Raw genomic sequence first — 57,671 nt, 5'->3', positions numbered from 1 at the left:
GGCAAGGCCATCATTCAGTCGCAGGACCAATTAAAACTTATGGTATCTGCCGGTCAGTCCCTTAAAGACCTTCGCGAGGTTGCCGGCCTGACAGTTAGTGAGCTTAGCGAAGCTGTAAACCTGAAAGATAAGTCCGTTATCGAAGCTGTAGAGAATGGCACAGCCACTCTCTCTTTCGAACTAATACTCCGCCTGGCCGCCCTTCTTGCCAGAAACGACCCTATTCCTTTCATTCTCAAATACAGTAGAACCTACGCACCAGACACATGGAAAATCTTGAATGACTGGGGTGCCGGACGCCTTCCTCTTCATTATGAAAGAGAGCGACAGTTCATCAATATTTACCGTTCTCAAGACCAAGCGAGACAGCTATCGGATGAAGGCTACGAACGCGTTCTTGAGTTTACTAAACAAGCATTCAATATGTCTCTTCACTTTATCGCTGAGCAGGAAGATGCTTTACAAGAAATGATTGAGACTCAAGAGGAACAGATGGAAGTGCTCAGATCCAAAATGAGCCAGGTACATAAGCACAAAACGCAAGCACCAAGCGATGATAGTGATGCAAAACAAAACTCCGATGAAACGCCAGCTGAGGGCAAACCCAATGAACAGCAAAAAGACGCGCCCTGATCTCCCCTCCCTTTAAGCACTCTTTTCATCGAAGTTCGTGATATAGTCCCCTAAAGATTCTATTCATCCTCTAGCCTACGACACTGAAGTATAACTATTCGTTAATATTTTGAGAAAACGCAACCTTACCGAAGGCAATATCAGCCAGCAGCTCTACAAAATGACGGTTCCTATGATTGGCGGCATCTTGGCCATCATGTCGATGAACATTGTAGACACCTATTATGTCGGACAACTCGGCACTCGCGAACTCACCGCAATGAGTTTTACCATTCCAATTATCTCTATCCTATTAAGTCTGGCATTTGGCATTGGCATTGGAACTTCTTCCGTTATCGCTCGTGCAATTGGGGCTCAACAACATACCTTAGTGCAAGCATACTGCACACAAGCGATATTAATCGCCCTGATCGTAGCCATCTGCTTTGCCGTACTTGGCTACCATTTTATGGATCCGATCTTCACCCTACTTGGCGCACCGCAGGACTTGTTTGAGCTCATACATGAGTTTATGGATATTTGGTTTCTAGCCAGCTTTGTAGTGGTTATACCGATGGTCGGTAATTCGGCTATTCGCGCTGCCGGCAATACAAAACTACCCAGCATGGTTATGATAAGCGTTGCAATAGTGAATATGATATTAGACCCCATTCTAATTTTCGGCTTGCTTGGTTTCCCTAAACTTGGGCTAGCTGGCGCTGCCATATCAACCGTTTGTGCGTATTCGATTGCCCTGGTAATTGGTTTGTATGTATTGATAAAGAAGTTCGACTTCTTGAGCCTTAAGAGCTGCTATGGCCGGGTATTACAAAGCTGGCAGGCAATCCTCAAAATAGCTGTTCCCGCTGTAGGAACAAATCTAATTGCACCACTTTCAATCGCGATAACAACCTGGCTTGTAGCCCGATTCAGCCCCGAGTCTGTTGCCGGTTTTGGTGTTGCGTCACGTATTGAAGCAATCTTTCTTGTCGTAATTATGGGGCTAACCTCCATTATGGGCCCTTTTGTTGGCCAAAATTGGGGCGCAGAAAAACATGACCGGGTTTTCGAAGCACTTAAGATGAGCTTCAAGTTCGTTGCACTTTGGGGACTGGGGGCAAGCGTTTGTTTATGGCTATTTGCCAAGCCTCTAACCGGGTTGTTTTCGGCAGACGAATCAGTTATTGAGTCCTCCACCCTCTACTTATACTTAGTGCCTATCAGCTATCTATTTCTTGGCATCATTATGCTGAGCTCGTCAGCAGCTAACGGTATCGGCAGACCAATGCCCTCTTTGGTCATGTCACTTCTACGCTTAATCGTAATTTTTATTCCCTTGGCATTAGCGCTTGGTAATTTTTTTGATCTCGCGGGTATATATCTGGCCACAAGCCTTGCTAATATAATAGTTGGCACGGGTGCACTGTATTGGGTGCGCCACCTCAATAAAAGTAATTTAAAACATTCTTCACATATGGAACTCAAAGAGAGCAAAAGCAATGCCTAGAAACAATCGACTTGTCTACTCCACCGAAACAGGGCGAACTTGTCCAGAGTGTGAACAAGCCATTGACGAATGCACTTGCTCTGCAGACCAAACTCCAGAGGGAGACGGCATCGTACGTGTAAGCCTCGACACGAAAGGCCGAAAAGGCAAAGGTGTGACCGTCTTAAGTGGAATACTGCTAAAAAACAACGAGCTAAAAGGTCTCGCCAAAGAGCTCAAAAAGAAATGTGGTGTCGGTGGTGCAGTGAAGGATGGAAATATCGAAATCCAAGGCGATCACCGTGAACTGCTATTGAAGATTCTTACTGAGCAAGGCTACAAAGTAAAACGTTCAGGCGGATAAACACTAAAAATAGGAAGACAGATATGGAACTAGTTATTGGTAATCAGAATTATTCATCATGGTCACTTCGGCCCTGGCTATTACTGACTCACTTTGACATCCCGTTCGACGAAATTAAAGTATTCCTTTTTGAAGAAAATACCCATCAGCGCCTCGCGGATTACTCCCCCACCTTCAAAGTTCCTGTACTGATTGATGACAAGGAAGGTAAGGACCTTACAGTCTGGGACTCATTGGCAATTTGTGAGTATGTTTCCGAGCAATATCTTAAAGGTAAAGGCTGGCCTGAAGACCCAAGTGACAGAGCCACTGCCCGAGCCTACTGCGCTGAAATGCACTCAGGTTTTCCAGCCTTAAGAAGCGCCCTGCCTATGAACTGCCGGGCTACTCGTAAAGTCAACCTCCATGAGGACTGCATTAAGGATATTCAACGCATCGACGGCATGTGGCAAGATGCGCTCAACCGCCATGATGGCGATTGGTTGTTTGGAGAGTTCTCCATTGCCGACTGCATGTTTGCTCCGGTTGCTTCCCGTTTTGCGACTTATCAAATTGAAGTATCGGATACCAGCAGAGCTTATATCGACCGCTTGCTTACCCTACCTTCAATGAAGCATTGGTACGAAGCAGCCCTAAAAGAAAAAGAAGTGATCGGAGAAGGTGAAGCCGGCACCGACGTAGACTAGCACCAGCTCGCTTCATAGCCCGGTTTCGACAAGACCTCTTTAATATTGGCTCGTAATATTCGGTAACCAACGTTTCCAAAGAGTTCTTGTCGACCATTATTCATAATCCATGAAGGACTGCCTTTAATATTCAGTTCTGCTGCTTTCTGATAGTCGCTCATCAATAGTGCTGCCGCATCACCTTCATCAATCAAGGTTTTTAATGCATCGCTATCCATACCACTTTGCTTAGCCAGCAAGAGCACATTATCAAGCAAGCCCACATCCAGATTATCGACAAAAAAACTTTTTTGCACTAACAGCATTAAATCAGCAGAGCGCTGAGGGCTATACGCTAGCTCACAAGCCTTGAGGACTAAGTGCGCATTCAAAGAGGATTTTGGCCGCACAGTCTTCCAGATTTCCGGGTTAACCGGCGCATTATCATAAGGAGCCGCAGCATCTTGCACATGACGACCGAAGCCTTCGTAGCCACCGCGCTCCCCCCATTGTTTTGCCATTCGCGTTTTCGTATCGCCGAAGAGGTTAATATAGTGTCGGCGCAGCAAAACCTGCTCCCCCCACTCTTCTTTCATTTCCTCAATTCGTCTTTGGGCAATCCACGCCCAGATACACAGAACATCACTAAAGTAATCGATTACCAAGGGCTCGTTATTGTTCACTTAACCTTCCTCTTTTAGCTCACATCATCAATTAAACCTTAACTATATTAGACAATACTAATATAGTTTTAGGAATATACCTAGTGATTGACGTAAAAGAGATGTACACTCTGCGAAAATTACTCCCTCAAATCTGTCTGAACAGGTACGTATACTTTGGCAAAAATCGGTCGCAATAATTTATTAGAAGTTATCAAATTCGAGCCTCAGGGCGCCTACCTACAAGGCGGCTGGCTTGGTGAAATACTTCTGCCAAAACGCTATGTGCCTGAAGATTGTGAAGTTGGTGATCCGCTTAATGTTTTCGTCTACCTTGACTCCAAAGATCGCTTTATCGCCACGACCCAAACACCACGGGCGCAAGTGGGCGAAGTCGCGTTTTTAGAAGTAACGGATGTAAATAATATCGGCGCTTTTTTAGACTGGGGGCTACCAAAGGATTTGCTGGTACCTTATAACCAACAACATATGACAATGGAAGTTGGAAAGTCTTACCTTGTATACATATACACTGATGAAGAAACTCACCGCATTGCCGCGTCAACAAAACTCAACAAGTATATTGGTCGCCTCCCTAACGATTATAAACAAGGCCAAAAAGTAGACTTAGCAATCTCTGCTACAACGGACTTAGGCTACAGTGCCGTTATTGACAACCAATATTGGGGCCTTTTATTTTTTAGTGATGTCGTCCGCCCCCTCAAGATTGGCCAAAAAGTTAAAGGCTTTATCAAGCAAGTTAGAAATGACGGTAAAGTAGACCTGTCGCTTCATGCTCCCGGATTTAAGAAAATAGAAAATTTAGCCGAGAGAGTGCTCGACAGGTTAGAAAAAAGTGAAGGCTACCTGCCTCTTTCTGACAAGAGTAAGCCAGAGGAAATATACGATGCATTTTCAATCAGTAAAAAAGCATTCAAGACCGCAATAGGCACACTTTATAAACAACGGCAGATCCGTATAGAGAGTGATGGTATCTACCTGATTAAAACCGGCGAATAATATAGCGAGACACACAAGGTGCATGACCAGTCCCACGACCCTCTTCATGGAATGACTTTAGAAAAGATTCTTATAAAGCTTGAATCTCATTTCGGCTGGGAAGAACTAGGCAATAGAATTCCTGTTCGTTGCTTTCAATACGACCCGAGCATTAAGTCCAGCTTAAAATTCCTAAGAAAAACCCCTTGGGCTCGTAGCAAAGTTGAAGCGCTTTATATCGACTTATGTAACAGCCCATGGCAGAAAAAATAGCTGCCTAAATAAATTAAATACGACTATTTTTTGCCCAGGCATAAAATGTTACGTTTTTTTTCAAACTTTCGAAAAAAATCCTGTATACTACCGCAAATTTTTTTCCGCCCTGAACTTATTGAGTAGAATAATGACAGATCTATCCAAATACAGAAATATAGGCATCTTCGCTCACGTTGATGCTGGTAAAACAACCACTACAGAACGTATTCTAAAGCTAACTGGTAAGATCCATAAGACTGGTGAGGTTCACGATGGTGAATCTACAACTGACTTTATGGAGCAGGAAGCTGAGCGTGGTATTACTATCCAGTCTGCAGCGATCACAACCTTCTGGGATGATCACCGCATGAACATCATAGATACTCCTGGACACGTTGACTTCACAGTAGAAGTATATCGTTCTTTGAAAGTTCTTGATGGTGGTATCGGTGTATTCTGTGGTTCTGGTGGTGTTGAACCTCAATCAGAAACAAACTGGCGTTATGCAGATGAGTCTGGCGTTGCTCGTATCATCTTCGTAAACAAGCTTGACCGTCTAGGTGCTGACTTCTTGAAAGTTGTTGACCAGGTAGAGAACGTACTAGGCGCTAAGCCGCTAGTTATGACTCTTCCAATCGGAACCGAAGATGACTTTGTTGGTGTTGTCGATATTCTTTCTAAGAAAGCTTATGTTTGGGATGACACAGGCCTACCTGAAAACTTCAAAGTAGAAGACGTTCCAGCCGATATGGTTGACGATGTAGACATGTATCACGAGCAGTTGATTGAAACAGCTGTTGAGGTTGATGACGACATCATGATGGCGTACATGGAAGGCGAAATGCCAACTACGGAACAGATCAAAGCCTGTATTCGTAAAGGTACTAATGACCTGACATTCTTCCCTACTTACTGTGGCTCTGCATTTAAGAACAAAGGTATCCAGTTAATTCTTGATGCTGTTGTTGACTACTTGCCTTCACCCACAGAAGTTATTCCTCAGCCATTGACTGATGAAGTGGGCGAGCCAACTGGCGAAGTTGCTACAGTTGCTGTTGACGAGCCATTCCGCGCACTTGCATTTAAGATCATGGATGACCGTTTCGGCGCACTTACCTTTATCCGAGTTTATTCAGGTAAGCTGAACAAAGGCGACACAGTACTTAACTCCTTCACAGGTAAGACTGAGCGTATCGGCCGTATGTGTGAGATGGAAGCTGAAGATCGTAACGAGCTAGATTCAGCTCAAGCTGGTGACATCCTTGCAATCGTCGGCATGAAAAACGTTCAAACAGGTCACACACTTTGTGATCCCAAGCACGAATGTACACTTGAAGCGATGGTCTTCCCTGAGCCAGTAATCTCGATTGCTGTTAAGCCTAAAGACAAAGGCGGTTCTGAGAAAATGGGTATCGCGATCGGTAAGATGGTTGCAGAAGATCCAACATTCCAGGTTCACACTGACGAAGACTCAGGTGAAACAATTCTACGCGGAATGGGTGAGCTTCACCTAGACATCAAAGTAGACATCCTGAACCGTACTTATGGCGTTGAGCTAGAAGTTGGTGAACCTCAGGTTGCATACCGTGAAACAATCACGGCTGAAGTTGAAGATTCATATACGCACAAGAAGCAGTCTGGTGGTTCTGGTCAGTTCGGTAAGATCGATTACCGTATCAAGCCAGGTGAGCAGAATTCTGGTTTCACATTCTCATCTACAGTTGTAGGTGGTAACGTACCTAAGGAATTCTTCCCAGCTATCGAGAAAGGCTTCCAAAGCATGATGGAGACCGGTGTTCTTGCTGGCTTCCCAGTACTAGATGTTGAGGTTGAGCTGTTCGACGGTGGTTTCCACGCGGTTGACTCCTCTGCTGTTGCATTTGAAATTGCTGCAAAAGGCGCTTTCCGTCAGTCAATTCCAAAGGCACAACCTAAGCTTCTTGAGCCAATCATGAAGGTTGACGTATTTACGCCTGAAGATCACGTTGGTGACGTAATTGGTGATTTGAACCGTCGTCGTGGCATGATCGAAGGTCAGGATGCAGGCGCTTCTGGCGTGCGCATCAAAGCAAATGTACCACTTTCAGAAATGTTTGGTTACATCGGCTCACTACGTACAATGACCTCTGGTCGTGGTCAGTTCTCTATGGAATTTGATCACTACGCACAATGCCCTAACTCTGTTGCTGAAAAAGTAATGGAAGAAGAGCGTGCAAAGAAAGCAGCTAAGTAATCTTTAGCTAGCCTTCAAAAAAGCGATCTTCGGATCGCTTTTTTTATGCCTGCAATTTAGCTACAAACCTACAACGACCAAATCAAAATGGCACCGGGATAACCACGTACATAACTCTACTCAGCTTCATTTATACGCAGCAATACTGTTATAGACCAGCGACTTAGCTTTCCCGACCTGAAAGAAATACACTATTCTGGAATAGCTAGAATTTCCCAGGCACAAAAAAAGGCGAGCTAATGCTCGCCTTTAGTCATTCTAAACCATACTACTGAATAGTCAGTGGGCTAGTCGTTAAAAGTTTACCTACAGCACTCCCTGCCGCAATACCCAGCGTTTTCGTGAAGCGCTCAAAGGGGTCTGGCTGCGGCGTAAAATCAATAATTTCCTCAGCTCCAACCACTTCTCTTGCAACATAACCTGCACTACCCAAACCATCAACCAAACCTTTTTCCAAGGCCTGCTCACCACTCCAGATCAGACCACTAAAGATCTCTTCATCAACCTTCAACCGCTCTCCACGCCCTTCTTTCACTTTAGCAATAAACTGCTGATGCGTGGTATTCAGCACCGACTCCCAAAACTCAACCTCATCACCCTTTTCATCGCTAAAAGGATCTAGAAAGCCCTTATGAGCTCCCGCTGTATATAAACGTCTTTCGACGCCAAGCTTCTTCATCGTATCAACAAAACCAAAACCTGAAGCCACTACACCGATAGAACCAACCAAACTTGCCTTATCAGCGTAAATCTTATCCGCAGCCGCAGCAATGTAATATGCACCTGAAGCACCAATATCGCTGATCACTGCATAGAGTGGCGTTTCAGGGTATAAGCCACGAAGTCGTTTAATTTCATCATAAACATACCCTGATTGAACCGGGCTGCCACCAGGACTATTAATGCGCAAGACAACAGCTTGAGTTCCCTCAGCTTCAAAAGCTGCTCTCAAACCCGTCACCAAAAAGTCTGCATTCGCCTCTTCGCCTGAAGCAATCACACCTTCCAGATTAACCAATGCGGTATATTGTTCAGTATCACTTATCTTATCCGGCGATAAACCCTCGCTCATCATAAACAATAAGACAAAAAGATAAGCAAATGTTAGCAGCTTAAAAAACACACCCCAGCGACGAGCCTTACGCTGCTCAACACCTAACTGAGAAACAGTCTTTTCAATCAACTTCCACTCTTTAGTATTATTCTCTGAATCCAAAATTTACTACCCTCTAACTTACATTCAGCTTTATCAGCTCTGAAAAATGATCAATTATTGCTTTTGGCTCATGTACGGACAAGCGACTCACTTCATGAACCCCATAACTCACACCGATTGCATCCATCCCGAAATTTGAAGCCATCTTCAAGTCATACTCCGTGTCGCCAACCATCACGCACTCTTTCGCAGGCACACCATAGTATGAACAAATCTCTTCCAGCATCATTGGGTGAGGTTTTGAGCGTGTTTCGTCCGCACAGCGCTCAATATCAAAATAGTGCCCAAGCCCGGTCGCCTTTAACGCGAGATTCAAGCCATTTCGACTCTTACCTGTAGCAACTGCCAAACTAAGACCACCCGCCTTAAGCGCCTCAAGCGTCTCAATAACGCCGTCAAACAGATTTTCCTGCGTCATCTCACGGCGAAAAAAGAACTCCGCATAAGATTGCCGCATATTTTCAACATCCTTATCCGACAGGCTTGGATACAAGCTTTGCAAAGCCTCCACCATCCCTAAACCAATAATATTCTTATAGGCATCATGCCCGAGATCGGGCAAGGAGAGCTTATTAGCGGCATACTCAAGACTCGCAACAATATGCTGCTCAGAGTCGACTAAAGTCCCGTCCCAATCAAATATATATACAGGGTACTTCATAACACTACACCAAGCCCATCTTTTTCAAATTAGCTTCATATACTTCGTCGTAGGGCGCCTCAAAACTCATCGCCCTACCGCCAGGCAAGGTAAAGTGAATCTCTTTTGCATGCAGCATCAATCGAGCTTTTTCCATTCCTCTAAACTGCACCAAATCGCGCGGGATATACTTATCATCCCCCACAATTGCATGCCCGGAAAATGCGGCATGAACACGAATCTGATGAGTTCGCCCGGTCACCGGCTTAGCTTCGACTAAGGTAAAATTCTCAGCACTAGATAAGATCTTGAACAAGGTCTGACTTGGCTTCCCGTCCTGGTGTACAACAACAATGCGTTCACCAGATTTTAATTCATTCTTCTTAAGGGGCGCGTCAACGCGCTTTTTATGCTTTGGCCACTTACCGAAAACGGCCATATGGTAAATCTTGTTAACCTCATCATTACGAAACTGCGCATGCAAGTCTCGCAAGGCAGGCCGCGACTTAGCAACCAAGATACAACCCGATGTATCCCTATCCAAGCGGTGCACCAACTCAAGAAACTGGGTTTCCGGGTAACGCTTGCGTAGCGCCTCAATTAAGCCGTAATTAACGCCACTTCCGCCATGCACAGCTAAACCGGAAGGCTTGTTGATTACTAGCAGCTGCTTATCTTCATAAATAATAGCTGAGGCAATAAACTCAAGAAGATTGTCACTCACCCTAATAGCGCCTTTAGAGCTACTTGCAACAACAATCGGTGGAATTCTAACAAGGTCATCAATCGCCAATTTGGTTTCAGGCTTGCAGCGCCCCTTATTAATCCGCACCTCACCCTTTCGAATGACTTTATATATTTTAGACTTTGGCACACCCTTAAGCTGAGAAAGCAAAAAGTTATCGACTCGCTGCCCTTCATTCTTTGCCGTTACTGTTACGATGCGGACAGCTGGCCTGTCATTTGTTTTGCGCTTTTCACCACCTTCAGCGGCTTGTTTTTCACTCATTCTATTCTCTACTTAGATCACCCTGAACTTTGGATGCGCCTTAAAAATCAGTCATATTACTTGATATATTTGCTGCGACAAGTAATTACTGCTATATTTCTGCGTTGTTGTAAGGAGCCCGCTCGCTGTGATCGATTAGCAGTAACAGACAATATAGAGTGAGTGACAAGAAATCTCAGGAATACAAACTTGGTTCATCCGTTTTTTCCACTGTCATCAGCCCACCTTCAACACACTGGTCCCGTAAAAAAGTTACATTGAAAGGCGCATTCCCCTATATAGATTCAGCTGAGTTCAGTCAACTATATAGCTAAAAGCCCACGGAGCAGTAAGACGACAGATTATATAGACAGAAAACCGACAGCTATTTGCTTGCGACACAAGCTAAATAGGCGTTGAAAGTTTTGTACGCACGCAATGAAAAAGAATACATAAAGCGAGCCTTTCCACCAACAGAGTGAAAAGTAGAAAGTACAGACAACACGACACGGTATAGAAAGCTCTGTCATGTCGTAAATTAATTAGGATTCCAGAGCAATTTAAGCTCTGGAAATAAAACTAAAGCGTGGAATCGCATTAGGAAAACAGAATTTATAGCCCGTAAGTGATGCAGACAACAAAGTCTTGCGATTGAACGCAGACCATTAATGTTAGTACGCACTATCACTTACTTCTTAGCGTTGAAAGGCAGCACCGGACTTGAGCGAGCATAAATACATATGCCCAGATCATTTGAAGGAAGCAATAAGACCAGACAATAGTTAGGAAATAGAAGTAAAACCAACAAACGCCATATGTGGCCACTTCCCCACCGCGAATTTGTCACGGGTACTGGGTGTTGCTGCTATGTATTGGAATTTGTTAGCTCGCTAACTTGATTTATAGCTGAGTAATTTTACTTTAAACCAAGCTGTCTTCCTGCGATTTCCAGCACAAAACTGGATTTCATTCATGAAAAGAATGCTTATAAACGCAACTCAAAGTGAAGAGTTACGTGTTGCCCTTGTAGACGGCCAAAAACTCTACGATCTTGATATCGAAGCGAGTTCTCGCGAACAGAAAAAAGCAAACATTTATAAAGGTAAGATCACTCGTATCGAGCCCAGCCTTGAAGCTGCATTTGTTGATTTTGGTGCTGAGCGCCACGGTTTCCTCCCTTTAAAAGAAATCTCTAAAGAATATTTTGACCCCGCTGCCGGTAAAGGCCGGGTCAATATCAAGCAAGCCTTAAGAGAAGGTCAGGAAGTTATAGTTCAGGTTGATAAAGAAGAGCGTGGCAACAAAGGCGCCGCACTGACGACCTTTATCAGCCTTGCCGGTCGTTACTTGGTTCTTATGCCTAATAACGCACGTGCTGGCGGCATTTCTCGCCGCATCGAAGGCGACGACCGCTCACAACTTAAAGAAGCCATGTCCGGCCTTGAAACGCCACGCAACATGGGTGTTATCGTTCGTACTGCTGGCGTAGGTCGTTCAACAGAAGAGCTACAATGGGACCTTGATTACCTTCTACAATTTTGGGAATCAATTACCAGCGCTTCTGAAAGCCGCCCCGCTCCTTTCCTCATATACCAGGAAAGCAATGTCATCATCCGTGCTATTCGCGATTACTTGCGCCAGGACATTGGCGAAGTACTTGTTGACGCACCGCTTGTGTTTGAAGATGTTCTAAATTTCGTTCGTTCAGTTATGCCTGCTTATGAAAGCAAGATCAAACTCTACCAAGACGAAACGCCATTATTCAGCCGTTATCAGATCGAAGCTCAAATCGAGACAGCGTTCCAACGCGAAGTAAAACTGCCTTCTGGCGGCTCAATTGTTATCGACCCAACGGAAGCACTTGTTTCAATCGATATCAACTCAGCTCGTGCAACTAAGGGCAGCGACATTGAAGAGACAGCACTTCAAACTAACCTTGAAGCTGCAGAAGAAATTGCTCGCCAGCTTCGTTTACGAGATATGGGTGGTTTGGTTGTTATCGACTTTATCGATATGGGCCCTGCAAAAAATCAACGTGACGTTGAAAACCGCATGCGTAAAGCCCTAGAACTTGACCGCGCACGCGTTCAGGTTGGCAAGATATCTCGTTTCGGGCTCCTTGAAATGTCACGACAGCGTTTACGACCTTCACTAAGTGAGACCCGCGCAGCAGTATGCCCTCGCTGTAGCGGACAAGGTACGATTCGTGACGTTGAATCTTTAGCACTGTCAATCATGCGCCTAATGTATGAAGAAGCCTCTAAAGAGAAAACAGGTTCGGTCCAAGCAGTCCTGCCGGTTCCTGTCGCTACTTTCTTATTAAACGAGAAGCGCCAACAAATTCAGGAGATTGAACGCAGGCAGTCTGTTCGCGTTATCATCATTCCTGACATGGCTATGGATACGCCTCACTATGAGTTACGTAGACTTCGTGAAGACGAAACCAGTGATGATCAAGCTAGTTACAAAATAGAAACAACACAGCCAGAGGAACAAGCAGTTCCAACAGCCGCAGCAAAAGAAGTCGTGCGCGAAGAAGCTGCGGTTAAATCTATTTCACATGCTAGCCCTGCACCTCAAGTTTCAGCGCCTGCAACTGAAGCTGCACCTCAAAAGCAAGCTGAGCAAAGCGAAGAAACTGGCCTAATGAAGCGTTTGAAATCCAAGCTATCGGCAATGTTCAGCGCAGAAGAGAAAGCCTCCTCTGTTGCTAATGAAGCACCTGCTAGAAAGCAGCAGCGCAGCACTCAAGGCAACCGCAGTAACCAGAAGAATAGAAACAAGCAACGAGACTCTCAGTCTGGCGATAACGCTTCAGGCAACAACCGCAACCGTAATAAGTCTGGCCAAAATCGAAATCAACGCGATGAAAATCGCAGAGATGATCGCGGCAACCAACGTAACCGACGCAATCAAAACAATGACTCGCGTCGTAGCAATGATAATCGCGGCAACAGATCAAATTCTGAGAACACTCGCGACCAGAAGCAAAACGATTCACGCACTCAGAACAAAGAAGGTTCGCAGCGCAGAAATCGTAGCGGTAACCGTCCTGCCAAGAAATATGAGGATAAACAACGCCCTGAAGAAGCGCCCGTGGTAAACAATACCTTAGCAAAAGCGGACGACAGTGTAGAAGCCAATACCACAAAGCCTGAAGCTAAAAGCAGCGAAAATAAATCCACTACTCGCTCTTCTAACCGTAGACGTTCAGAAAACCGTGGCGAGCGCCGTAGCAAAGCTCCTACGAAGAATGCTGAAACTGACACCAAGGGTGCAGTTAGCACAGCAAGCGAAAGCCTTAAGGAAACAACTAAGCCTGTCGCTACAACTGAGCCTAAAGCAGAAGTCTCAAAACCTAAGGTAGAAGAGAAGAGTTCATTGCCTCAAGCGAGTAGCAACGCTAGCCCTGCACCTGCTGCAACTGAAAGCAAGGAAGATAAAAGCTCTGATAAAGCTGAAGTTGCCGAAACTAAAGCTGTAGATTCGCCTAAAGCAGTAAAAGAGAGCAAAGCAGAAACAAGTGATGAAACTGCAACTGAAGTAACTACATCAGATGCCAGCTCTAGTGATAGCGAAGAGAAAACTTCGACTCGCCGACCTCGTAGCCGTAACCCTCGTAGAAATCGAGGCAATAAAGCGACAAACAGCAAGTCGGATGCCTCTCCAACGAAGACGCAAGCTGTTGCTGATAAGGAAAGCGCGACAAAAGAAATAACTGGCAATACAAGCCCTAAAGCCGAAGCGAAGCCGGCTGATGAGCATAAAGTCGAAGTTAAAAAGCCAGCTCGCCGTCGTAGACCTAACCGCTCTAACCGGGTTCACAATGACCCAAGAGCGCAATCAGCTGAAACTGAAAGCGCGGCGGCTCCTAAGTCACCAGAGCTGTCAGCTGTTAAGGTTGAGGTGAGCCCCGCTGAATCAACAGCAAAAGCTGAAGACAGTAAAGCAACTCAGACTACAGATACTGAATAGCATTTCCGCTAATTAAGTTCTGAAAGACCTCAGAGCCGGTATGAGCAATTAGTTCTTACCGGCTTTTTTATGCTTACCAGGTACTGCAGATACTAATCTGTGGAAAATCAGTTTATACTCTCGTTTTTTATACCACCCCGCTCCCAACCAGCGCCCATACACACATGAACGCATTGGTTGCACTGTCATACGGTTTTAGCAAATGTCACTAAGCGAACAACAAATTGAACAGCTCGAAGATATTCTTTTTGCCGAGCATCTAAATGAAGAGGCTTTGGATTATTTTGGCTTTCACGGCCTTGTATGCGCCAGTGTTATCGGGCCGGTAGACTTTGACACTAACACTCTTATCTCTGTGCTATTTGGCAATGATGATATCGAGCTTAGTGAATCTGAAATCGCCACTATTGAAAGCTGTATCGAAGAGATCAAGTCGACATTGCTTGAAGAGATTAATGAAGACCGCGATATACTCTTACCCTACAGCGATGAAACTGATGACGACAGCGAAACTCACTACGATGCCTGTCTTGAAAGCTGGTGCACAGGCTTTATGGAAGGTTTCTTCTACAAAGAAAAGGCATGGTTCTGCAAAGGTGAAGATGTTACCGCCGAATTGCTACTTCCTATCATGGCCCTTTCAGGCCTATTTGATAGTGATGAGTTTCAAGAAATACGTCGAAACGAAAAGCTTTTATCCCAATTCGAAGAAATTATGCCGGAGCAATTGGTGGATATCTTTCTTTTCTATCATTCGGATTAAGTGCCAAGGTCGCCTCGACACAGCGGCCTTCATCACTATATTCAACCGTTTCACACAGAGATCGGACCAGCGCAATTCCGCGCCCCCATGGTTTAGTATTCATTGCCAGGTCTTCGTTCTGTGAAGCAAAATCAAAGCCTTTCCCGGTATCTCTGAGACTTATTTTCAACTCACTACCGGAACGCTCGTAATCAAAGCTCACACTAATGCTAATGCGGCCCGCATCCAAGGCGTCCATCCGTTCCTGACGCTGCTGATAGTACTTTGTAAATCCGTCATGACTGCCTTTTATAGTAGAGTCTAAGGCTAATAAACCATGCTCCAGCGAGTTGGAGTAAAGCTCAGACAAAATAGTCCTGATCATATCGGCTCGACGGTACAAAAACAGATCTGCTGGCAACACTTTAATGACCTGCACAATGGGGTCAGGCTGAGAGTGTATTCTCTCTGCATCAAGATCGACATTAACTGACCAAGGCAAATTCGTCTTTGGTTCAAGATCTATTACACTAGAATTATCAATTGGGCCTGCGGTGATTTCAACCAAAGAGATATCGTCCTGCTGCGCAGAACCTTGGCTGAAGCTATGATAGTCATCCAGTAGGCCGTCAAACACACGCTCTTGCCCGCCCTCTTTCACTCGGCGGTCAAGTGAGTCCATCACTCGTTCTTCACCAAACATTTCATCACTGTCTGTAGGGCTTCCTTCAAGAATTCCGTCAGTGAACATAAACAACTTATCACCATAACGTAATTCGTGTAGTTCTATCTCACTATTGAAGCGCTCTGCCGGCACGATACCGAGCGGCATATGTCTCGACTTTACGACACTTACAAGCCCCTCCCCAGGTCTTGTAATATACGCATCTGGCAACCCCCCTGCCCATACTAATGCTTTATCTCCCGATTCTGGCACATGTATTAGTGTCGCGGCGCAAAACATGTACTCAGGCAAAAAGGACTTTAAGGACTTATTCATCGAAGACGCAATTTCCATAATCGGCATACTTTTTTCACACATGGAGAAAAATGCTTGCGAGACAGGAATCGTACCAATTGCTGCAGCTAAACCATGACCAGTAAAGTCACCGAGAAAAGCATATAAACCACCACTTGGATTTTCGGCCAAAAGAAAGATATCGCCATTAAAGGTCGACATTGAAGAAAGATAGCTTTTAACATTTTTACAGTTCTGCAAGCTCCTCTTGAGCGTATGATTTAATACATGACGCCCCATCTCATGTTCTTGCGTTAATGTCGCGTGTAGACGGGTTAGCTCACTGTTTTTCGCATGAACTTGCTGGGTAAGCTCCTGAGTTCTCGCATGAGCCTTAATCTTCGCTTTTAGAACAATGCCATTAATGGGCTTTGGTAAATAATCATCTCCACCACTCTCCAGGCAAGCAAGCAAAGATTTCTCATCATGTTTTGCTGTCAGAAAAATAATAGGAACATGGGTATCGCCTGCGCGCTTTTTAATTAAGGACGCGGCTTCATAGCCATCCATAACAGGCATGACAATGTCCATCAGAACAAAGTCTGGCTGGTGCTCATCAAACTGCTCGACTGCTATCTGCCCATTTTCAGCTTCGATGCAGTCGTGGCCTTCGGATTCAAGCAAATACCTTACTAGAATACGATTCGATTCATGATCGTCCACAATTAGAACATTCATTCCCATTGTCTGTACTACCCACCCACGCTATTGATTAATATTTTGCGTTAAAACAATGAGACATTGTCATCACTCGCTTCTGCCGCAACACTGCTCTTAGAGCCACTCTTTTGCTTGCCAATCTCTTGCAATAAGTCGAGTATTTCGGCTTCACTGGACACACTCCTTACCTTATTCAGCGCCTCTTGTAACAAAGAGTTTTGTTGCAGAAAAGAGTTAATATCGGCACTAACATTATCAGCAAACTGTGAACTCCTGACCGCGTCAGCCACGTCCACTTTTAACGTTTCTGTATAAGCGGAAGCTTCATCCATAGTATTTTCAATGGTGACATTTGTTTGCTCCAAATCTACAAGCATTTCATCGACATGGGCTTTCGCACTGATCGCCATATTCATATCCAAGGATGCGATCTCTCCCACAATTTTGCTTACACCATCAATCGCGCGCTTTGTGTTCTCAGATGTTTCAAATATTTTGTCATTAAGGGTGTTTGAGTTTTGCGACAAGGTACGTACCTCGTCAGCAACCACGGCAAATCCTCTGCCGGCTTCACCAGCTCTCGCTGCCTCGATTGCCGCATTTAATGCCAATAAATTTGTTTGATCAGCAATACCCCTGATCTGCCCTAGCAAGGTAAAAGTTTGTTCAAAATGATGTGACATATCCTCGATTCGGTGAACAGCAAAGATACTTTTTTCACTCACCTCAACCAATAATCTGACATAACTATCTATTATCCCCATCAACTCATCAACAAATTGCCTGACTGTTACTTGCTCTTCTCCACTTGTTGTTTCATCCTCATGGACCATAGCAACAACTTTTAACAAGAGCTCTCTTTGTCGTTCAGATTTCTGAGATATTCCGGTAAAACTGGCACTAATCTGATCAGCGCTTTCAGTCACCTTCTGATTAATGTGGACAAGATTTTCCTTCACAAGCTCTGCTTGTTCACTCATTACTGCGCATGCTTCCTGAGTGAGTTCAGTGGCCTTATCATTTAGCAGTGATCGCTCTTGTCCCGCATAACGACTACGAAGACTCTGCACATTTGCATAGTGGGCCCAAGCCCAAGCAATTGAGGTTAGAACAACCGGTATAAATATGAGTTTGGTGGGTATATAAAAACAACCCAGCGTCGTCAACAATGTGAGAATAATAGGTAAAACCGGTGCGCGATACGCTGACATTTCTGACATAGAACAAGATTGCCTAATTATTAAGAAACCAAATCCCTGCAGTCTAGTAAGCAAAGCCCTTCTTTGCCAGCAGCTATTCAAATCTAGGGGTGGGACAATTCCATGTTAACTTACCCTAGCCGCCTAACAAGCTTGGCATTTAATTTGCTATTCCTTAGATAACTAGCATTTTTTGTCAGAAAACGGTCATTGATTGCCGAACTGGAACTTAGCGAGCAAATAACCATGGCACATATATCAACAGAACAAGCCTTACAGATCCCTCAGCAACTACAACGTCAGGACTCTCAAAACGGTACTGAAAACAGCAGCCACGCAGACGACAGTGCCAGACGCAAAGAACAAGCAGAAAAGCGAGTATTGCTAGACGATGCGGTCACTTTATTAAGACTAGGCATTCAAAGTCAAAGTAAAAAGGTAAATGTTGAAACATTCAAAACGGAGTTAGGCCAAGATAAAGCCTTCCTCAAGGAAACTCTGCGTAATAAGCTTGCTGAGTACAACTTAAACCCGAGAACCCAGCTAAATGTAGAGAAGGATATTTACGGCAACATTGAGATCAAAGGCGCGATGCGCCCAAGCGATCATGAAAAAATAAGTACTGACCTTAACAACAACAAACACTTTAAAGAGGCTTTTCAGCGTTTGAGCAAACAGCAGCCTACACTTGATTACGTAGACAATGTCGTGAAGATTTCTGGTGCATATGGAGTTGGTAATAATCTCTTTAATGAGCTAATTAGCGAACAAAATGAGCATAACAAATTAAATGATATCGCCCATCGCTATGAAGCACTGAAAACCAACAAAATCACCAATAATAGTGAGCAAGCAGCTCTGTCGAAGGATAACAGCTTCCGCTTAACGATAAACGCATAAACCGTACCCGCCTAAACAAGCGGTGATACTTAGCCCTCGAAAGCCGAGATGTCACCGCAGCCTTTACGAACAATCTCCGTTTCTTCGCCTGATAAGTTCACCACAGAGGTTGCCTCAAAGCCACAGAAGCCACCATCTATAACCAAATCAAGCGTATGCTCTAACAAAGAACGAACCTCGTAAGGGTCAGTCATAGGCATATCATCACCAGGCAAAATAAGCGTTGTACTCATTATTGGCTGACCAAGCTCTTCCAGCAAGGCTAAAGCAATTTCGTTGTCCGGAATTCGGATACCGATTTGACGTCGCTTTGGGTTCATTAAACGCCGCGGAACTTCAGTCGTCGCATCGAGAATAAACGTATAAGGGCCCGGTGTGTGTGCCTTTATCTGGCGGTATTGTTGATTATCAACTTTAGCGTAGGTTGATATATCCGTTAGGTCACGACATACCAGTGTAAAGTTATGCTTTTCATTAAGCTTTCGAATCTGCCTAATTTTATCGGCGGCCTTCTTGTCGCCTAAATGGCAACCTAGTGCGTACGCAGAGTCAGTCGGATAAGCAATCACACCACCGCTTTCAATGATCTCTGCCGCATGTTTAATCAACCTCGCCTGAGGGTTCTCAGGATGAATCTGAAAAAATTGACTCATCGTACCTACTCCTAATAAAGGGCAATTCCAATTGAATATCTATCAGCTATTTAGGGTTCTGGCCTGCTACAGCTGTACTATTTAGAGCCACCCATACAGTTTGGGGACTCTGGTGATTTCTCACCCATGATACTCGACCATTCTTGCGGAACATATAAATGTAGTGCCAAAGCATGTAGGCCTTGCTCCATTAAGCCACCAAGCAAGGCATAGACACTTTGATGACGAGCAACTTTAGACTTTCCCTCAAAATCCTCAGTAACCAAAGTCACCTTAAAGTGAGTCTCAGAGTTAGGAGGCACGCTATGCATATGGCTCTCATTTAATACCTCTATAAACTCAAGTTCAAAATTGTTACTCAACAAGTCCTGAATCTCTTTTTGACGCGACATCTTAGTACAACCATTTCATCTATGTAATTAAGCATTATAACAGCGAAACTCGCTATTCAAGGGGGTCTGATACTAATCTCTAAATCATGATAAAGCGAGCAAAATGATCACTTGCTTAAAACTGCCCTCCAGTGCCACGAAAACAAAACTACAAAAGCATTACAATTTAGAACAATCTTGATAATGATTCAGCATGTATTATCTGTAGGATATTAGCTAATTTCCAAGACAATTCAGAAAAAGCATCTACACTAGAAAAAACACAAAAAAATAATACAGAACATATATTTAGGGGATAATGATGAAAATTGCTTTGTTAGAAGACGAGCTGGAACAAGCACAAAACCTTAGTGCGATGCTGGTAGAAAACCAACATAGTTGTGATTTCTTTCAGACTGGCAAATCTTTTTTATACGAAGTACTACATAACAGTTATGACTTGTTAATCCTTGATTGGCAGCTTCCAGACATGGAAGGTACCGAAGTTCTTAAATCGATTCGCTCAGAGCTTAGCTGGCGGATACCTGTAATATTTCTGACCTCCAGAGATAGCGAAGCCGATATTATAACGGCCCTTGATGCAGGCGCTGACGACTATCTTGTCAAACCAGCCAGACCTGGAGAGTTAAAAGCTCGAGTCAACGCCTTAGCAAGACGCTCCGCAAACGAGGTAGAAGAGCAAGAGGAGATGGTTATTGGCCCTTATGTGATTAATCTGACTAAAAGAACCATCGTGTCTTTTGGTGAAGACGTGCCACTGACCGATAAAGATTTTGATTTAGCCGTCTTCATGTTTCAGAACATTGGGCGCCTACTATCCAGAGACTACCTGTTGGAAAGGGTTTGGGGAATTTCTATCAACATCAATACTCGGACCGTCGATACGCATGTCAGTCGCTTAAGACGCAAATTGCATATCAAACCTGAGAACGGATTTCGCGTGAAAACAGTTTATCAACATGGGTACAGGCTGGAAAAAGTTGGCGACTAGAGATAAGGACAGCAGCTCTTAACCTGCTCTTGGCTAGAAGCTTTGATATTAATAATGTAGTGAGCATGATTTATTTATGAAATTTGGACGTATTGATATCCATAAACTAACGACGACAGTCATCAACTTCGTCATGCTCTTATGCCTTTCTTGTGCTATTTCTAGCGTCTTGCTAACTTCGGTATCGTTTGCTCAAACACCTCAGGTGGAAGAGTGGCACTACACGCTGCGCCCTGGCGACAACCTGCAAAAAGTCAGTCAAGGCCTTCTCAACAGACAGCACACCTGGACTGATTTAATACGTTATAACAAGATTGAACAGGTCTCGGCCCTGGCCCCTGGCTCAATTATTAAAATCCCTATGCACTGGCTAAAACATCAACCAAAACCGGCTGTTGCCAAGTCAGTTTCTGGTAGTGCCTTGATCAAACGCGCCAGCAAGAGTGTATTTAAGCTACTCAAAACAAATATGAATATTCGTGTCGGTGATGAAGTTGCGACAAAAAAAGGTAATGTTTTAATTGAGTTTGCAGACAGCTCAACCATTCGCTTGGAAGAAAATTCCAACCTGGTCTTCAATAAACTGTCCCACTTTGGCAAGACTGGCATGGTTGATACGCGACTAAGGCTCAAGAGAGGCTCACTGTCCACTGAGGTTACACCCTTGGTTAAAGGATCTCGCTACGAGATTACCACCCCATCGGCGGTAGCAGCCGTGCGCGGAACTGAATTTCGTTTGAGTACCCAGGGTAATGAAACACAGCTGGAAGTTATTGAAGGTGAAGTCTCTTTTGCTGGTGAACATGGGACGACTCAAGTTTTTGCAGGCAACGGTGCGCGCATCAAAAAAGGTAGCGCGATTATTGAGCAGACAAAGTTAGCTGACGCCCCCAAAGCACTATTTGCAGAGAGAGTTGTAGACGACCTTCCTTCAACTCTGTCTTGGGAAGAACAAAAAAGCGCCGAAGCTTATCGAGTTCAACTCACTGACAATAAGCAAAATGGAAAACTTGTTAAGCAAGGGAAAATACAAAAGCCTGAACTTGAGTTGGAACATATTGAGAATGGTGAGTATGACGTTTCCATGCGCGCCATTGACGCTAATGGTTTTGAGGGTGTCGACTCCGTTACACGCATAGCAGTGGACATTGGCACAGAGCAAGCAAAACTCATTGCGCCGCTTGCCAAAAGCATACTTGATAGTACCAAACCTACATTTAGCTGGAACTTTGTTAAACCGGATACGCTCGGAAAACTACAGATTTCCAAAGACAAAGGTTTCAACCTGCTAATCAGCCAAACAGACTTTGATGCAGCGCAGCAGATTGCACCAAGGAAAGCATTGATGCCCGGCTCATACTATTGGCGCGTAGTATCGCTTGCAGATGACGGCGAAACAGCGAATAGCGAAGTGCGTAACTTTTCTGTCCGCGGTATATTGAAACCCGTGAAGATTCTAAGTGTTAACTATATCGACAGCCAAGTTGGCCTGTTCTGGAATAAAGTAGACAATACCCAAGCCTACATATTGCAGGTGTCTGATAGCAAAAGCTTCGAAAACATTCTGAAAGAACAGACCATTGCCAAGGCTCGAGCCCACCTAAGATTAACACCTGGAAAGCGCTATTTCGCTCGGGTTAAGGGAATTGGCAACGAACTATTCAGTTCAGACTTTGGCCCAATCAAAGAGCTATATATTGAAAATGAATAATATGTTGCCTTGCAACAATAATGTTCGTACTGTCATCGGCGCATATCATTTTTTCACATGACAGCGAACATTTTTGCTAAGATGCGTTCGGCCCAACAACGACAGCAATAATAATAGAACCTTATGGCTAGAAACATTCCCGAATCCAGGCCTTATGCGCAGTACCTTTTGACTCTCGCCCTACTCGTGGTGAGCGCTTTTTTGGTCTATACACAAGCGGCCAAGCGCCTCGATCTCTTGGCTTACGACACCGCAATAAACCTCACCCCGGTTCCCGCTGACGAAAATACGGTTATCATCGCCATAGATGAAAAGAGTCTCAATAGTATTGGCCAATGGCCATGGCGGCGTGCAATCCATGCACAGCTAATTGAAAAACTAACGCAGTACAACACCGCACTGATTGCCTTAGATATACTTTTTTCAGAAAAAAGCGCTTCGCACCCAGAAGATGACCTTGCCCTCGCAGCAGCGATCAAGAATAACGGCAACGTTCTACTGCCATTGCACCTACAACCGCTGACTCACGGCGGAACACTTGTTGAAATTCTTCCGATACCTAAACTGGTTGAAGCTGCCAGAGGTATGGGTCATGTCCATGTTGACCTGGACCAAGACGGACTTGCGCGCGGACTATATTTGAACTCAGGTGTCGGCGATGCTCATTGGCCTAGCTTATCAATGGCGATGGCAAGCGAAGTTAACCCCATGATCCAATATATTCGCATGGTAGCATCAAGTAACTCTCCTTATATGTCAGTCAACACCCAATATCGCTTAATACCTTTTGCTGGCCCTGGCGGCACATTTCCGACCTACAGCTATCTGGAGGTTATGCTTGACCAAGTACCTGCTGAAGCATTTCGCGACAAGACCATTTTGATCGGCGCAACGGCTGCAGGTCTAGGCGATATTATTCCAACGCCTGTATCAAGAAGCGGCACCTCAATGTCTGGCGTTGAACTCCATGCCAACGCCTACTCTGCACTACTTAATAATACCGCTATTCGACCTGTTGATTCGGTTTGGGCTTACTTGCTGACATTTGCTTTCATCATGATCCCTATCCTGCTGTTTCCGCGACTCAAACCAACGCATGTCTTACCTTCTGCGATCCTGCTAGTACTGTTGGTTTTTAGTTTTAGCTACCTACTAATACTACTAGATAAGACCTGGTTTCCACCCATTAATGCAATCATTGGTATTTTACTCGCATACCCTTTGTGGAGCTGGCAACGCATGCGGCAGCTAAACCAATTTTTAAACCATGAGTTGGAAAGGCTTGAAAAAGAACCTGCGATTAGCTTCCGTCATATCGGTCAGCACCCGGTGCAAGAAATCTTCGAATCTTTAAATGCCCTGCTAAAACCTAAGCACTACGTTCTACTTAAAGATAAGCAAATTATTCTGCAAGATGAACATACGCCGCTTAGTTACCAGCGCTTAAAATCAACAAACAAGTGGATGCATGATGGGCACACCAGCTGGATAACCCTAGCTCAGGAATCTGACTCTGGCGTGACATCCTTCTACCATATGGGCTTTGTATGGGCTCATCCAACCAACCTATCTGAACATCAGGACTATCTAAACAAACTCGACTTCACAACACCACTAGCACGCAATAAGCCCCGATATTATGAGAAGGTTGCCAATCGAATATCACAGGTACGTGAAGCAATACATTCCATGCAAGACATGAGAACCTTTATATCAAAAGGCTTCGAAGAAATTCCCAATGCGGTATTTGTTACCGACCCTGTTGGCTTAATCGTATTTACCAATAGTCATGCTCAAACTTGGTTTTCTGAATCAAACGGAACGCTACTAGGACAAGCTATTTGTACATTGTTTGACCCCCAACAAAACATTCAGCTAAGTCAAAATATGAGTAAGGTATTAGTCAACGGCGCACAGACCAATGATGAAATCCAGTTAAATGATAGAGACGTTCAGGTTCATTGCGCCCCCTTTATTGTCGATGAAGACATTGACGCAGGCTTGATGATCACACTTTCAGATATCACCGAAATTCGCCAACAACAGCGTGAAAAAAATCAGCTTATTGACTTTTTATCTCACGATGTCCGTTCTCCGCTGGTATCACAGCTAGCCATGCTTAACGGGCTCAGAACTGGTCGAATCAACTGGGATAGCACGCTAATTGATGAAATTGAAAGCCACGCCAAAAGAAGCTTGAATCTGTCAGACCAATTTTTGCAAATCACTCGCGCAGAACAGAGCGCCGAGCAAAGCTTTTATGAGTTTGACCTGCTCAATGCAGTCGAAGATAGCATTGACTCCTTGTCCCAACAGGCAAAAGCGAAAGGCATTAATCTAGAGTTCTCTGATGAAGAACCTATCTGGCTACTCGGCAATGCAGAGTTGATTGAGCGAGCTATCACCAACCTGCTTTCCAATGCTGTCAAATACAGCCCTGAAGACACAACGGTTACAATTAAAACCCGTTGTACTCAAGATAAGGCGATTATCGATATTTCAGATCAAGGCTTTGGCATCAGTCCTGAAGAGCTTCCTTTTATTTTCAAGCGCTTTCACCGCCAAAGACAGACAGAATTAAGCGGCGATAAAGGTGCAGGTTTAGGTTTGAATTTTGTCCAGGTTGTAATTAAAAAACACAAAGGTAGCATTGATGTTCAGAGCGAAGCGAATCAAGGCACCTGCTTTACCTTGACCTTACCACTAGCAGAGAATAATTAAATACTTGGAGCAACATTCCATGACAACTAAAGTTTTGTTCATAGGTTTAGGGGTAATGGGATATCCTATGGCTGGTCACCTTTCCAAACATTGTGACCTTCACGTCTACAATCGTAGTACCTCAAAATCCCAACGTTGGCTCGAAGAGTATGAAGGCCAAATACTGCTAGACCTTAAGAAGATTGATCATAAGTTCGACCTCGTCATAAGCTGCATCGGCAATGATAAAGATCTCGAAGAGGTCTACCTGTCCGAACAAGGCCTGCTCGCCCAATGCGATAGCAAAACACTTTTTATCGATCACACCACCGCTTCCGCTGAACTCGCTAGACGTATTGACGCCAGCACTAAGCAAAAAGGTATGGCATTTATCGACGCTCCCGTTTCTGGCGGCGAACAGGGTGCAATTAATGGCCAGCTAACCATTATGTGCGGCGGCGAAGAAGCAGCTTTCAAACAGGCAAGCGACCTTATGCGGCACTATGCCAAAGCAATGAACCTGCTTGGCCCGTGCGGCTCAGGACAACTCTGCAAAATGGCCAATCAAATGGCCGTAGCCGGTGTGGTACAAGGGCTGGCCGAGGCCATCCATTTCTCAGAGAAAGCTGGCCTGGACTGCAAGCAAGTCGTCGATGTGATATCCAAAGGAGCTGCGCAATCATGGCAAATGGATAATCGTTCAGACACCATGATCGATGCCGAATACGAACACGGTTTTGCCGTAGATCTAATGCGCAAAGACTTAAACATCTGTTTATCTGAAGCTCGGAATATCGGCGCAAAACTTCCCCTAACGGCGCTGATTGACCAGTTTTACGCAGATGTACAGGATATGGGTGGTGCAAGGTGGGATACCTCCAGCTTACTTGAAAGGTTACGTAAATGATGGACATAAAAAAAGCCGCTTAGCGCGGCTTTTTTTATGTCTGACAACTCGCTACTTCTTTTTAGCTTTTGCCTTTTTAGCTTTAGGCAATGTCTCAACCCACTTTCCATCCTGGTAATGAGCCGACCAGCCAGTAGCTTTAACCTTCTCTTCGACTTTTTCTTCAGACATCACATACTGCTCTTTCGTCTTGCGGCTAAAACGGACAATCGACGGATTGCCCTTATTATCTTTCACCGGCGCTGAGAAAAGAAATTCATACTTAGTATCAATTTCATCTTTATGAGGCAGCAGTTCACTCACTAAGGGAGCACGAGTTTCACGATTCTTCGGGAACTTACTTGCCGCGAGGAATAATCCCGCAGCCCCATCTCGTAAGATGTAAGTATCTTCAACCTTCTCACAAGTTAATTCAGGCATCGGCACTGGGTCCATCTTCGGTGGCGCGGCTTCACCATTTCGCAATAACTTACGAGTATTTTTACACTCTTCATTGGTACAACCAAAGTACTTACCAAAGCGGCCGGTGCGAAGCTGCATTTCTGATGAACACTTATCACACTCTAATACAGGGCCATCATAGCCCTTGATCTTAAACTCACCCTCTTCAACTTCATACCCAGAACAGTCCGGGTTGTTACCACAAACGTGTAGCTTACGTTGCTCATCGATCAGATAACTGTCCATGGCGGTTGAACAAATTGAACAACGGCGCTTCTTACGCAAAAGTTTTGACTCGCCTTCCTCATCATCTGCACTGGCGATTTCATCACCCGGTACAAGATTGATCGTCGATTTACAACGCTCTTTTGGCGGCAAGGAGTAACCTGAACAGCCCAAAAACACGCCCGTACTACCCGTACGAACCTGCATATGACGACCACAACTAGGGCAAGGAATATCTGTCTCGGTTGGATCATTTTCACGCATACCACCATCAAGCGACTGTGCTTGGTCTAGTTGAGTTGTGAAATGGTCGTAGAAATCATTAAGAACCGCTTTCCAGTCCTTTTCATCTTGAGCAACATCATCCAGTTGTTCTTCCATCTGAGCGGTAAAACTGTAGTCCATCAGCTCAGAGAAAGATTCAACCAAACGATCGGTAACAATATCCCCCATCTTCTCGGCGTAGAAACGCTTGTTTTCAAGCTTCACATAGCCACGATCCTGGATCGTTGAAATAATCGCTGCGTAAGTTGAAGGGCGACCGATCCCTCTTTTTTCCAATTCCTTAACCAAAGCGGCTTCTGAATAGCGCGCAGTCGGTTTGGTAAAATGCTGCTTGGGATCCAGTTTATCTAAAGATAGTTCATCGCCAACCTGAAGATCAGGAAGGATGACATCATCGTCTTTCTTGCTATTCGACGGCAACACTTTCAAGAAACCGTCGAACTTCATAACACGACCACGCGTACGAAGTGTAAAGTCACCCGCTGTCACTTCCAAAGACGAACTCAAAAATTCGGCATTATTCATCTGACAGGCCACAAAGTTACGCCAAATCAAGTCGTACAGTCTCTCAGCGTCCTTCTCAAGGCTTTTTATGCCTGAGGTAAGCACCGTTACGTCAGATGGACGAATCGCCTCGTGAGCTTCCTGAGCTCCCTCTTTACTACTATATAGTCTCGGCGCATCAGGCACATACTTACTACCCATGTTCTCAGCGATATAATCTCTACATGCGTTGACAGCATCTTCACTCAAGTTCGTCGAATCAGTACGCATGTAGGTGATATAGCCCGCTTCATAAAGACGCTGAGCTAACATCATGGTTTTCTTTACACTAAAACCTAATCGAGTACTGGCTGCTTGCTGCAAAGTAGAAGTAATAAACGGAGCATTAGGCTTGGAGCTTGTCGGTTTGTCTTCTCGTTTGGAAACTGCAAACGCGGCTTTATTCAATGCCTCTTGGTGAGCTTTGATTTGATCAGCATTTACCGGACGGAAAGCGCTACCTTGATAGCGACTGACCTGAAAGCGTGTATCACCTTTTTTACCAGCACAGAGGTCAGCAAACATTTCCCAATATTCTTCTGGGACAAACGCTCGAATTTCTTTCTCACGCTCAACAATCAGGCGTACAGCAACAGACTGTACACGACCGGCTGAAAGTCCTCGTGCCACCTTCGCCCAAAGCAAAGGTGAAACCATAAAGCCAACCACCCGATCCAGAAAACGGCGGGCTTGTTGAGCATCAACGCGAGATTGATCCAATTCTGCCGGCACTTCAAAAGCTCCTTGAATTGCCTTCTTGGTAATCTCATTAAAGACAACGCGCTTATAGCGTTCATCATCGCCACCAATTGCTTCTTTTAAGTGCCAAGCAATGGCTTCTCCCTCTCTATCCAAATCGGTTGCGAGAAAGATTTGATCGGCATTCTTAGCGAGCTTCTTGAGTTCGGTAACAACCTTTTCTTTACCAGGCAGCACTTCATAGCGTGCTTCCCAGTCATTTTCCGGGTCGATCCCCATACGGGCAATTAGCTGTTCCTTGGCTTTACGCGCTTTATGAACCGCTTTTTCTTCCGGGCTCATCTTACGTGTAGCAGCAGCCTGTTTAGCACGCTCTTGAGGCGTACTGGTAGACCCCCCCCCCGAGGTAGGCAAATCACGAATATGCCCCACACTGGACTTTACGATGTAATCAGAACCGAGGTATTTATTAATTGTCTTAGCTTTTGCTGGTGACTCGACAATAACGAGGGACTTACCCATAAAACTCCAAACTAAAGTGGTTGCTCATACGCTGCAATCTAGCTGTATATTTTTTCAGCAAAACATACCCTAAAAAGAACAAACGTGAGAATAAGTTGAATATATAAGGCGACATATATATTGATTTGTAGCTAAAGGGTCAAGTCATTGCAATGTTTTTTTCTGATTTTTGAACAAACTAGCTAGCATTTTTAAAGCCTTTGCTACACTTAAAGGGAATAAAGCCTGAAACATAGTCCACATGAATAGTACACTTATAATATCTTTGATAGCCTCCATCATTGTTATCTCAATGGTTGCCAGTGGCATAAGTTATAGCCGCCAACAAGCAATGAAAAAGCGCAAGCTTCGCATTAACAAACTAAGGCAACAAGCTGATGAGCTATTAAGCTACACCTCACTTTTATTAAAAATTGATGAAAGCTACGTACTGATCACCCAAGTTCAATCTTTAGCAGTGAACGCCTTAAAAGCAGCGCAGCAATTAGCCCCCGACGATCAATTAATTCTTTCCCACTTACGAACTCAAGAGGGAAAGTTACTAAACTTCAAAAGCGGACAACGAGAAAATAAAGTCGCCTGTTATGTCACCAGTGATATTGAACTGACCCAGGCACAAAGCCAAATCGGTCAAATCAGTAAGTTACTCGACATCTATCGCAATAAAGGCTCATTAACGGCGGCAAAGTGCCAGGAGCTGCAAATTCATCTGCAAACAGTCAAGGTCGAGCTCAACATAAATAGTAACTTATACCAGGCCGACAGCTTCGCTGAGGAAGGCGATATGACGATGTATCAGATGCATATCAAGCAAGCTCTGGACTTGCTGAAAAAGACCAGCATAGATAATGATACGAAAAACACCCGCATACGAGAGCTAAGCGAACTCCTGACCGAAGCAAAACGAACAAACCGTGTCGTAGGCGAAGGTAACTTGATCAAACCTCAAGCCAAGAAGGCAAAAAAGAAAAAACCGATCAGCGACTCAGCAGAAACGGAAACCAATCAAAACGAATGTACCGACACTTCAACTGAGCAAAAATAGAAGTAGTGAGTCGACTCAAGTAAATCTACCCCCTCTTAAAACAAAAAAACCGCAGCCAAAACTGCGGTTTTTTCTTATCTTATTAAGACACACTCCCGAAGAATACTTCCTATTGCCTAAGCAATTTTCCTGGGAGCGTGCTTATCAAAGATGGTCTTACAGACGTTCCCAAATTGTTGAGATGCCCTGACCAAGACCTACACACATGGTAGAAACACCATATTTGCCGCCCTTATCTTCAAGAACATTCAACAAAGTCGTTGAGATACGTGCACCTGAACAACCTAGTGGGTGACCCAAAGCGATCGCACCACCATTCAGGTTAACTTTAGTCTCTGCAACATCTAGCAACTTAAGATCTTTCATTACTGGCAAAGACTGACCTGCGAAAGCTTCGTTAAGCTCCCAGAAATCGATATCTTCAATGGTAAGACCAGCACGCTTAAGTGCTTTCTTAGTTGCTGGAACTGGGCCGTAACCCATGATAGCTGGATCACAACCTGCAACAGCCATTGAAACGATACGAGCACGTGGCTTAAGGCCAAGCTCTTCTGCTTTCTCAGCTGACATCAACAACATTGCTGCTGCGCCATCTGTAAGCTGTGAAGACGTACCCGCAGTTACTGTACCGCCTTTAGGGTTGAAAGCTGGCTTCAACTTGCCTAGAGACTCTGCAGTCGTTTCTGGACGGATTGTTTCATCGTCCTCAATAAGAACTTTAAAACCGTTCTCATCATGACCTTCAACTGGAACGATTTCGTTCTTAAAACGACCTTCCAATGTAGCTTCGTGAGCTAGACGGTGTGAACGCGCGCCAAACTCATCTTGCATTTCACGTGAAATACCGTGCATTTTAGCTAACATTTCAGCCGTTAGACCCATCATGTTAGATGCTTTTGCAGAGTACTTACTTGCTGCTGGGTTGTGGTCGAAACCTTTAGTCATGGATACGTGACCCATGTGCTCAACACCACCCACAACAAACACGTCACCGTTACCGGTTTGGATTGCTTGTGCAGCTGTGTGAATTGCACTCATCGCAGAACCACACAAACGGTTAACCGTTTGAGCGCCAGCAGCGTGAGGAACTTTAGTTAACAATGAAATTTGACGAGCAACGTTAAAGCCCTGCTCCATTGTTTGGTTAACACAACCCCAGATTACGTCTTCAACGTCATTAGGGTTCAATTTTTCGTTACGATCAAAAATAGCATCAATCAGCGTAGCTGAAAGTGTCTCAGCACGTACATTGCGGAAACAGCCATTTTTAGCACGACCCATTGGGGTACGTACTGCATCGATGACGACGACATCTTTTGGATTAAGACTCATAGATATTCTCCGTTCGATTCTGTTTCAGCGATTAGCCGAAAAACTTCTTGCCAGTTTTAGCCATTTCTCTCATACCCTCTGTTGGAGTGTAAAGAGCACCTAGATCAGCATACTTGTCAGCGATCTTATTAAATTCTTCGATGCCGATAGAATCGATGTAACGAAGCGCACCACCACGGAATGGAGGGAAGCCGATACCGAAGATAAGACCCATATCAGCTTCTGCTGCAGTCTCTACGATACCATCTTCAAGACAACGTACAGTCTCGATACATAGAGGAACCATCATACGCTCGATGATTTCTTCATCTGTAAATTCATTGTTGTTAAGAACAACAGGCTTGATCATGTCGTAAACGCCTTCGTCCTTCACTTTCTTCTGCTTACCTTTACGGTCTAGCTCGTAAGTGTAGAAGCCTTTGTCGTTCTTCTGACCGTAGCGGCCATCTTCAAACATAACTTCCATCGCAGTACGGAACTCATTCTTCATGCGATCAGGGAAGCCTTCAGCCATGACTTCACCAGCGTGAATAGCTGTGTCCATACCTACAACGTCTAGCAAGTAAGCAGGACCCATAGGCCAACCGAATTTCTCCATGATCTTATCAACGCGCTGGAAGTCAGCACCGTCACGTACTAGCGCAGCAAAGCCACCGAAGTATGGGAACAAGATACGGTTAACTAGGAAACCTGGGCAGTCGTTAACAACAACAGGCGTCTTACCCATTGCTTTAGCGTAAGCAACTGTCGTAGCGATTGTTTCTTCGCTAGTTTTCTCGCCACGGATAACCTCAACAAGAGGCATCATGTGTACAGGGTTGAAGAAGTGCATACCACAGAAGTTTTCTGGGCGCTTCAAGTTCTTAGCTAGCAAATCAATAGAGATTGTTGAAGTGTTTGAAGTCAAAATTGTATCTTCAGATACTTGATCTTCTACTTCACAAAGAACGATGTCTTTAACCTTAGGATTCTCAACAACCGCTTCAACAACCAAGTCTACGTCACCGAAGTCACCATAGCTTAGTGCTGGATCGATAGAGTTTAGAACTTCAGCCATTTTCTCAGCTTTCATCTTACCTTTGCTTACGCGCTTAGTAAGAAGCTTGCTTGCTTCGCTCAAACCTAGATCGATACCTGCTTGCGCGATATCTTTCATGATGATTGGCGTACCTTTTAGAGCAGACTGGTAAGCGATACCGCCACCCATGATACCTGCACCAAGAACCGCAGCTTTCTTAACTTCAGATGCTTTTGGCTCAAGCGCTTTTGCTTGTGCTTTAAGTGCCTGGTCATTCAAGAACAAACCAATCAAAGAAGCTGATACTGAAGTCTTAGCCATCTTAGCAAAGCCTTTCGCTTCAACTTCGATTGCCTTGTCTCGCGCCATACCCGAATGCTTCTGCATCGCTTTAATCGCTTCAACAGGTGCAGGATAGTTAGGACCAGCTTGACCAGCAACGAAACCTTTAGCAGTTTCGAAAGTCATCATGCTTTCCATTGGGTTCAGCTTAAGCTTAGAAGTCTTCTCTTCACGACGAGCTTTATAGTCTAGCTTGCCAGCAACTGCTTGCTTAACAAGATCGATTGCTGCAGCTTCTAGCTTATCAGCATCAACAACCGCATCTACTGCACCAAACTTAAGTGCATCAGGTGCTTTGTATTCTTTCGTGCCTGCGATCCATTCGATTGCATTATCTGCACCGATTAGACGTGGTAGACGTACCGTACCACCAAAACCTGGGAAGATACCCAGCTTAACTTCAGGTAGACCGACTTTAGCCGTTGGCGACATAACACGATAGTCCGTAGACAGACACATCTCGAAACCGCCACCCAACGCAATACCGTTGATAGCAGTTACAGATGGAAACGGAAGATCTTCAATTGCACTAAATACAGCGTTGGCCTGCAAGTTGTTTGCGATAAGCTCTTCTTCAGAACCAGCAAACAAGTCAGTAAATTCTGTGATATCTGCGCCAACGATAAAGCAATCTTTTGAACTTGTAACAATCAAGCCCTTAATGCCGTTTGCGTTCTTTAAGCTTTCCGCTGCTGCGCCAAGCTCTTCAATAGTAAGTCGGTTAAACTTATTGACTGACTCGCCCTCTAAATCGAAATTTAGCTGTGCGATTCCGCCTTCAATCTCTTTAACCGTGATGGCTTTACCTTCGTAAATCATCAACTGTTCTCCAAGTTAATTATCCGTGCTGGTCTACCTACGTCCTCTGAAAGGTCGAGGCTCCAACAAAGTTTTTTTGGGCCCGCATATTTCGCGGGAATTTTCGAAATTCATACGCTCGTTTGAATTGCGTGTGCGAACCATGTAAAAAAATCCATCATTTGTCAATTATTATTGACATAAGTAAACAATTCTTTTCTAGATTTTCCAACAGAACAATCACCTATCCATTTGTTTTATAGGTTTTTTTAAAATTATGCCTTTTTAACGAATTTATTATTCCACCAAAGAACAAATTCAATACAAAGCTGACTAACATATATTCTTGAGTCTTCAGAGCGTCGATAGAATTACCGAAAGCAGACAAAATCATGCGCAAAACAAAATAATTACAATCACTATGAACTTCATTCGCCAAACGCTTGTATGTTAAGCATTAAATACTACACTGAACTAAATATCTCGTTAGAAATAAAAACATGGAGTCGCAATTAATGTATTTCAAGAACATCACTTTTAACCGCCTAAGCGCTGTTATTCCATTTATTTTCGTATTGTTGTTCACATCAACACAAAGCCATGCGGCCGAGAATTCGTCAAAATCAGTCCTGGAAAACATCTACCAAAGCCAGATCAACTCTTATTATTCTATTAATGGCTTTTATAACTTCAGTGCAAACCAAGGTGCTCAAAAAGACCTGGAAGATATCAATGCCTCGCTCACAACAATGGCCGAGCTTTTTAACGCAATTCAAGGTGAAACAGATTCGGGTGAGACCTCGGAACAGTTTGAAGCAGTCGCCGCTGCATGGAAAGCCTACCAAAAAGTACTCAAGCAGAACGTACGTGAAGTTGAGAAGACAGGCTACCCTGACCTTCGCTTAGCGGGCGACATGGCGACCAATAACATTGCACTCAATGCAGCATTAAGCGGCCTTTATGATGCTATTCAAGCAGGCGCGAGTATAAAGCCAAGTAAGACAACCCAGCTAAGCCGTGATACAGCAACTAACCTTGCCCTAATGATGACCAAGTATTCAGCAAGAACAACTTCTACGGTTAGTCAGGTATATGCAGGCGGCGATGTCGATAAAGAAGTAACGATCGATTCTCTTGCTGAAGAGTTCGGTAAACAGCTGCAAGAATTGATGGCTATGGCTGAAGGTAAACAGACCTCGTTCAAGCTATTAGATTCTGCGAATACCAAATGGGACTTCATTAAGAACTCTTACGTAAATTACAACGAGAATCGTGTTAACTTCATCGTTAACCTTTACTCAAAAAAGATTATTAATGACATTGAGCAAGCTCTTGAGACGATGTAATTAATACTTAATAGTCTGAGACATAAAAAAACCGGGCCATGTAGCTCGGTTTTTTTATGTCTCAATTTTCTAGGCTAACCAATATTTCGCATATTGCTTACAGCTTTCCAGGCAGCGCTTAACGCTTTCCACCTCTTCCAGGGATTCTGGAGACTTTTGCTGCTCTCGCCACAACATAGCTAAGCCACCTTGTGAAATCACCAAGGCTTCACAGGTCTCAGGCAAGCCCTCAAAGACCCCCTCCTTTTCCAACGCCTCTTTGAGCTCATCCCTAGCGTCAAGCTCATGTGCATCGTGATCAACACTCAGGCGGATCACTCGCGCTTTGTGTGAACTTGGCTTGGCCTCTCTAGGCAACAAACACTCATACAAGGTATAAGGACGATAATTATCTATCCAATAAAAAAGTGACTTCGCCAGTTTTTCGTCGAGCAACCTTACCTTCAGCCCCAATTCCAGAGCACGTGCGCGCATTGCCGTCAGCGACTTTTCTCTGGGTGAAGGCATAACCCATAAAACCGACCCAAATACAGCCAAAGTAATGAGTAGCGCTACCCACAAACCCATTACACTGGCCCTCTATCGTTACGCTCTGATTTAAGCATCTTCCAACTCCATCCAACGTTCCATAGCAAGCGACAACTCATCTTCAAGTGCCGCTAGTTCAGCCGTAACAGATTCTATTTCTTCATGGTCTTTTTGATAAAACTCAGGCGACACAATAAGAGCCTGAAGCTCTTCAATCCTCGACTCCATTTTCTCTATTTTCGCAGGCAACTGTTCCAACTCGAGCTTTAATTTATAACTCAATTTTTTTGGTTTATTCTGCGAGACAGCAGGACTTTGTTTCTCGGTGGAACTGCTTGTTGGAACAAGTTCTTTTTCAAGCGGTTTAGCGGCATTGTCCTTATCGTTTGTATACTGCCCCTCTGTTGGTAAACGACCACCGGTTTGTCTGACCCAGTCATTATACCCACCAACATACTCGCCAATTTTCCCCTCACCTTCGAATACTAAGGTGCTCGTGACGACCTGATCTATAAAGTCCCGGTCATGACTGGTAATAAGCAGTGTTCCCTGAAACTGAGCCAAACGCTCTTCCAACAATTCCAAGGTATCAACATCAAGGTCGTTGGTTGGCTCATCCATTACAATAACGTTTGCCGGTTTGGCAAATAAACGCGCTAACAATAAGCGATTCGTTTCACCACCGGACAAGGCGGTGATAGGTGAGCGAGCACGCTCTGCTGTAAATAGAAAGTCATTGAGATAACTCATTACGTGACGGGACTTGCCATCCATTTCAACAAAGTCATGGCCATCGGCAACATTATCAAAAACTGTTTTAGTAAAATCCAGTCCACCTCGAAGCTGATCGAAATAAGCAACTTCCAGTTTACTCCCCAAACGTACAGACCCACTTGTTGGCTTTAACTGGTCAAGCAATACCTTCAATAAAGTCGTCTTACCGGCACCATTTGCTCCAATTAAGCCTATCCTGTCGCCTCGCATCACTGTTAATGAAAAATCATCAATAACCTTACGTCCCGAATCAAATGCAAGCGACACATGCTCGGCTTCTGCCACCAGCTTTCCTGACTTCTCCGCTTCGGCTATTTTTATTTCAGCCTTACCTTGCTGATTGACTCTTTGCTTACGCTCATCTCGCATGGCCTTTAAGGCCCTGACACGCCCTTCGTTTCGAGTACGCCTTGCTTTAATCCCCTGGCGAATCCAAACTTCTTCTTCAGACAAGCGCTTGTCAAACAAAGCATTTTGACGTTCTTCTTCCTCAAGCAAACGCTGTTTCTCTTTCAGGTAGTCGCTATAGCCTCCGTTAAAAGCTGTGATATTTCCCCTGTCCAACTCGATAATATTGGAGGCCAAAGCCTTAATAAACGCTCTATCGTGACTGACAAACAATAACGCGCCACGATATTCTGCTAAGCGGGCTTCCAGCCATTTGATAGTTTCGATGTCCAGATGGTTAGTCGGCTCATCTAGTAAAAGCAGGTCGGGTTCATTGATTAAGGCTCGGGCAAGCATTACCCGCCGCCGCCAACCGCCGGATAAGTCTTTCATCTGCATCGATTCATGCAAACCAAAACGCTTAAGCATGCTGGCGATCCGAGTATCAAAATCCCAGCCATTTAATGACTCGATTCTGTCTTGCAGCTTCTCTAACTTTTGCAGGTCTGCAGCTTCATCCTGACTATTGATCAGATGGTGATACTCACTTAAGACCTGACCAATTTCCGGTAGGCCTTCAGCAACGACATCAAAAACGTTACGTTCATCAGCATCGGGCATGGATTGAGGCAAAGCCCCTACTTTAAGACCCTTTTGAAAATTTATGACACCGGAGTCCGGATCACTACTTTTCATTAGCAATGACATTAATGAAGACTTTCCCTCGCCATTTCTACCCAGCAGGCAAATCTTTTGTCCCTCTTCAATCGCAAACGTAACGTTATCCAGTAAGGGGCGGTGGCCATACGCTAATGACACATTTTCAAAGCGGATTATACTCATATATTTTTTTACTAAATCTTTTATGTTTTCGTAAAATTGGCTCGCCAACTGATGATTTTCAACTATCCTTCATAGAATAAGCTGGCACTGCAATGCATGCAGGCATTATGCACGACTTTTAATTTGTCACCACTGTTAAATGTAATGGAGATTCGCATTGTCTAACAATCCGGTAACATCTACCGCGAAAAAACCAGACTTGGACTGGAGTCAGGTTCGCGAAACGATCAACATGCTGACCCTAGCTGTGTCTCAGGTAGAGTGCACCATGACAGACGGCGAAAAGTCAGTAACAGAGCTGACTCAGTCGTTTACCTATATTGCCAGTCAACTGAAGGAAGTTATTGATTCACATAAAGGTGAAGAAAATGACACCTCAGGAACTGACCTGGAGTCTATTAAGCTCAGTGCTGCAGAGATCCACCAGCAGATTATGAGTGCAATTGTTGCCTTCCAATTCTACGATCGACTCACTCAACGTCTAGACCACGTCAAGCGAGATCTAGGTTGGCTGAGTAATCTGGTAAGTGATCCTCAGCAACTCTACAACCCAATGGCATGGTCTAAGCTGCAAGAAGACATCATGTCGAACTACACAATGGAAGAAGAGCGCATCATGTTCCAACACATCATGAACGGCGCAAGTGTTGACGAAGCTTTGGATATTTACAAACATCACTTTAGTGCCAAAAAAGACAGCACTGACGATACCTCGGACGAAATCGAGCTTTTCTAAGGCAAGTACCTTTCAGTTAAATGCCTATTTCTATGTTTAGAAATAGGCTGAAGCGCTTTACCTATCCCTCTTCAAGCACCTCAATTACTCTTAGCTTATCATCGAGTGAGATTTTCCCTGTATTAAGTTGAACCATATTCTGTCCGAAACAAACACCAAAATCGTTTTTTCGATACTTAGCTAGCGTCTTTAGAGGCTCTTTGCCAATCTCGCCATGCTCATCAATGCAAGTCATAATACAGCGGCTACATGGCTTAACTAATGCAAACTCTATCTCACCGATAGCAATACGCTTCCACGAGTCTTCTTGAAAAGGGATATCGCCTTCAAGCACAATATTCGGCCGAAAACGGTTCATGCCAACAGGAACTTCCAAGCGGCTATTCAGGTCATCTAATGAGGCCTGGTTAGTCAATAAAATCGGGAAACCGTCAGCAAAGCTAACTTGCTGGCTCTCTGCAAAGAACTCACGGTCGACCTGGCGAAAAGTTGAGTCAGGCATATAGGCCAAAGCCACATTCACCCCCAAATAGTCTGAAATAACTTGTGTCCGGCGGTCTTGTACGGTGAGCGCACCCACTTCATCAGACCAGACACATACATCAGCTTCTTTAGAAAACTCACTTAGCGAAAAACTGACCTCAGGAATGCCCTCGTCCGATATATTTAAAGTACTACCATCAAAGCTTGCAGAAACTTTGGCTAAGGCGCTATATTTTCGCTGAGTAATAAATCGCCCGGCATCATCCACCAACATAAAACGTCGATCAAAACGCAAACCAAAGCGATCAATTTCAACTTCACTTAAGGATACCGGACCAAGAGATTTGACCGGATGAATATTCAAAGCGGAAATTTTATATTCAGACATTTAAGAAGCCTGTTCTTTGACGTAGTCAAGAACAGCTGTTGCAAGCTCATCAGGCTGAAATTTGGATAGCAAGCGATTACACCCAACTCGCTCTGCCATAGCCTGGTTAAAACTACCACTCAAAGAAGTATGCATAATTACATAAAAGTGGCTCAATCGATCATCTTTACGAATTTCAGTCGTTAGTCGATAACCATCCATTTCCGGCATCTCGGCATCTGTTAGCACAAGTAAGCATTGCTTAAGCTTTTCCGGATCATTATCCGCCCACTCCTTAAGCATTTCATAAGCTCTTAAGCCATTTGGTGCAGTAATGGTAGGTAAACCTAGCTTTTCTATCGTACCGGTCGCCTGTGCAATTGCGACCGGTGAGTCATCGACCACCAAAACAAACTTTTCTCCTAATGAATCAATCAACTCATTCTCGAGAAGCTCTTCAGAGACATCAGTTGAATACGGAGAAATATCTGACAAGACCTTCTCTACATCAATAATCTCGACAATCTGTTCCTGATAGCGTGTTATGGCCGTTAAGTAATGCGCCCTACCCGCCGCTACCGGAGGCGGCATGATATCTTCCCAATTGAGGTTAACTATTTGCTCTATTCCGGCAACCAAAAAAGCCTGCACACTTCGATTATATTCAGAGACGACAATAATGGATTCACTGTTAACCTCAAGCGGCCTCATACCAATTGCCTGACTTAAATTGATAACGGGGACAGTCTGCCCCCTAAAGTGAGTGACACCACAAATACAAGGATGACGATGAGGCATCGCAGTTAGGTTTGGTAAATTCAGAACCTCTTGAACCTTAAATACATTGATTGCAAAGGTCTGATGACCGCTAAGCTTAAACATAAGCAACTCTAAGCGATTTTCACCTACCAGCTTGGTTCTTTGATCGACCGAAGCCAAAACACCCGACATCTTACCCTCCAGGAAAGCAGCAAATTCACCGCTAAAATCTTATCATGCAAATGCTCTACGAAAAGCCAAGCCAAGCTAGGCGCGCAGATATTCATAATGTACTAAATAGCAATAAGTTTAGACCATAAAGAAGGTCTCGACTGAAGAATGAGCCGAATTTAATGATCGATAGGTAATAAAGATAAATTGGAGCGGGAAACGAGATTCGAACTCGCGACCCCAACCTTGGCAAGGTTGTGCTCTACCAGCTGAGCTATTCCCGCTTAATCTGGTGTGATTTTTTACTTGATCATACAAGAGAGAAGTAATAACACCCCTCTTAAAACCCGATTATTTACAGAGAGTTACGCCCTCAGATCGAGTGAGGGCGTATTATAGGGAGAGCATTTTTGTCATGCAAGTCCTTTAATAATAAAAAGCGTGAAAAAGATAACACTTTTGAAATCTATCTCGAACCTTGCCCGATCACCCTACAAAATCATCAGCAGACGCTTAGATTAAGCGCCCTTATCCTTTTCTTCATCTGAGGGCAGGTCATCTGTGTCACCGATATCGAAGTCTTCCAAGTTGAACTCTTCGTCATCGTCGTCATCCAGCGGGTCGCTTAGATCCAATGCATCTTCAATTTCCTTTTCCAAGTCCTCTTCAGGCTCATCCGCAGCATCCTCAATCGCTTGAGCAATATCGGCAGCCAGGTCCTCGTCATCCCCGGAAATGTCCAGCGCATCGGCCTCTTCCGGCTCATCAAGCTCAAGCTCCTGAGCGACATCACTTAAGTCATCGGTAGATAGGTCCACGACCTCTTCAGGCTCAGGCTCAGGCTCTACTAAAGGTTCGTCATCCTCTTCAAGCTCAACAAGCGGCTCGTCATCCTCTTCCAACTCAACTAGCGGCTCATCATCCTCTTCCAACTCAACAAGCGGCTCATCCTCTGGCTCCTGAGAGGCAACTGGAACTTCTTCGGGTGGCTCTTCAACAAAGTCTAAGCCATCATCCGGTTCTGCTTCGGGTTCTTCTTCCACCTCAGCACTCGCTTCAGTTTCTACATCTTCTGCAATTTCTTCAACATCCTGATCGCTCAGGATTTCTGTTTCTTCAACTTCCTCTTCTTCCTCTTTCGCCTGACGCTTTTTAAGCAAATAGAAGGCTAAGCCACCCAAGAGCAAGCCCCCTAGAACACCGCGGCCGATAATAAACCAAATCATCATATCGTCTTCTGACTCTTCTACCAGCTCTTCTTCCGCTTCGGGCTCTTCAACAGGCTCTTCCACCTCTTCCTTAACGGGCTCTTCGGCTGGCTGAGGCAGCTCTTCTTTCGCTTCCTCTTTAGGTTCTTCAGCTTTCGGCTCTTCTACCTTTTCTTCCGCAATTGCCTCTGCAGGCAACTCTTCTGGGGCATCTTCTTGCTCGTTCACTGACACGATATTATTTGAAGCACCCGCCGGTATCGGGAACTCAGCCTCAAAAGGCTTAGGCTTGAACTTGAATTTCTTTCCTTCAATCGTCTCGGCCTTTACCTTAACAGCCACTTTATACAAGCCATCGCCTTTATCTGGCTTAATCGGTAATACCCAGCGCCCCGCCTCGGCATCTAATTCCAAGGCATTGATTAAACTACTCCCATCAGGAGCATTTACCTTCGCAAATATATTGGTATCAGTCAGAGATATCGTCTCACTCATCGGCGTGACCACTAGCGCATAATGAGCTTCATCTCCTTCCCCTTTAACCGAAAATTCAAAATCAAAAGGCGCTCTCAAATTAATAATCTGGCGTTTCTTACGCTTAAAGGTTTTCCCATCAACCAAGACCGTCACTTCATACTGACCGACCTTACTTAACTTACGAATAGCTTCTCTAAAAACGCCGTCTTCAGGAACCTCATCCGACATAGACTTCTTAGCCGTTTTATTGCTTTCTGTTTTAAGCTGCAGCTGCACATCTAATAACTGCAAAAAATCAGGATTAGTAACTGTCTTCCCTTCTTCACTAAAGCTAACGTCAACATTCAAGGGATCACCAGCGAAGAAATTGACCGGTAGTTTGCTAACATTAAGCTGCAAGTTACTAACCACTGTCACCTGGCTTCCTGGTTGAACTTCGGAGTTAATCTTCCACGTGCCTTCTAAAGGACGACTGACAGTAATCAAGTCATAACCTTTATCCTGATACCATTTGATATCCTCACCCTGGTTTTCATAGCTATATACTTTTTCATCAGGAGATAGAATTTCGGTCGGAATGCTGCCATCCCCTCTAAAGATCAAAGCAGTAAATTCTTCGATGCTAGAATCGATAACAAACTCATTTCCCTCGATAGGTACCTGCTCACTAGGAACGGCCTGTTCAAGAGCTTGGAGAAAAATTCGAGTCAGGTCTTCAGGGGTCTCGGCAACCGCCGATTGTCCACCCGTTTGAATAGCTAACTTATCCATTAAGGATTTATCAGCATTTTTTGACAAAGAGATTGAATGAATCTTGGCGCCCTTCTCTTTAAAGGTAGCCATCACTGAAGTTAGAATACGCTCACGTTCTGAGGCATTTTTCTCGGGGTCTTTATCAATATCGACCATGCCATCAGTCAGTAGAATGAAATGAGTATTCGAGAAGTCCTTACCTTCTTTATAAAAATCATCAGAAGCCTTCTCAAGCACTGCCCCAATATTTGTATATAGCGCTACAGAATTGATTTTCTTTGCTTTTTCTTTAGCGTCAAGACGCCATTGCTCATCAACAGCTTTTAACTTGACCAAATTATTAACCCATTGACCAAAAGTCCAAACACCCGCTTCATCGCCATCGGGAATCAGCTCAGTTAATAGGTTAACCGCCGGGATTCGCAAGTTGGCCGGATCATTCTTCTTCATGCTCCCGGAGATATCGATCAGCATACGTATATCGGCCCCCGCTTCATTAGCAGCGGCATCTTGTGCGAAAGCATTAGCTGAAATTAATACATTGACGAAGACCGCCAGTGTTAACATACGCTTAATAAGGCTAAGCCCTCTCAGCTTTTGCGTTATCACCTGGCGCGCAAATGATAGTTTGGAGTTCATAGATTCCCCTGCATGATCCCGGCCCAAACAAATGAGGCATTATGGACAAAATTAGTCGAACATAGATAATTTATAGCAGGTTTTACAACAACAACAATGCGATATTAAAAGTATTTTCTCTTAAATTAACGCTTACCTGTTGTTTTTATAGAAGATTAGTGTGTTTCACTAAGTTTAGAGTGATGAAGGTAAATGTTTTCCTAGCTCGACGTTATAGGCATTGATGAGCTTAAAGCGATCTTGCTCTAGACCGTTGATGGACACTGACTCTTTAAACATATCTAAAGGACGCACCCACAATCCAAACTCGCCATATAAAGCTCTATAGACAACCAACTTTTCCTCTGTCTCGCTATGCGTGACCAGGCCAAGTACCTCGTATTCAGCCCCCTTATAATGCTGATACAAGCCTGTTTCGATACCACTCATCCAGCCTTCTCCATACCCAAGAGTCTTCTCATAACCGATTCCAACATCACCACAACGATCATTAATGCATAAGCGGCGGCAATATAAACCCCTGCTTGAAGCGCTTTATCTGTGTGACCCAAAACCCAGTCATAAGCACCAACAAGGTAGGCGGGTGCCAGCCAAATACTTGCATCTGTCGCAATATTGATAGGCGTTAACAAGAGGACGGCAACCAGAACCCTTAAAGATCGCCGGGTTCGACGTAGCTTGAGATTTCTGGTCATTCGCCAAAATACGGCAATCATCACGAGCGCGGAAATCAGGTACACTGCCCACGCAGCAAGGTATGAAAAACTTTCCAACTATCTATCCTTAAGCCTATATCAACTAAACAAGATCGAGCGAGCCCATCTCATTATTAATTCGCAATTTTTAGTGTAGTTCATCTGCCTGACAGCCATAACAAACTAAATTATGTAGTCTTCCCAATCGTCTTCTGAAACCAGGCTTTCGCTGATTGCTTTTGAGCGCACCGAAATGTGATTTTCATGCATCATAATTTTGCTACCCGCGATCAAGGGGTGCCACTGGGGTAGCGGCTTCCCTTCAAATAGCAAACGATAAGAACAAGTTTCAGGGAGCCATACCGAGACCTCAGGTAAATCAGTCACACTTAGGTTAAGACAGTCAGGCACATAATTGTTTCGCTTGGAATAGACAGTACACTGACAAGCATCCGTATCCAGATATTCACAGCTGATACAGGTAAACAGCAAGTCATCGCTGTCTTCATCCTGGAGCTTATGCATACAGCACTTACCACAGCCATCACACAGAGCTTCCCACTCTTCTTTCGAAAGCTGGTCTAAGGCTTTTTCTTTCCAAAAAAACTTATCTACCGCCAATTGACTCGTCTCACCGTCATTAATTTAGCCGTGCAAACTATCTTTAGGTGGCTTATATAAATCCAACATTTCCGGGTCTTTTGCTGGCGGCATCTGCAAATAAAAGCCTTTCTCAGCAATATCGTCCAAAATTTTCTTAGCATCCGCACGGGCCAATTTCTTTTCTGGCGTGAGTATCATATCCATCACATGCTCAGCTTGCCCAAATATTTGCATCAGTGCATCAGGCAAAGAAGTCAGTTCATCCGCTCGGTCGAGGTATAAGTACATTTCCTGCTTCTTTTTACTCTTATAAACCGAGCAAAATCGTTTCGTACTCGAGGTATATTGCGTCATCATTTCTCCTAAATTCCTAGCGCCTTTGACATTTTTTCTGCTAACCAAGGCTTGCGCCATCCCAAATACTCGTTAGGCAAACTTTTATCGCCATGCCGACGAACATTTATGACAACACGTTCTAACATTTTTCTTGAGCCCAGTAACTGAACAGCAATCCCCGAATCTTTGGCGACCTGCGCGACTATCGCTTTTAGCTTCTGGTAATAATCCAGCTCCCGGCCTCTAACCGGTCGGTCAATCGGGCGTAAGTCAATTTCTGAATCACTAAACTCCGCAATTATTTCCAACAATTCCTCGCCATAGCGGCGAATAGATTTATGCTGAATATCTTTAATACGCTTCAGGTCAGACAAAACTTCTGGATGTGTTTCAGCAATTTGAATCAAACTTGTATCTGAAAACACCCAAGGTTTAGGAATATTTTTTGATTGTGCCAAGTCATCACGCCACATAACCAGCGTTTTTAGTAAAGACTGATCCACCTTTTTAAGCTCACAGCCACCACGCAGCTTCAAATAAGCATTCTCTGGTGCATCCCAAGACTGAAAAAACTGCTGAACCAATGAAGCACTTTCTTCTAATACCGCTGCCATAAAAGACTTGGCTGAAAGCTGTGCCTGCAGCTCAGAATAAAGCGTCAGCAAATACTCAACATCTTTCGCAGCATAAGCTAACTGGCTATCAGACAAAGGGCGACGCAGCCAGTCGGAGCGCGTTTCAGACTTGTCTAGCTCATGCCCAAGCACCTCTTGCACAAGCTTTTGGTAACCAAGCGACGGCCCTAAACCCAAAAATGCTGCCGCCAACTGGGTATCAAACGCGGCTTTGATGCGCGCACCCGTCGAATGAAACAAAAGCTCAATATCTTCACTCATCGAATGCAAGACCTTGACCACTGACTCACTTTCTAGCAAAGGCGCTAACAAACTGAGATCATCTACTTCCAAAGGGTCAATCAGGTAGACGTGCTCGCCTGCTGCAATCTGTATGAGACCCGGTGCTGCGAAATAGGTGTTGGTTCGCATAAATTCGGTATCGATTGCAACGACAGTTTCATTTAAACAAAGCTTTATAGCCTCAGTAAGCGCTGCTGCATCATTAATAATCTGGACACTCATTTAATCAACCTTCTTCAATAACAGGCTTGCGCCCGGAAAAGGCATGACTAAGCGTCCCACCATCAACATAACCAAGATTCCCACCTAGAGGAATACCATGCGCTAAGCGCGTAATGAGTACATCAGACTCACTAAACACTTCAGCAATGTAATGAGCCGTTGCTTCACCTTCAACGGTTGGGTTTGTAGCCAATATTATTTCCTTGGCTGACAATGAGCTGACTCGATCCATTAAAGCTGGAATGCCGATCTCTGCAGGACCTTTACCATCAAGTGGTGACAAGCTACCTTTCAATACGAAGTACACACCCTTAAACTGATGTGTCTGTTCAATCGCGATCAAATCAGAGGGAGATTCGACAACACATAAAGTGTTGTGTTCCCGCTGAGCGTCCTGACAGATATGACAATACTCACTTTCACTTAAGGTTCGACACCCCACACACTCGCCTACTGCTTCCAAAGCATGCGACAAGGAATTAGCCAAACGCTGGGCACCATTGGGTTTTTCATCCAACAGCGACAGAGCCATTCGCTGGGCAGACTTCTGCCCTACTCCAGGCAAAACTCTTAGTGACTCAATCAGCTCATCAATAACAGGACCGAAAGTCATACTCTTATTTCATCCACAATTGCATTAAAAGTCGATCGTTAGAACGGCATTTTGAAGCCAGGAGGGAAGCCCATACCTTCCGCTAAGCCTGACATTGCATTTTTGTTCTTTTCTTCGATCCTTCTTACCGCATCATTTACTGCTGCAGCAAGTAAATCTTCCAAAAACTCTTTATCTTCACTCAACACAGTGTCATCTAGCTCAACCTTAATAACATCATGACGACCATTCATCACAACCTTCACCAAGCCAGCACCGGATTCACCCATCACTTCTGCATTCGCAGCTTCTTCTTGCTGCTTTTGAAGCTCTTCTTGCATTTTTTGGGCTTGCTTCATAATATCGCCCAAGTTTCCACCAATCATATTTTTCTCCACTTACTATTGTGCAGAGCGTCTTCAGAAGGCAACTGCACGCGATCATATTTTATTAAATAATCTGCCCTAAAGCTTTAATGCTATTTTCAATCAACACACCATCAAACTCTCTAATCATCTGTTGGACATAGGGGTCATTTTCAACACTCAGTTTTGCTTGCTCCCCCATTTCCGCTTTCACGCGTTCACGCCACATCATCGGCGACTCGTGTTCGGGCTTTAAGCCCTCGAAGAAAGTAATATTTCGCCCTTGTGCCACTTCTTTACTCAATGATTCACGAATCCGCCCTTCATGACTTGGATTTAGCAAACGAAAGTGTCCAGCCTCAAAATAAAGATTCAAGCCGTCCGGGTTCTCTTCTAGCACTGAGTTAAGCATTAAATTAAGCGTCATTCCGCTAAGACCCAATTGTGTCACCTGCTTATTCCATCCGCTTGAAAGGACATCTGCGGCAAGCTCACTTTTCTCTACATGATCCTGAGACGAACTCTCTGCAATAGGAGATTTTTCCTCATTCCGCAAAGTAGATTGTTTATCAGGTTCAGGCACTGGTTCCGAGACAGGTTCTTGAACTGGACTTTCAACAACGCTGGTAACAGGCTGCTCAGTTTCTGCAAAGCTCTGCGTTTCAACAGGCTCTTGTAAGCGGCTGGCAGTCGACTCAGAGGTCTCAACAGGTGCCCGTTCAACTTGTGCTACACCCTCAACATTTAAACCTTCACTATTCAGAAGTGTTTTTTTTTTGCTTTCGTCCTCAGACAAATTATTCTCTAGCGGAGCACTTTGCACAGTTTGCTCTTCAGCAACCGGCACTTCATTGCCTACAGGCGCTGTGACAATATCAATTCCTAGCTGATCACTAGGGCTTAACTGGAAAGCAAGCATTCTGAGCAAGGCCATTTCAAGGCCAGATTTAGGGTCAGGCGTAATCGCCAAGTCCTGACGACTAACCAAGGCCACTTGATAGAAAAGCTGAACATCTTCGGCACATAACTTACGAGCATAGGAAACGACGTGCTCCTGATCACCCATAGAGTTATCACAAGCGCCAGGAACAGCCTGCTCGATAGCCACACGATGAAGCACTTCTGCAATCGTCGCTAACACTGAAGCATAATTTGGGGAAAATTCGGCGAGCGCTTTAATTTCGTCAAGCATCGCTGCCGCATTTCTTGAAATCAAACAATCCAGAATACGATAGATCTTTTTCTGGTCAACCGTCCCCAGCATTGCACTAACGCCAGTCTCGGTAAGTGCATGGTTTCCATAAGCTATAGCCTGATCAGTCAGACTAAGCGCATCACGCATACTGCCATCAGCAGCTCTGGCAAGCGCCCATAAAGCCATATCCTCAAAACTAACCTGCTCTTGACCAAGGATATTCTGCAGGTGCCCAACAATGCGTTCTGGCGACATATTCTTCAGATTGAACTGGAGGCAACGCGAGAGAATCGTTACAGGAAGCTTTTGCGGGTCGGTTGTCGCAAACAAGAACTTAACATGCTCTGGAGGTTCTTCGAGCGTTTTCAACAAAGCATTGAAACTTGATTGCGAGAGCATATGAACTTCATCAATCAGATATATCTTGAAGCGGCCTTCAGAGGGAGCATACTGAACATTTTCCAGAAGCTCACGCATATCCTCTACTTTGGTTCGAGAGGCCGCATCGATTTCAATCAGATCAACATAGCGGCCTTCAGTAATACTGGTACAAGCACCGCACTGACCGCAGGGTTCAGCAGTAATACCTTGATGACAACTTAGACATTTCGCCAGAATACGGCCAATTGTCGTTTTACCGACACCCCGGGTACCGGTGAACAAATAAGCATGATGCAGCCTTTGACTTTCAAGCGCATGAATCAAGGCCTTAAGAACGTGCTCTTGACCAACCATCTGTTTGAAATTTTGGGGGCGCCACTTACGCGCAAGTACCTGATAACTCATGAAATCATCTTAGCAAAGTAAACGATTAAAATCTTAAGACGCTATAGTACACTGACAAGAGGCTTAAAACGACTTTGTTTTCACATCCAAATAGCTTCTATTCACAAGCACTCGGACTCAAAGGAATCAAATATAGAGATTATTAAAGACTTAGATCAACAGGAAGTAGCTATTCAGAAAGAAGAACTAGGGAAGAAAAATTAAGGTGATGACTTCCACCAGCTACACCTCGGCACATAAATCCACCGCTATGGCTGCTCCCTTCCGGGCCTGACCAGGTTAACAGCTTATTATTGCGTGGGAACCAATGAAAGTCACCATAACATTCCAAGCAAAATGGGCATATTGAAATGCAGTACTGCTGGAAAGTGCGCGCATTCTAACAAAGCTTAGTAAGCATGAAAAGAGAGTATCAAACGAATATTGGTGTTTTTTACATGCAATATTTGAGGCCAGTGTAAAAACAGCTGTTTCTACACTGGCCTCAAATCACTAATAACTGGATTAAGCTGATAATTTACCACTTAGAATACTTAACTATAACGGCCTTTATTTCTTTGCATAAGGCAAAAAACTGGCTAATAATTAATCGATTCAATACTTAATTATAATCAGGTGAAATGTGCAAACCCGATTATGCTTGGCAAGTTGGACATTTAAGATCTCTCACCCGCTAGCTGTAGAGGTATTTCATGCGGTATGAACAGCTTCAAGCATTACTGACCCACCAAACTGCGCTAATAAGCAGAATTGCGCTGGAAGCAGACTTAAAACTCTGCCTCCAAGATATTGCTATTCATATCGAAGCCCTTGTCGACGAACATATCAAGACCGCTATTTTCATTATCGAGAATGAAGAGCTCCGTCAACTGGCAGCCCCCAGCCTACCCGAGCTATTCCATTCAAAAGTTGACCGCATACCGATCGCTCACGATAGCATGCCCTGTGCTATAGCAGCGCAGACGGGTGAAACCATCATTATTGAAGACCTGCAAAATACGTTTTATTGCCAAAATTTTGCTCATTTATCGCTAACACTAAACCTTAAAGCCTGCTGGGCAACTCCCATATTTTCGGCCCAAAAGGAGGTCCAGGGAGTATTCATTGTCTATTTTCCTGAAATTCAAAGACCAAATGAATCACATTTAGAAATCCTGGAACACTTCACTCACCTAACCAGCATTGCATTAGAGAAGCATAACCTCCGAACCCAGCAACAAAAAGCTCAAACCCAGATAGAACAACTTGCATTTTACGATGCTCTAACCAATCTCCCCAATCGTCGACTTTTGATGGACAGAACCCAGAAAGTTATCGATAGGATTAAACGAGAACACCTCTTTGGCGCCCTGATATTTATCGACCTCAATGGTTTCAAGCGAATCAATGACTCCATAGGCCATTATGTGGGTGACAAACTTCTGGTATCCGTGGCCCGGCGGCTTCAAAACTCTATAAGAGAAGTCGATACCATCGCTAGGATTGGTGGCGATGAGTTTGTTATTTTGCTTGAAGACCTCAGTAGCTCTCGCAAGCAAGTAGAGCAAGAAGCTCTTCAAGTTGCCCAACGAAGCCTTAAAGACCTTGAAAAACACTTTGAATTATCAGACCGACGTTACCGTATCGACGCGAGCATCGGCATAGCAGTCATCAACGAATTCGATTGCGATGCAATAGAACTGCTTAAGCACGCCGATGCCGCTATGTATGAAGCGAAAAAGACTCCCCACAAAAAAATATGCTTCCATAATGATGTGCTTCAGGAGTCCATTGATCACCGCCTACGTGTTGAAGGGGAAATCAATGATGCGCTGGAGCACTTTGCCTTCCACGCCCATTATCAACCTCAAGTAGATTTGAATGGAAAACTAATTGCCGCAGAAGCTTTAATTCGCTGGCATCACCCTGAAAGAGGCCTAATCTACCCGAATGATTTTATCCCCGTTGCCGAACGCATGGGCGCTATGGATAAAATTCAGGAAGCAATGCTAACCGAAGCTTGCGAAACACTTTGTCAGTTGAAGCGCTTAGACTTACTCAAAGATAACTTTCGCATATCGGTAAATATCTGCCCTTCCCAGCTTAAGTCCAACACACTACCAATGAACTTGATTCGCACACTGGAGCACTACGAGCTTTCCCCGGGATATTTTATGTTGGAAATAACGGAAGGGATGTTAATAGAGGACCTGGAACAAACCGTTTCTATCCTTGATGAGTTGAGGCAAAAAGGCTTCAAGATATCTATTGACGACTTTGGCACGGGCTACTCTTCACTGTCCTATCTAAACAGCCTGCCTGTGAACGAAATCAAAATTGATAAAAGCTTTATCAGCACCTTGTCTGATGAACCGTCGACACACGGAGTGATAGATACCGTTATCGCACTATCGAAACACTTCCACTTTGAAGTTATTGCCGAAGGAATTGAACAACCAACACAGCTTGAAGTACGGCGTAAGAAGGATGTAAAAGGAGTTCAAGGCTACCTTTTTGCAAAACCGATGAATCAGTCAGACTTCATCAATTGGGTTAAGGCAGCCTAGTTTATAAAAGCCTCTATAGAGATTAAATTTCAGCGGCCAAACGGGAACCTTGGTCAATGGCTCGTTTTGCATCCAGCTCAGCTGCGAGGTCTGCACCACCGATAACATGAACCTTCATCCCTTTACCCTCAGCACCCGCTTCCAACAAAGCATCTGCCAACTTACGATTTGAGTCCTGTCCTGCACACAAAATCACGTTATCTACCTCTAAAGTGCGGGACTTACCGTTCACTGTGATGTGCAAGCCTTCGTCATCAATCTGATCATACTGACAACCAGGAATCATGGTGACATGCTTTTGCTTAAGCACAGCTCGATGAACCCAACCAGAAGTCTTGCCTAGATTCTTACCTAGAGCACTCTCTTTTCTTTGTAGCAGGAACACCTCACGCTCTGGGGCAGAGACCTGAGGATCAATTAGGCCTGCACGATTGTTCAGCTGCGTATCAACCCCCCACTCTTTATACCACTGCTGCTTTTCGGCCTCTGGCGTTTCTCCGTGCTTATGAACTAGGAACTCACCAACATCAAAACCAATACCGCCTGCACCAATTATGGCTACTTTCTCACCAACAGGCTTTTTATCACGCAAAACATCCAGATAACTCATAACCTTTTGATGTTCAACACCAGGAATTGGAGGCGTTCGAGGAGAAATACCCGTGGCGACAATCACCTCATCAAACCCCTCTTTGATGAGGTCTTCGGCTTCAACCCAAGTATTCAAACGAAGGTCAACGCCATACTTTTCAATCATCTTACCGAAGTAGCGCATGGTCTCATTAAAGTCATCTTTGCCCGGCACTTGCTTGGCAATGTTAAACTGCCCGCCAATCTTGTCGCTTGCATCAAACAAACTCACCTGATGACCCCGCTCAGCCAATACCGTTGAAGCAGACATGCCTGCTGGCCCCGCACCGATAACCGCAACTCGCTTCTTGTCCTGAGTCGGCAAATATTTCAACTCAGTTTCATGACAAGCTCGAGGATTCACCAAGCACGACGCCCTTTTCATCTGAAAAGTGTGATCCAAACATGCCTGATTACATGCAATACAAGTATTGATTTCATCGCCTTTGCCCGCCTCGGCTTTCGATACGAAGAAAGGGTCAGCCAGTAAAGGGCGTGCCATAGAGACTAAATCTGCCTCACCCTTTTCGATAATATCTTCTGCAATCTCAGGCGTATTAATTCTGTTACTAGCACACACAGGAATTGAAACTGTCTTACGAAGCTTTTCTGTCGCAAAACTAAATGCAGCACGCGGCACAGAGGTAACAATTGTCGGGATACGCGCTTCGTGCCAACCAATACCAGTGTTAATAATGGTAGCACCAGCTGCTTCAATCTCTTTAGCCAAGACCTCAATTTCATCCCAACTCTGACCGCCGTCAACTAAGTCCATCAACGACATTCGGTAAACGATAATAAATTTCTCGCCAACCGCCTCACGTACACGACGTACTGTTTCGATAGCAAAGCGCATGCGGTTTTCTGCAGAGCCGCCCCATTTATCAGTTCGTGTATTGACTCGTTCAGCCAAGAATTGGTTAATCAAATAACCTTCTGATGCCATGATCTCAATACCATCATAATTAGCAAACTGTGCCATCTTGGCCGCATTAGCATAGTCATTGATGGTTGACTCAATTTGCTTCGAGCTTAGCTTACTCGGTTTAAAAGGCGTGATCGGGGATTTTTTATTTGTTGCTGAAACACTGTAAGGCGTATAGCCATAACGACCAGCGTGCAAAAGCTGCATACATATCTTGCCGCCTTCGTTATGTACTGCAGAGGTAACGCGACGATGCAATAAAGCCGTTAGTTTATTATCCATTCTAGAGCCCAAAGGCAAAAGCTCACCACGGCGGTTTGGAGAGAAACCGCCCGTAATCATCAGGCCCACCCCACCCCGAGCTCTTTCAGCAAAGAAAGCCGCCAGCTTATCGATATGATAAAAACGGTCTTCCAAGCCCGTGTGCATAGAACCCATAATGACGCGGTTCTTTAGAGTCGTAAAACCAAGATCGAGAGGGGCTAGCAAGTTAGGATAATGGGGATTCATAAGGAGCCTCGGCAGAAAAATTTTGTGCAAGTCTAAAGCGTTTTAGGCCAATTTGAAACTCCCTTCTTAAGGAGTTTCGCGGGCATGGAGTAATACTTGATACGGTAGAAAGTGATCAGATTAAGATATCTTGGTTAGGGTATTTTCATCGGTATGTTCGAAGCCACTCTCACCATAGATATCAACCACAGTTGTTTGCTGATAATGCAAGCGATCCCCCTCCACTTCCAATGTTTGACTGAAGGACTTGGTATTTGCTTTTTCCCTCATAAACGCCGCTTCAGTAATGCCCCAGGTATCGCTGCCATTTTCTGCTTCAACAAAAATAATCATCTTATTATTGATGTATTCAACTGTACCGCCAGCGAGCAGAGAGACACGACGAGGAATCGTAAAGCCATTACAAATGGTTTGGCTCTCAGCATCCCAAGTCCAGTAGCCTAGCTGATGATGAATTAGCTTGTCATCGCGCTTGCGACGAACTATTTGTTCGTACTGAACAATGCCCAAGTCTTGCTCTTCAGCATTACTCACATCACCCACGAGTTTGAATTCCAAGGTTTCATAGAAGGCGTTTTCTTCAACACCGTCGGGCTCCGGTGCAATGTCCATCCCTGTTTCACCTTGCCACTTTCCCAGCAACAGCGCTAAGGGCCCTACAAGCTTGGCATCTAAAACTTTGTTATCAATTGCTTTGAATTCTGACATAGCTACCTCGAATCTATTTTTCTATTAATAGGATAATGCTTTTTTCATTGTCGTTTTTAAAGCGCTTTAGAGAAATTTTAGTGCTGCCAAGCTAAATAAAGACTCTGAAATTGATTTAGATCTAAGCCATCTCTACTTCTCAGGGTTCTGAGCGCTTTATGCTTAAATATCAGTAAGACTAATAATTTACGTTCCATATCTTGCGTAATTTATTAGAATAGGATCTATAGTAAAAAGATAGCCTTATTTAATTTCTTAATTTAATGGATTCTTGCGTCATGAAAATCATCAAAAAATCTTCCAAACTTGATAATGTGTGTTACGACATTCGAGGGGAAGTCGCGCGAGAAGCCAAGCGTTTAGAAGAAGAAGGCCATCGAATCCTAAAGCTTAACATTGGCAACCCTGCGCCCTTTGAGTTCGACGTACCTGAAGAAATACAAACCGACGTCATTCGTAACTTGCCTAACGCTCAAGGCTATAGTGATTCAAAGGGCTTATACTCTGCACGTAAAGCCGTTATGCAGCATTATCAGTCAAAAAACATTCTCAATGTTGACATAGAAGATATCTATTTAGGCAACGGCGCAAGTGAGCTCATTGTTATGTCTATGCAGGCTCTGCTAAATGACGGCGATGAAGTGTTAATCCCCTCACCTGACTACCCTCTATGGACGGCTGCTGTAACGCTAAGTGGCGGTAAGCCTGTGCATTATCTATGTGATGAGGAGTCTAGCTGGTACCCAAGCGTCGAGGACATTCGCAGTAAAATTAACGACAATACCAAAGCAATTGTCGTCATTAACCCGAACAACCCGACCGGCTCGGTTTACCCTGAAAGCTTACTGAAAGAGTTGGTCGACCTTGCTCGAGAGTTTAAGCTGATGCTATTAGCTGACGAGATCTACGACAAAATTCTATATGACGGCGCAACTCACACACCCCTTGCGTCGCTGTCTTCAGATGTCCTTACATTGACCTACAATGGCCTATCTAAGACCCATCGTGCAGCCGGTTACCGGTCTGGCTGGATGATGATTACCGGTCCTAAGCATTATGCTGAAGATTTCATCGACGGCATCGATATGCTCGCGTCAATGCGACTTTGCTGTAATGTACCCGCTCAATACGCGATTCAAACCGCTTTGGGCGGTTATCAAAGTATCAATGACCTAATCGTTCCGGGCGGACGCTTATGGGAGCAGCGTGAGCTTGCCTGGAAAATGCTCAATGATATTAAGGGCGTTTCATGCGTCAAGCCTGATGGCGCGCTTTACCTCTTTGTTAAACTAGACCCTGAGATTTACCCGATCGTAAACGACGAAAAATTGGTCTTGGACTTGCTCAAACAGCAGCGTATTCTTATCGTTCACGGAACAGGCTTTAACCTCAGTGATACTCAGCACTTCCGATTCGTATTCCTTCCACGGGTAGACGTTCTGGAAGATGCAATTCAGCGTTTTGAATTGTTCCTAAAAACTTACGAACAATTACCTGAAGAGAACTAGGGTCAGCCATTTAAATGTTCAGCATCCATATTGAAGAGTTTTTTCTCGATTGCACCAAAATTCTGAAGCAACTGTATATGAGTTTCCCGATGAAGAGCAACGTCTTCGTCGAGGATATCTCAGGCCCAGACCAAGCTGATGAGTACGGTTTACATAGCGATCGTTTTCAAAGTTGTTTTGGCGCTATGCTTTGGCTCGAGCAAGAGCGCTTCATTAAGTTTGAAAGCACTCTTAAGCAAGAAGCTATTGATCAGGCGACCCTAACTTCAAAGGGTCTTAAGCTGATGTCCAGCATCTGCCACGACCAGCAAATTAATGTCTTAACTGAGCAAATTCATCCAATCATTGAAGGCCTGAAGGGCTTGCCGAATATCGATACACTCAATCATATTATGAAGCATGGCACCTCAAGCCAGCTCGCGATAGCCATGCAACATCTGATTCACAAATACTCTGATAACTAACAGACCACAACCCTTTCCGCACACAACGATCTAGCGCTGTCAAAAGCCCCGCCTGAAGCTGGCACTGAGGGGTAATAACATCAGGGTCGTGCACCTAATTCCTTTTATATTTTTAAGACAAATAACTAATCTCGTACATAAGTGCATCATCATAGCCACATATTATTTTATGAAAGCCAGATAACTGCTTATCAAGTTCGTCACAACCGCTATCAACATGCAAAGCCCGACCATTAAGGGCTCTAATTTTTTCTTGAGTCGAAATAAACTGAAGGTTACCGAGACCGGCCTGCCGAAGAACTCGTGGACTAATTTGTTGATTACCACGCCCTAAAACAATCCCCTGCCCACCTATAACAGAGAGAATCACCTTTACCCTGGGATATTGTTGCAGCAATTCAAATAGCTGAGCCTCATGAACGTCATTCGCGATAAGCGTGACATTTACACCATCAAAGAAACACACATCAACACCCAGCAATGTTGGCTGCTCCAAACCGATCATTTCCTTCAAGTGCTGTAAGGTGCCGCCTGAGCCGAGGACATACAAAGTATCATCTTCTAATTCTTCACTCATAAATGAGCAAAGCTCTTCAAGCATCAACTCATCATCCAGCATGCCCGAACATTTAACCGACTGAACCAGAAGCTGATCGTCCGGTATCAGCATTTCACCAAAATGCTGAGTCTTAACCAGCCCCTTGGCAAAAGCATCCTCATCAATATCTCTCACGTCTGCCATACGGGCTGACACTAAACGATGACTCGCCATACTTTCTACCACCGAAACCACCGCCTTAGGTGTTACCGCAAATACGCCAGAATGCATCTTTACACCTGCCGGAATCCCTAAAGCGCACTGCTGATCACCAATCACCGTGTAGATATCACGCGCAGTACCATCACCGCCGACAAACAACAGGATATCTATTGAGCGTTTCATAATCTCGGCTGCGGCTGCACGCGTATCGTCAGCTCGAGTTAATTCAGGAGGCTGGAACAAAACCTCGATATCAAAGACATCTGCAAACTCTGAACAGATATCTCCGCCCATCTGTCCACCTGCACACAAAAATGATACTGAAGCCAATCTACCCTGCAAAACTAAATCTTTCAGACCGACTAAAACCGCTCTTAGCCTATCGGCCGCCTTGGCCTCTACGCCTCTGGAAATCGCTATTTCTGTGGTAGATGCTGCATCACTACCTTTAAGCGCAGCCGGCCCACCCATTCCAGCTAGAGGGTTAAGCACCAAACCAAAAGTAAAACTTGCTTGGCTCATTGCCTTATCTTCGTTCATTTTCGTAAATGTAGCTGGAAAGTGTTAACACATACTCATCAGTCAGGTTCACAAACTGAATACCGACAATATAGCGACCTTCCTCACCAACTTCTTCATCGGTATTTAGCTCTATATTGCGGATAATACTCGGAAGGCAAATTCTCTTAGTCACACCGCTCGCACTCAGCTCAAAAGACACCAAAAGCTCATGCCCCTTTTCACCCAATGACTGGGGAGAAGACATTCTTGCACCAGTTTTGCTTAAGTTATCAATATAAGCAGGTTTAGGCCATTCACCAAAAATATCGAAGTCGCTATCTATTTCAGCCTCAATATTTGTCGTGACACGTTCAGAGTTACGAATCTGGAGCGCGGTAATTTCTTCAGGATAAACCAAGTGATAATAGCTATAAGGCTGAATTGAACGATAGGCGACACGAGTTTCAAAAGCACAGACTTGCTTACCCACCAAAAGCCGAACGGCCACTGTACTGTCTTTGTCCAGAAGCACTTCTTTACCTTCTCTCAAGGGAGAAGAAATTAATATGCTACGATTTTCAACAAAACCAATTAGGTTTACCTGATACTTACGTGCAGGAGAAATTGTTTCTAAAGTGACGGCCGCCCCAATTGATAAACCTAAGTTCGCAAAAGACGCAACTGGCCTATCTTGGGAATCATCAAGCTTCTCAGCCACA

Annotated in this window: 47 protein-coding genes, 1 tRNA gene, 1 other RNA gene and 1 pseudogene (1 of these 50 running past the window's edge); 20 read left to right on the top strand and 30 right to left on the bottom strand. The window is 44.5% G+C overall.

The annotated features are described in order from the left end of the window. From A3729_RS14720 to A3729_RS14705, 4 genes are all read left to right on the top strand, one after another. Window positions 1–633, top strand: the 3' portion of a protein-coding gene (locus tag A3729_RS14720; RefSeq protein WP_068507942.1) for a RodZ family helix-turn-helix domain-containing protein. 189 nt of this gene lie to the left of the window's left edge; the window shows 633 of its 822 coding nt (coding positions 190–822); its start codon lies beyond the left edge, outside the window; its stop codon occupies window positions 631–633. A 109-nt stretch (window positions 634–742) separates the two neighbouring features. Further along, window positions 743–2,119 (top strand): MATE family efflux transporter, encoded by a 1,377-nt coding sequence (locus A3729_RS14715; protein ID WP_082870300.1) that lies wholly within the window; start codon window positions 743–745, stop codon window positions 2,117–2,119. Then, on the top strand, window positions 2,112–2,462 hold the full coding sequence (locus A3729_RS14710) for a translation initiation factor Sui1 (RefSeq protein WP_068507944.1): 351 nt from the start codon (window positions 2,112–2,114) through the stop codon (window positions 2,460–2,462). The genes A3729_RS14715 and A3729_RS14710 overlap by 8 nt, the downstream gene beginning before the upstream one ends. A gap of 23 nt (window positions 2,463–2,485) precedes the next feature. Continuing rightward, window positions 2,486–3,148 (top strand): glutathione S-transferase family protein, encoded by a 663-nt coding sequence (locus tag A3729_RS14705; protein ID WP_068634021.1) that lies wholly within the window; start codon window positions 2,486–2,488, stop codon window positions 3,146–3,148. Here A3729_RS14705 and A3729_RS14700 read toward each other — a convergent pair. Beyond that, window positions 3,145–3,810 carry a DsbA family protein gene (locus A3729_RS14700; RefSeq protein ID WP_068507947.1) on the bottom strand — a complete coding sequence of 222 codons (666 nt, stop codon included), beginning with the start codon at window positions 3,808–3,810 and terminating at the stop codon, window positions 3,145–3,147. The genes A3729_RS14705 and A3729_RS14700 overlap by 4 nt on opposite strands. A 156-nt stretch (window positions 3,811–3,966) precedes the next feature. Here A3729_RS14700 and A3729_RS14695 point away from each other — a divergent pair, with 156 nt between their 5' ends. The 3 genes from A3729_RS14695 to fusA all read left to right on the top strand — a co-directional run bounded on the left by A3729_RS14695 (window position 3,967) and on the right by fusA (window position 7,276). After that, the gene (locus tag A3729_RS14695; RefSeq protein WP_068507950.1) at window positions 3,967–4,809 is read left to right on the top strand and encodes a S1 RNA-binding domain-containing protein; all 843 of its coding nucleotides are present in this window, start codon (window positions 3,967–3,969) and stop codon (window positions 4,807–4,809) included. Window positions 4,810–4,827: 18 nt separating this feature from the next. Continuing rightward, window positions 4,828–5,061 (top strand): VF530 family DNA-binding protein, encoded by a 234-nt coding sequence (locus A3729_RS14690; RefSeq protein WP_082865102.1) that lies wholly within the window; start codon window positions 4,828–4,830, stop codon window positions 5,059–5,061. Between the two features lie 130 nt (window positions 5,062–5,191). Then, a complete protein-coding gene (fusA, locus tag A3729_RS14685) occupies window positions 5,192–7,276 on the top strand; it encodes an elongation factor G (RefSeq protein ID WP_068553036.1) in 2,085 nt (694 codons plus the stop codon). 268 nt (window positions 7,277–7,544) lie between these two features. Here fusA and A3729_RS14680 read toward each other — a convergent pair whose 3' ends face one another. The 3 genes from A3729_RS14680 to rluC are packed head-to-tail and all read right to left on the bottom strand — an operon-like array spanning window position 7,545 to window position 10,141. Further along, complete coding sequence (locus A3729_RS14680; protein WP_231872200.1) at window positions 7,545–8,492, bottom strand: S49 family peptidase; 948 nt, start codon at window positions 8,490–8,492, stop codon at window positions 7,545–7,547. Between the two features lie 13 nt (window positions 8,493–8,505). Then, window positions 8,506–9,153: an HAD-IA family hydrolase gene (locus A3729_RS14675; RefSeq protein ID WP_068507955.1), complete on the bottom strand. Its 648-nt coding sequence runs from the start codon at window positions 9,151–9,153 to the stop codon at window positions 8,506–8,508. Between the two features lie 4 nt (window positions 9,154–9,157). Further along, window positions 9,158–10,141, bottom strand: coding sequence for a 23S rRNA pseudouridine(955/2504/2580) synthase RluC (gene rluC / locus A3729_RS14670; RefSeq protein WP_068507957.1), 984 nt, complete (start codon window positions 10,139–10,141; stop codon window positions 9,158–9,160). Between the two features lie 951 nt (window positions 10,142–11,092). Between rluC and rne the strand changes: the two genes are divergently transcribed. Both rne and A3729_RS14660 read left to right on the top strand, forming a co-directional pair. Continuing rightward, complete coding sequence (rne, locus tag A3729_RS14665) at window positions 11,093–14,095, top strand: ribonuclease E (protein WP_068634020.1); 3,003 nt, start codon at window positions 11,093–11,095, stop codon at window positions 14,093–14,095. Between the two features lie 202 nt (window positions 14,096–14,297). Continuing rightward, window positions 14,298–14,858, top strand: coding sequence for a YecA family protein (locus tag A3729_RS14660; RefSeq protein WP_068507962.1), 561 nt, complete (start codon window positions 14,298–14,300; stop codon window positions 14,856–14,858). Here the strand turns inward: A3729_RS14660 and A3729_RS14655 are convergent. Together A3729_RS14655 and A3729_RS34615 are read right to left on the bottom strand one after the other, a co-directional pair. Then, the gene (locus A3729_RS14655) at window positions 14,809–16,533 is read right to left on the bottom strand and encodes a fused response regulator/phosphatase (protein ID WP_068507963.1); all 1,725 of its coding nucleotides are present in this window, start codon (window positions 16,531–16,533) and stop codon (window positions 14,809–14,811) included. The genes A3729_RS14660 and A3729_RS14655 overlap by 50 nt on opposite strands. A 47-nt stretch (window positions 16,534–16,580) precedes the next feature. Then, a pseudogene (locus tag A3729_RS34615) lies at window positions 16,581–17,156 on the bottom strand (methyl-accepting chemotaxis protein); the annotation flags it as partial. 804 nt (window positions 17,157–17,960) lie between these two features. Between A3729_RS34615 and A3729_RS14645 the strand changes: the two are divergent. Next, the gene (locus A3729_RS14645) at window positions 17,961–18,614 is read left to right on the top strand and encodes a hypothetical protein (RefSeq protein ID WP_156490425.1); all 654 of its coding nucleotides are present in this window, start codon (window positions 17,961–17,963) and stop codon (window positions 18,612–18,614) included. A gap of 29 nt (window positions 18,615–18,643) precedes the next feature. Here A3729_RS14645 and A3729_RS14640 read toward each other — a convergent pair whose 3' ends face one another. Both A3729_RS14640 and A3729_RS14635 read right to left on the bottom strand, forming a co-directional pair. Continuing rightward, entirely contained in the window at window positions 18,644–19,267 is a 624-nt protein-coding gene (locus tag A3729_RS14640) for an L-threonylcarbamoyladenylate synthase (protein ID WP_068509760.1), read from the bottom strand. A gap of 77 nt (window positions 19,268–19,344) precedes the next feature. Next, window positions 19,345–19,659, bottom strand: a complete 315-nt coding sequence (locus A3729_RS14635) for a BolA family transcriptional regulator (RefSeq protein ID WP_068509757.1) — start codon at window positions 19,657–19,659, stop codon at window positions 19,345–19,347. 298 nt (window positions 19,660–19,957) lie between these two features. On the opposite strand from A3729_RS14635, the gene A3729_RS14630 reads away from it, so the two are divergent. From A3729_RS14630 to A3729_RS14615, 4 genes are all read left to right on the top strand, one after another. Next, the gene (locus tag A3729_RS14630) at window positions 19,958–20,650 is read left to right on the top strand and encodes a response regulator transcription factor (RefSeq protein WP_231872080.1); all 693 of its coding nucleotides are present in this window, start codon (window positions 19,958–19,960) and stop codon (window positions 20,648–20,650) included. Window positions 20,651–20,726: 76 nt separating this feature from the next. Beyond that, window positions 20,727–22,361: a FecR domain-containing protein gene (locus A3729_RS14625; RefSeq protein WP_068553046.1), complete on the top strand. Its 1,635-nt coding sequence runs from the start codon at window positions 20,727–20,729 to the stop codon at window positions 22,359–22,361. Between the two features lie 123 nt (window positions 22,362–22,484). Then, entirely contained in the window at window positions 22,485–25,082 is a 2,598-nt protein-coding gene (locus A3729_RS14620) for a CHASE2 domain-containing protein (protein WP_068509752.1), read from the top strand. Between the two features lie 19 nt (window positions 25,083–25,101). Beyond that, window positions 25,102–25,968 (top strand): NAD(P)-dependent oxidoreductase, encoded by an 867-nt coding sequence (locus A3729_RS14615; RefSeq protein WP_068509750.1) that lies wholly within the window; start codon window positions 25,102–25,104, stop codon window positions 25,966–25,968. Between the two features lie 51 nt (window positions 25,969–26,019). Here A3729_RS14615 and topA read toward each other — a convergent pair whose 3' ends face one another. After that, entirely contained in the window at window positions 26,020–28,683 is a 2,664-nt protein-coding gene (gene topA / locus A3729_RS14610; protein WP_068509747.1) for a type I DNA topoisomerase, read from the bottom strand. Between the two features lie 241 nt (window positions 28,684–28,924). Between topA and A3729_RS14605 the strand changes: the two genes are divergently transcribed. Then, on the top strand, window positions 28,925–29,728 hold the full coding sequence (locus A3729_RS14605) for a hypothetical protein (RefSeq protein WP_068749923.1): 804 nt from the start codon (window positions 28,925–28,927) through the stop codon (window positions 29,726–29,728). A gap of 156 nt (window positions 29,729–29,884) precedes the next feature. Here the strand turns inward: A3729_RS14605 and fadA are convergent, their stop codons facing one another. Further along, window positions 29,885–31,060 (bottom strand): acetyl-CoA C-acyltransferase FadA, encoded by a 1,176-nt coding sequence (fadA, locus tag A3729_RS14600; RefSeq protein ID WP_068509740.1) that lies wholly within the window; start codon window positions 31,058–31,060, stop codon window positions 29,885–29,887. A 31-nt stretch (window positions 31,061–31,091) separates the two neighbouring features. Further along, the gene (gene fadB / locus A3729_RS14595; RefSeq protein WP_068509739.1) at window positions 31,092–33,239 is read right to left on the bottom strand and encodes a fatty acid oxidation complex subunit alpha FadB; all 2,148 of its coding nucleotides are present in this window, start codon (window positions 33,237–33,239) and stop codon (window positions 31,092–31,094) included. A gap of 479 nt (window positions 33,240–33,718) precedes the next feature. Between fadB and A3729_RS14590 the strand changes: the two genes are divergently transcribed. Continuing rightward, the gene (locus A3729_RS14590; protein WP_068509737.1) at window positions 33,719–34,564 is read left to right on the top strand and encodes a hypothetical protein; all 846 of its coding nucleotides are present in this window, start codon (window positions 33,719–33,721) and stop codon (window positions 34,562–34,564) included. Window positions 34,565–34,633: 69 nt separating this feature from the next. On the opposite strand, the gene A3729_RS14585 is transcribed toward A3729_RS14590, so the two are convergent. After that, window positions 34,634–35,131: a hypothetical protein gene (locus A3729_RS14585; protein WP_068509734.1), complete on the bottom strand. Its 498-nt coding sequence runs from the start codon at window positions 35,129–35,131 to the stop codon at window positions 34,634–34,636. Window positions 35,132–35,161: 30 nt separating this feature from the next. Further along, window positions 35,162–37,096, bottom strand: coding sequence for an ATP-binding cassette domain-containing protein (locus tag A3729_RS14580; protein ID WP_068509732.1), 1,935 nt, complete (start codon window positions 37,094–37,096; stop codon window positions 35,162–35,164). Window positions 37,097–37,253: 157 nt separating this feature from the next. Here A3729_RS14580 and A3729_RS14575 point away from each other — a divergent pair, with 157 nt between their 5' ends. Further along, on the top strand, window positions 37,254–37,832 hold the full coding sequence (locus tag A3729_RS14575) for a hypothetical protein (RefSeq protein WP_082865206.1): 579 nt from the start codon (window positions 37,254–37,256) through the stop codon (window positions 37,830–37,832). 61 nt (window positions 37,833–37,893) lie between these two features. On the opposite strand, the gene A3729_RS14570 is transcribed toward A3729_RS14575, so the two are convergent. From A3729_RS14570 to ffs, 13 genes are all read right to left on the bottom strand, one after another. Beyond that, the gene (locus A3729_RS14570; RefSeq protein WP_068509730.1) at window positions 37,894–38,703 is read right to left on the bottom strand and encodes an MOSC domain-containing protein; all 810 of its coding nucleotides are present in this window, start codon (window positions 38,701–38,703) and stop codon (window positions 37,894–37,896) included. Continuing rightward, window positions 38,704–39,633 carry a chemotaxis protein gene (locus A3729_RS14565; protein WP_068509728.1) on the bottom strand — a complete coding sequence of 310 codons (930 nt, stop codon included), beginning with the start codon at window positions 39,631–39,633 and terminating at the stop codon, window positions 38,704–38,706. Window positions 39,634–39,820: 187 nt separating this feature from the next. Then, window positions 39,821–39,896, bottom strand: a tRNA-Gly gene (locus A3729_RS14560). A 234-nt stretch (window positions 39,897–40,130) separates the two neighbouring features. Beyond that, complete coding sequence (locus A3729_RS14555; RefSeq protein WP_068514789.1) at window positions 40,131–42,689, bottom strand: vWA domain-containing protein; 2,559 nt, start codon at window positions 42,687–42,689, stop codon at window positions 40,131–40,133. A 174-nt stretch (window positions 42,690–42,863) separates the two neighbouring features. After that, window positions 42,864–43,118, bottom strand: coding sequence for a DUF1653 domain-containing protein (locus A3729_RS14550; protein WP_068514784.1), 255 nt, complete (start codon window positions 43,116–43,118; stop codon window positions 42,864–42,866). Beyond that, entirely contained in the window at window positions 43,115–43,462 is a 348-nt protein-coding gene (locus tag A3729_RS14545) for a hypothetical protein (RefSeq protein WP_068514779.1), read from the bottom strand. Before A3729_RS14545 ends, A3729_RS14550 begins: the two co-directional genes overlap by 4 nt. Before the next feature lie 105 nt (window positions 43,463–43,567). Continuing rightward, entirely contained in the window at window positions 43,568–44,005 is a 438-nt protein-coding gene (locus tag A3729_RS14540; protein ID WP_082865207.1) for a YcgN family cysteine cluster protein, read from the bottom strand. 24 nt (window positions 44,006–44,029) lie between these two features. Next, on the bottom strand, window positions 44,030–44,344 hold the full coding sequence (locus A3729_RS14535) for a YcgL domain-containing protein (RefSeq protein ID WP_231872079.1): 315 nt from the start codon (window positions 44,342–44,344) through the stop codon (window positions 44,030–44,032). 5 nt (window positions 44,345–44,349) lie between these two features. Next, entirely contained in the window at window positions 44,350–45,462 is a 1,113-nt protein-coding gene (gene rnd / locus A3729_RS14530) for a ribonuclease D (protein WP_068514769.1), read from the bottom strand. 4 nt (window positions 45,463–45,466) lie between these two features. Next, window positions 45,467–46,075, bottom strand: coding sequence for a recombination mediator RecR (gene recR, locus A3729_RS14525; RefSeq protein WP_068514766.1), 609 nt, complete (start codon window positions 46,073–46,075; stop codon window positions 45,467–45,469). Window positions 46,076–46,113: 38 nt separating this feature from the next. Continuing rightward, window positions 46,114–46,440 carry a YbaB/EbfC family nucleoid-associated protein gene (locus A3729_RS14520; RefSeq protein ID WP_068507357.1) on the bottom strand — a complete coding sequence of 109 codons (327 nt, stop codon included), beginning with the start codon at window positions 46,438–46,440 and terminating at the stop codon, window positions 46,114–46,116. A gap of 64 nt (window positions 46,441–46,504) precedes the next feature. Further along, window positions 46,505–48,400: a DNA polymerase III subunit gamma/tau gene (gene dnaX, locus A3729_RS14515; protein ID WP_068514763.1), complete on the bottom strand. Its 1,896-nt coding sequence runs from the start codon at window positions 48,398–48,400 to the stop codon at window positions 46,505–46,507. Between the two features lie 213 nt (window positions 48,401–48,613). Beyond that, window positions 48,614–48,710: signal recognition particle sRNA small type (gene ffs, locus A3729_RS14510), an RNA gene on the bottom strand. Window positions 48,711–49,092: 382 nt separating this feature from the next. Between ffs and A3729_RS14505 the strand changes: the two genes are divergently transcribed. After that, window positions 49,093–50,946, top strand: a complete 1,854-nt coding sequence (locus tag A3729_RS14505) for a bifunctional diguanylate cyclase/phosphodiesterase (protein ID WP_068634017.1) — start codon at window positions 49,093–49,095, stop codon at window positions 50,944–50,946. 22 nt (window positions 50,947–50,968) lie between these two features. On the opposite strand, the gene A3729_RS14500 is transcribed toward A3729_RS14505, so the two are convergent. Further along, window positions 50,969–53,011 (bottom strand): NADPH-dependent 2,4-dienoyl-CoA reductase, encoded by a 2,043-nt coding sequence (locus A3729_RS14500; RefSeq protein ID WP_068514757.1) that lies wholly within the window; start codon window positions 53,009–53,011, stop codon window positions 50,969–50,971. A 120-nt stretch (window positions 53,012–53,131) separates the two neighbouring features. Continuing rightward, a complete protein-coding gene (locus A3729_RS14495) occupies window positions 53,132–53,719 on the bottom strand; it encodes a heme-binding beta-barrel domain-containing protein (protein ID WP_068514756.1) in 588 nt (195 codons plus the stop codon). 278 nt (window positions 53,720–53,997) lie between these two features. On the opposite strand from A3729_RS14495, the gene A3729_RS14490 reads away from it, so the two are divergent. Further along, window positions 53,998–55,227, top strand: a complete 1,230-nt coding sequence (locus A3729_RS14490; RefSeq protein WP_068514753.1) for a pyridoxal phosphate-dependent aminotransferase — start codon at window positions 53,998–54,000, stop codon at window positions 55,225–55,227. A 14-nt stretch (window positions 55,228–55,241) separates the two neighbouring features. Then, window positions 55,242–55,691: a hypothetical protein gene (locus tag A3729_RS14485; protein WP_068513932.1), complete on the top strand. Its 450-nt coding sequence runs from the start codon at window positions 55,242–55,244 to the stop codon at window positions 55,689–55,691. A gap of 112 nt (window positions 55,692–55,803) precedes the next feature. Here the strand turns inward: A3729_RS14485 and A3729_RS14480 are convergent, their stop codons facing one another. Next, window positions 55,804–56,973, bottom strand: a complete 1,170-nt coding sequence (locus A3729_RS14480; protein ID WP_068514798.1) for an ATP-NAD kinase family protein — start codon at window positions 56,971–56,973, stop codon at window positions 55,804–55,806. Window positions 56,974–56,977: 4 nt separating this feature from the next. Continuing rightward, window positions 56,978–57,671: flagellar brake protein (locus A3729_RS14475; protein ID WP_068634016.1), on the bottom strand; the 694-nt coding region annotated here is incomplete at its 5' end.

The sequence above is a fragment of the Oleiphilus sp. HI0043 genome (genome assembly GCF_001634935.1).
The sequence above is the reverse complement of the archived record's forward strand: the minus strand, read 5'-3'. Positions and strand labels throughout refer to the sequence as shown.

Bases quoted from the DNA above. Each gene is read 5' to 3' on its own strand.
- A3729_RS14710 (WP_068507944.1), top strand. From the start codon at position 2,112: ATGCCTAGAAACAATCGACTTGTCTACTCCACCGAAACAGGGCGAACT.
- A3729_RS14705 (WP_068634021.1), top strand. From the start codon at position 2,486: ATGGAACTAGTTATTGGTAATCAGAATTATTCATCATGGTCACTTCGG.
- fusA (WP_068553036.1), top strand. From the start codon at position 5,192: ATGACAGATCTATCCAAATACAGAAATATAGGCATCTTCGCTCACGTT.
- A3729_RS14675 (WP_068507955.1), bottom strand. From the start codon at position 9,153: ATGAAGTACCCTGTATATATATTTGATTGGGACGGGACTTTAGTCGAC.
- rluC (WP_068507957.1), bottom strand. From the start codon at position 10,141: ATGAGTGAAAAACAAGCCGCTGAAGGTGGTGAAAAGCGCAAAACAAAT.
- rne (WP_068634020.1), top strand. From the start codon at position 11,093: ATGAAAAGAATGCTTATAAACGCAACTCAAAGTGAAGAGTTACGTGTT.
- A3729_RS14660 (WP_068507962.1), top strand. From the start codon at position 14,298: ATGTCACTAAGCGAACAACAAATTGAACAGCTCGAAGATATTCTTTTT.
- A3729_RS14655 (WP_068507963.1), bottom strand. From the start codon at position 16,533: ATGAATGTTCTAATTGTGGACGATCATGAATCGAATCGTATTCTAGTA.
- A3729_RS14645 (WP_156490425.1), top strand. From the start codon at position 17,961: ATGGCACATATATCAACAGAACAAGCCTTACAGATCCCTCAGCAACTA.
- A3729_RS14640 (WP_068509760.1), bottom strand. From the start codon at position 19,267: ATGAGTCAATTTTTTCAGATTCATCCTGAGAACCCTCAGGCGAGGTTG.
- A3729_RS14635 (WP_068509757.1), bottom strand. From the start codon at position 19,659: ATGTCGCGTCAAAAAGAGATTCAGGACTTGTTGAGTAACAATTTTGAA.
- A3729_RS14630 (WP_231872080.1), top strand. From the start codon at position 19,958: ATGATGAAAATTGCTTTGTTAGAAGACGAGCTGGAACAAGCACAAAAC.
- A3729_RS14625 (WP_068553046.1), top strand. From the start codon at position 20,727: ATGAAATTTGGACGTATTGATATCCATAAACTAACGACGACAGTCATC.
- A3729_RS14620 (WP_068509752.1), top strand. From the start codon at position 22,485: ATGGCTAGAAACATTCCCGAATCCAGGCCTTATGCGCAGTACCTTTTG.
- A3729_RS14615 (WP_068509750.1), top strand. From the start codon at position 25,102: ATGACAACTAAAGTTTTGTTCATAGGTTTAGGGGTAATGGGATATCCT.
- topA (WP_068509747.1), bottom strand. From the start codon at position 28,683: ATGGGTAAGTCCCTCGTTATTGTCGAGTCACCAGCAAAAGCTAAGACA.
- A3729_RS14605 (WP_068749923.1), top strand. From the start codon at position 28,925: ATGAATAGTACACTTATAATATCTTTGATAGCCTCCATCATTGTTATC.
- fadA (WP_068509740.1), bottom strand. From the start codon at position 31,060: ATGAGTCTTAATCCAAAAGATGTCGTCGTCATCGATGCAGTACGTACC.
- fadB (WP_068509739.1), bottom strand. From the start codon at position 33,239: ATGATTTACGAAGGTAAAGCCATCACGGTTAAAGAGATTGAAGGCGGA.
- A3729_RS14590 (WP_068509737.1), top strand. From the start codon at position 33,719: ATGGAGTCGCAATTAATGTATTTCAAGAACATCACTTTTAACCGCCTA.
- A3729_RS14585 (WP_068509734.1), bottom strand. From the start codon at position 35,131: ATGGGTTTGTGGGTAGCGCTACTCATTACTTTGGCTGTATTTGGGTCG.
- A3729_RS14580 (WP_068509732.1), bottom strand. From the start codon at position 37,096: ATGAGTATAATCCGCTTTGAAAATGTGTCATTAGCGTATGGCCACCGC.
- A3729_RS14570 (WP_068509730.1), bottom strand. From the start codon at position 38,703: ATGTCTGAATATAAAATTTCCGCTTTGAATATTCATCCGGTCAAATCT.
- A3729_RS14565 (WP_068509728.1), bottom strand. From the start codon at position 39,633: ATGTCGGGTGTTTTGGCTTCGGTCGATCAAAGAACCAAGCTGGTAGGT.
- A3729_RS14555 (WP_068514789.1), bottom strand. From the start codon at position 42,689: ATGAACTCCAAACTATCATTTGCGCGCCAGGTGATAACGCAAAAGCTG.
- A3729_RS14550 (WP_068514784.1), bottom strand. From the start codon at position 43,118: ATGAGTGGTATCGAAACAGGCTTGTATCAGCATTATAAGGGGGCTGAA.
- A3729_RS14535 (WP_231872079.1), bottom strand. From the start codon at position 44,344: ATGATGACGCAATATACCTCGAGTACGAAACGATTTTGCTCGGTTTAT.
- rnd (WP_068514769.1), bottom strand. From the start codon at position 45,462: ATGAGTGTCCAGATTATTAATGATGCAGCAGCGCTTACTGAGGCTATA.
- recR (WP_068514766.1), bottom strand. From the start codon at position 46,075: ATGACTTTCGGTCCTGTTATTGATGAGCTGATTGAGTCACTAAGAGTT.
- A3729_RS14520 (WP_068507357.1), bottom strand. From the start codon at position 46,440: ATGATTGGTGGAAACTTGGGCGATATTATGAAGCAAGCCCAAAAAATG.
- dnaX (WP_068514763.1), bottom strand. From the start codon at position 48,400: ATGAGTTATCAGGTACTTGCGCGTAAGTGGCGCCCCCAAAATTTCAAA.
- A3729_RS14505 (WP_068634017.1), top strand. From the start codon at position 49,093: ATGCGGTATGAACAGCTTCAAGCATTACTGACCCACCAAACTGCGCTA.
- A3729_RS14500 (WP_068514757.1), bottom strand. From the start codon at position 53,011: ATGAATCCCCATTATCCTAACTTGCTAGCCCCTCTCGATCTTGGTTTT.
- A3729_RS14495 (WP_068514756.1), bottom strand. From the start codon at position 53,719: ATGTCAGAATTCAAAGCAATTGATAACAAAGTTTTAGATGCCAAGCTT.
- A3729_RS14490 (WP_068514753.1), top strand. From the start codon at position 53,998: ATGAAAATCATCAAAAAATCTTCCAAACTTGATAATGTGTGTTACGAC.
- A3729_RS14485 (WP_068513932.1), top strand. From the start codon at position 55,242: ATGTTCAGCATCCATATTGAAGAGTTTTTTCTCGATTGCACCAAAATT.
- A3729_RS14480 (WP_068514798.1), bottom strand. From the start codon at position 56,973: ATGAGCCAAGCAAGTTTTACTTTTGGTTTGGTGCTTAACCCTCTAGCT.